This is a genomic window from Mycobacterium sp. SMC-4, from assembly GCF_025263265.1.
Taxonomy (GTDB): domain Bacteria; phylum Actinomycetota; class Actinomycetes; order Mycobacteriales; family Mycobacteriaceae; genus Mycobacterium.
The window spans coordinates 3375469-3433139 of sequence record NZ_CP079869.1; the positions used below are offsets into that span (position 1 = coordinate 3375469).

Below are 57671 nucleotides of genomic sequence, written 5' to 3' on the forward strand. Positions count from 1 at the left end.
ATCACCGGTATCCAGTTGGCAACGCTGCTGGGCGGTGTGATCGTCGTCGAGGTGGTGTTCGCGTGGCCGGGTCTGGGACGGTTGGTGTACAACGCCGTGGCAGCGCGCGACTACCCGGTGATCCAGGGCGCGGTGCTGCTGATCGCGGCGCTGTTCCTGCTGATCAATCTGCTCGTCGACGTGCTCTACGCAGTGGTCGATCCGAGGATCCGGCTGGGATGACCACCAACGACGCACAGAGCGGCCGGATTTCGGCATGGCGGTTGCTGGCACGTAACCCGGTGACCCTGGTCAGTGCCATTGTTCTGACCGTGGTGGCTGTGGTGGCGGGGACCGCCGGCTGGATTGCGCCCTACGGGGTCAACGACATCAACGTCCCGAACGCGTTGCAGTCGCCCAGTGGATCGCATTGGTTCGGTACCGACGAACTCGGTCGTGACATCTTGTCGCGTGTTCTGGTGGCCATCCAGGCGTCGATGCAGATCGCGGTGGTCAGCGTCATCTTCGCGGTGCTGGTCGGGGTCACCGTCGGTGTGCTGGCCGGCTACCGGGGCGGCTGGCTGGACACCGTGCTGATGCGGATGGTCGACGTGATGTTCGCGTTCCCGGTGCTGTTGTTGGCGCTGGCCGTCGTCGCGATCCTGGGGCCCGGCGTGACGACGACGATCCTGGCGATCGGCATTGTCTACACACCGATCTTCGCGCGGGTTGCCCGGGCCAGCACGTTGGGCGTGCGCACCGAACCGTACGTGTCGGCCTCGCGTGCGATGGGCAGCGGAGACCTCTACATCTTGCGCCGCCACGTGTTGCCGAACATCGCCGGTCCGCTGATCGTTCAGACGTCGCTGTCGTTGGCGTTCGCCATCCTCAGCGAGGCGGCACTGTCGTTCTTGGGACTGGGAATCCAACCACCGCAGCCCTCGCTGGGACGGATGATCTTCGACTCCCAGGGATTCGTCACGATGGCCTGGTGGATGGCCGTGTTCCCCGGTGCCGCGATCTTCGTGATCGTGCTGGCGTTCAACATGTTCGGTGACGGGCTGCGTGACGTGATGGACCCCAAGCAACGCACCACCGTCGAAGCCCGTAGGCGGGAGAGCCGATGACCTCCTCCCCGGTGCTCAGTGTGCAAGATCTCGGCGTGCGCATCGGATCGCAGACCATCGTCGACAAGGTCTCGTTCCAGGTGCATCGGGAACGTACCGTCGGCATCGTCGGCGAGTCCGGGTCAGGCAAGACGATGACGGTGCTGGCCGCGACCGGCCTGCTCGATGCGCCGGGGGCCAGGGTGTCGGGCAGCAGCACACTCGCCGGTGACGCGCCCGTCCAACTCGTCGGCGCCACCCCACGCGTGCTGCGCAGCGTGCACGGCGCCCGGATCGGATTCGTCTTTCAAGACCCCGGCACGTCTTTGAACCCGCTGCTGACGTTGGAGCGGCAGATCACCGAATCACTGGAGACACACAAGAGGCTGACCCGCCGCGCGGCGACCGCCCGCGCCGTGGAATTGCTCGACGCCGTCGGGTTGCCAGACCCGCAGACGCGGTTACATGCCTACCCCCACCAACTCTCGGGTGGGCAACGTCAGCGGGTGATGATCGCGATCGCGTTGGCGTGCGACCCGGAGCTGCTGATCGCCGACGAACCCACCACCGCGCTGGATGTCACCACCCAGGCCCAGATCATCGAGCTGGTGCGGCGCCTGCAACGCGATTTCGGTACGGCGGTGGTGTGGATCAGCCATGACCTCGGCGTGATCGGGCAGGTAGCCGACGACGTGACCGTGCTCCGCGACGGCGTCCCGGTCGAACAGGCTGCGATCGATGCCGTATTCGACCATCCGCACGCCGACTACACCCGTGATCTGCTGGCTGCCCGGCCGGTGCTCGACCGCCCCGGGCCGGCCCCGGTTGCCTCGATGGAGCCGTTACTGGAAGTCACCGGCCTCGACGTGGAGTTCTCGGTGTCCACCCCGGTGGGCCGATCAAAGGTGCACGCGGTCAAGGACGTCGCATTCACCGTCCGGCGAGCAACCACCATGGGTCTGGTCGGGGAATCGGGGTCGGGCAAATCGACAATCGCGGCGTGTCTGACTGGACTGGTCACACCTGATCACGGCACGGCCACCCTCGGCGGCATCGACATCCTCGGGGCGAAAGGCCGCGCCGCGAAAGCACTTCGACGACGTATCGGCCTGGTGTTGCAGGATCCGTTCTCGTCGCTGGACCCGCGTTCACGGGTTGGCACCTCCATCGCCGAGCCGCTGGTGGTGCACCGCCTGACCGACGGCACACAGGCGCGCCGGGCCCGAGTTGCCGAACTGCTCGACCTCGTCGGGTTGCCGACCTCGTTCGCGCAGCGGTTTCCCCATGAGCTTTCCGGCGGGCAGCGTCAGCGGGTGAGCATCGCCCGTGCCCTGGCGGCCCAACCGGACCTGTTGATTCTCGACGAAGCGACCGCGTCTCTGGATGTGTCCGTGCAGGCGCGGGTGCTGGAGTTGCTCGCGCAGCTGCAACGAGAACTCGGCCTGACCTATCTGCTGATCGGCCATGACCTCGCGGTCATTCGCCAGCTCAGCCATGACGTGCTGGTGATGCGCAATGGAGCGGTCGTCGAGAATCGGCCGGCCGACGATGTGTTCTCGACTCCCGAGCAGGAGTACACCAGGACCCTGCTGGCGGCCGTGCCGCCGGCGCGACCGCGGTCATGAGAAGGTCAGTGCATGAGCCAACTCAGCGGCAAGGTCACGTTGGTCACCGGAGCGTCGGCGGGTTTGGGGGCAGCGACAGCAAGGTTGTTCGCCGAGCGCGGCGCCAAAGTGTTCGGGATCGCCCGCGATGCCGCGCGCATGGCAGAGGTCTTCGCGGAGTTGCCTGACGCGACGTTCGCATCGGTGGACATTACCTCACCGCAGGCGTGCGCCCAGGCAGTCGAGGACTGTGTGGCGCACTTCGGCAGGCTCGATGTCCTGGCCAACATCGCCGGCTTTCACCAGATGCGCCACACCGCAACCATGTCCGATGAGGACTGGCAGACCGACCTCGCGGTGAATCTGACGGGACCGTTCTTGCTGTGCCGCGCCGCGCTGCCGCACCTGTTGGAGACCGGCGGCAACATCGTCAACGTCTCCTCGATCGCCGGCGTGGAAGGTGAGGTGTACTCGGCCGGCTACTGCGCGGCCAAACACGGCCTGATCGGGCTGACCCGCGCACTGGCCATCGAGTTCACCAAGGAGCGCCTGCGCGTCAACGCGATCTGCCCAGGAGGCATGCCAACCGCGCAGGCGACGGAGTTCCAGGCGCCGGAGAACGCCGACTGGGACCTGATCATGCGTATCGCATCGCCGCGTGGGTTCATGGCGACCGAGGACGTAGCCAAGACGATCGCTTTCCTGGCCAGCGACGACGCTGCGGCTATCCACGGGGCGGTGTACCGGGTGGACAACGGCAAAGGCGCAGGCTGATGTAAGTGTGTCCGCCCGCGAACTTTTGGTGACCACCGTTCGCCCATCCCGGCAACATCTACCCGCCACTGCCGGACGGCGCTGACGCTGCGCGGAGTACGCATCTGTCCTGATCTAAAGTCTTTACCATGCAATAGCTTTCAGCGTGACTGGCGCTGCTGATGAAGCATCTCCGCTGGTTTTGACGAGCGTTGGACGGATCGCCGACACCCCGTCGCATCGGAACTAGTTCGCGCCAGATTGACGCGCTAGCAAATAAATTGGGCTAACAGCGACGGTGTTTTTGTGTTACTTTGCTCACACGGGGAGACCACTAAGGAGGGGAAGGCGAACATGAGTCTTGTAGGTCGCACCGGGGCCGCGATGGCAGTTGCTGCAGTCACTGGCGCCACGGTTTTGGCTCCACCACCGGATCGGGCCGCGCCTGCTGTCGGCACTGTTGCCGCGTCGACGACGGTCGATCTGACAGCCTCGTCGCGCACGCTGGCCGGTTGGCCCTGGTTACCGGAACTGCAGTCGTCTTCGCACACCACAGAGAGCTCCTCCACATCTGGCTCATCGACATCGCAGCCGGTCCTGCAGCAGACCTGGGACCCGGATGAGATCGACCAAACGTTCCTCACCACCGCACTGAACATGCGCGAGGCATTCCGGGGCCTCACCGGCCAACTGGGTTACCTCGGACAGCACATGAACATCGCCTACAACTTCGGCGAGAGCATCGTGGCCAGCGCGGTCTTCAACAGCACCGACGTCATGCGCGGCGAGGGCGTACTGAAGAACTTCGCAGACTTCACCTACGACGTCTTCCTTGCCGCGGTGTTCGTCGTCGTCGACAACCTGTACCTACACATCCCCGGGCTGCCGCCGATTGTCAGTCTGCCCTACCGCCCACCCGTCGATGCGCCGCCGGGATGGACCCGCCCGATGTCACCGTTCCCGATTTTCTTCTCGATGTCGTCGACTGTGGCCCCCGAAGCGATCGAGACTGTCGAGTCCGAAGAGCAGCAACGGCGTGACAGTGGTTCGTCGGCGCTTCCCGAAACAGACACCGCCGCAACGGAAGACACCGCCGCAACGGAAGACGTTGTCGAAGCAGTGGACAGCGACGACATCCCCGAGGTCAGCAAGGTCGAAACCAAGGTCGAAACCTTGGATGAAACCGACGCCATCAAGACCCTCGTCAAGGACGTCGTCAAGGATGAGGTCAAGGCCGATGAGAGCACCGAGTCAGCACTGTCGGCTGCCCAACGCGGTTCCGACGACTCCGAGGCATCGACACCGAGGGCCAAGACGCGCAACGATTCCGGTGAGAAGCGTACGCCTCGCGACCGCCGAGGTGGCGCCGACTAGAGTTTGAACCGGCCGGCGAACCCACGTAACGGTAGGTCCGCACTGGTGACGATGCCGGGAGGCGCCGCGATGACGGACTTGATCGCGTTGAGCGCCGGCAGCCCGGTGACCGTCATCCCGATCGAGGCGAACGCGGTGGGGTCAGACAGGTCCACGCCGGGTTTCGGGAAGATCATGTGCTTGTTGTAGATGTTCGGGTCGCCTTTGATGTGCGTGATGTAGCAGCCCTTGATGTCCCAGCTGGGGTCGGTGTAGGGCGTCATCTGCCACTCCAGATGGGTTTCCACCCGCGGGATTCCGTCGACTGTCCCCACGTACTTGATGTAATTGCCGCCCAGTGAGCCTTTGGGCAGTTGGTACCAGCCCAGATCGACGTCCTTGGTGCACGCGCCGAGCTCGTATTCGAACTTCACCTCGTCGAGCTCGAGCCCGAAGCAGTCCGCCATCAACAGCACGCTGTCGGCGAACACCCGGGTGTACTTCTCCAGCTTGCCGGGAATCTCCGGGTCATCGGCCGGCTGGCCGTAGCCGACCTCGATCCAGGTGTCCTTGGAGTGATGGCACGACACGTCGACCGATTCGATCGTCGTGACGTTCTCGATCTCGGCGACGTCAGCCGAACACACCACCCCGAGGATCTGGTTGAGACCGGGGTTCATGCCGGTGCCATAGAACGTCGAACCGCCCTTTTCGCAGGCCTCTTGCAGCAGCTGCGTGACCGGTTTGCCCGAGTGGTGCGGGTGGTTGCGGTCCCGGTGCCAGCCGGTGATCCAGTCGGCGGTGGTGACGATGTCGATGCCGGCTTCCAGGATCTGCACATACAGATCCTCGTCGGGGAACACACCGTGGAACGTCAGGACATCGGGCTTGGCGGCGATGATCTCCTCGACACTGCCGGTGGCGGTCACCCCGATCGGCGCCAGCCCGGCGAGTTCACCGACATCTGCGCCGACCTTCTCGGGCGAGTAACAGTGCACCCCGATCAATTCGAGGTCGGGATGGGTGGCGATTCGTTTGATCATTTCCGTGCCGACGTTGCCGGTCGCGACCTGAAACACTTTGACTGTCATGACATTGCCTCTCTGCGGGCGGCCAAGTCGGCGGCGTTTCCACCTTTGCCGTCGGGATAGAACTTCATGGCCCACGTCCGGATTGCGGTGAAACCCGCGAGCTCCGAGCCGGCCAACGCGGGCGGGTCCGAATAGCGCTGATGGGACCAGATGTGGATGTCCTGGCTGAACTGGCGGATCACCTCGGCGCCGAATTCTGTCGCCTTGGCCTGCGCACGTGCCGGGTCTCGCACGTCTCGATCCGGTCGGCCGATATAGACCATGAATCGGATATCCGAGGTCGACTCGTCGACGGGGGTGATCGCCGAGATGGTCCGATTGTCGACCATGCCCCAGCTCTTGGTCACCGCGATACCGAGTCCGCCGTTGATGGCTTCGACTCCGCTGCCGACATCCTCGATCTTCTGCCCGTCGTCACCTTCGAACGTAATGGTGAAATCGACGTAGGACACCGGGTCGTCGAAGTCGTGCCGGGTGAACTTCGGCACGATCGGGGTGTTGTGCACATACTTGAAATGCGCGAAGTCCACGCCGTTTTCGAGGACATACTGGGGATGCATCTCCAGCCCCTGGCGGAACAACCGCTGCTGCGGGTAATAATCGGCGGCGGTCTTTTCGTCTCCGAAACTGGCGAAGATATCCGGCGCATCGAAGAATGGTTCTCGGCCCAGGATGTCGTGCCAGATGTAGACCGACTCATTGCGTTCCACGACGGGGTAGGTTTTGATCCGTCGTCCGCGGTTAGGCCGGTCCTCGTAGGGGATGCACACGTTTCGGCCCTGCTGATTCCATTGCCATCCGTGGAACGGGCATTGCAACACTTCACCTTTGACGGTTCCGCCGAAGCCCAGGTGTGCTCCGAGGTGCTCGCAGTAGGCATTCATCACGGTCATCTGGCCCGACTCGGACCGCCACGCGACCATCTCCTGGTCGAAGTACTTCATCGTGTGCACGTCGCCGACGGCGATCTCATCCGACCAGGCAACCTGAAACCATCCGGTCGGCTTCATCGACAGGGGTGGCTTGGCCATGCACGGAGCATAAACGAGTGAACGACAGAAACATAGTAGGTTCTACGAAACTTTGGGTACGCTGCGCATATGACCGAGGTGCCTGCTACGCGCGTTCGGCGTCCCAACAAGCGCGGGCAGGCTACTCGCGCCACCATGCTGGAGGCAGCGCTGACCGCACTGGCGTCCGGCGATCCCGCGTCGGTGTCGGCCAACCGCATCGCCAAAGACATCGGCGCCACCTGGGGCGCGGTGCAGTATCAGTTCGGCGACGCCGACGGCTTCTGGGCGGCGGTGCTGCATCTGACCGCACAACGGCGCGCCGATCTGTTCAGTGACGTCGGCGCCGACGAGCCGCTGCGCGACCGGGTCACCGCCATCATCGAGACGCTGTATCACGGTCTGGCCGCTCCGGATTCGCGGGCCATCGAGAACCTGCGCGCCGCTCTGCCCCGGGAGCCCAGCGAGCTCGAACGTCTCTACCCGCAGACTGCCGCGGAACTGTACTCCTGGGGTCAATCCTGGTTGCAGACGTGCCGAAACGCGTTCGTCGGCTTGGACGTCGACCCTGAACGGGTCCGGGAAGTGGCTGCGCTGATCCCTGGCGCGATGCGCGGCTTGGCCTCCGAACGTCAGTTGGGTTCCTACGCAGACCTCGACGTCGCCCGCCGCGGTCTGACCAACGCTCTGGTCGCTTACCTGCAGGGCACCGACGACGCTGGCTGACCGGCCACCGACCGGTCAGGCGACCAGGCTCAGGGGTGCGCTGACCGCCGTGATACCGACCGCGTCGAATGCCTGCTCGATCGCGGCGACCTGAGCCGAGCTGAAGTTCAGTGCGCGGCTGGTGTTGACCACCGCGGCCCGGCCTTCGGGAAATTTCGAGGTGGCACCGAGCCGGGACAGCGACTGGTAGAAGACCGTGGCCCACATCTCGTCGGTGACGCCAATATTGGCCGGGTCGACCATCATCCGGTACACGGCATGGCTGAAGATCGTGCTGTTGATGTGCTCCCCGTAGTTGTCCCCGGAGCCGGTGTAGCGGTCGTCGTAGTGCGCGCGGTACGGCCCCAACGACGTGCGGATCGACTTCGGGTCGGCGAGGTTGCGGATGGCTCCGAGCAGGGAGTCCTCCCCGATCAGCCATCGGCCCCGGCCCTGCTTGCCTTCGATCAACATCCCGAGGATGTCGGCGTAGGCTTCGTTGAGCGCTCCGGATTCTCCGTGATACAGCACAGGTTTACCGCCGCCGACGACTGAAGTCACCACGGCATGGGTGAATTCGTGTCCCACGATATCCAGCGCCGCTTCCAGGCGGCCCCGGTTGCCGAAGACGAACTGCTGGGCGATCGGGTCCCAGAACGCGTTGGCGTATGTGCGCGACAGAAGCGGCGCATACCTGATGCTGATCTCGATCAGTGCACCCTTGTCGTCGAATGACGTGCGGCCCAGCACCGTGGCGAAGTAGTCGTAGACGGCAGCGGCGTTGGCGTGGGCGGATACCGCGCCGCGGTCCCAGCCCAGCCAGCCGCGGGTGACCACCCTGCCGGGCAGGGCAGGGCCGGCCAGGCCCCATAGCGGGTAGGACGTCCGATAGGTCGCGATGTTGCGGGTCGTGTCGTACATCTCGCGCACCACGTACCACGGTGTCCTGCGCATCGTGGTGTTGATGGCGCGGTAGTCACCCAGCCAGTCCCGGGCATATCCGGTGACCTCGAAGGCCGACGCGGCGGTATTGGTGACGATGACTTCGCCGACGTAGGGCCCGTCGGCGTGGAAGACCACCACCGCGCCCGACGGCACCAACATGTGGCGAGCGGAACGTTCGACCACCACACGCCACGCCAACCGCGGATTGTCGTCGTCGAGTGCGTAGATGATCAGTTCGGAACTGCGCAGCGACTTTTCCGGGTACCGGGCGCGGATGAGGCGGCGGATCTCGTCGGCCTCGTCCAGAGTGGCGTCGGGCGTGACGCCGAAGCTCTCCCCCACCCCGCGATAGTTGTTGAACAGGCCCGTCACCGCGCCGTGGATATCGGTCACCAGAATCACGTCGCTGCCGATGACCTCGATGCCGGCCACGAATTCCGTGACCCGATAGATGATCTCGGCCGTTGACCCGACACCGACCCTGCTGGTCGTGATGTGGGCGGTCCGAGCGAAGTGCTCCGCGATGCCGAGGGTCGCAGCCATGTCGTTGAGTACGGCGGCGGCGTCGGCAGCACTGCCGACTTTGCGGTCGGTGAATCGTCCGTCGATGGCCTTGACCCGCCCCTTGGCGTCGGTAACGACCGCCACCTCGTTCAGATCGGCGGGCGCGATGTTCCCGGCGATGCTCACCACCACCCGGGTGGGGACGGCCAGGCCGAGCGCGCCGAGCAGGCCGTGCACGTGGAACGGATTGCCGACGGTGTCGTCGATGGTCACCGTGAACGTGTCAGCGCGACCCGACCCGTCCGGGATGTAGGTGAACCCGCCGACGCCGTCGAGCACGACCGTGCCGTACTTGGGGCCCGCGTGCAGCGAATACGTCAGAGCGACATCGTCGTAGTCGACAGCGTTGAGGGCGCCGGTGACGGTGCCGTCGGGCCCCGGGCCGGACGTGGTGACCTCGGAGCGGGGCCGCTGGTTGTTCCAGGTGTACTGGCTCTGGCGCACCGCCAGCCACAGCGCCTCCAGCACCGACGAGACCGGGCTCGCGGGCAGCGGTAGGCCGTCGGCGAACCGGCCGAGTCCGACCCAGGTCAGGGTGTCGGTCACGATGCTGGCAACGGTGACCGGGCGGGCACTGACCACGCTGCGCAACGTCACCGTGCCGGCGCCCGGCGGCGCCTCGGCAAGAGTCTGCGCGGACGGCAGCGCAGCTGCAGTCTGCTCGTCGGAGTGGGTGGCCGGCGCCTCGTCTGCCGGTGTGACCGGCGCCGGTCGCTCGACGGGGCCGGCCGACTCGGATCGCTCCTCGGTCAGCGAATCCTTGTCGGCGTGATTCCGCCACCGCCACGTGAACTCGTTGTCGGTACCGCGGACGTCACCGCGGGCGGCCGCGCGTGCGCTGCGGCGATCGTCGATGCTGCGGGATCTGTCGGTGTCGCCGCTCTTGGCGCCCCGCGGCGTGCGCTCGGCGGGCGCGGCGTCGGCCGTCGACGGTGCGGAATCCGCTGTTGACGTCGCCGATCCCGAAGCCTCTGCGGACCCTGGCGACCCCGAGGAGTCCGACGGCGACCCAGCGGCAACCGGTGCGCCCGCGAGAACCCCCACGCCGATTCCCGCTGCGACCAGACCGGAGCCGAGGATCCGCCACCGCTCACCCGGGTGTCGCACACCGCTGGTCACGCTGACCCCCCGTTTCGCCGCGCCGCGCCCCTGAAAGTGCCGTAGCGAGCAAACTTACCTCAGTATCGCCGCCAGGGAGGCCGCTCCGCTGAATCGGTGGCTGCGCTCTCCGGCCGTAGCGGTCGGAGACCGACAGCCAGGGCTGGGACCTGGGCAAAGTCGGCTGATCCCCTTCGGCGTCGCCCGTGCCACGAACGTCGCCGGCAGGGCCCGGCGTCGCGGCGCGACCGCGACCGACCCCTTTCGGCAATATCGCCGCGATGCCCCAACCGATATCCGCGGGCATCGGTGCATCGGGCCTACCCGATTGCTTCGCGGGTGCCAGGGACGACCGTCAACAGGATCACCGAGTCCTCGAGCACATCGAGACTGTGTCGCTCGAGCGGGAGCAGGATGTACTCGCCGGCCGACAGCTCGGCCGACCCGTGCTGCGCCTGCAGACGGACCCGCCCGCGCAGCACCTGAAGTGTTGCCTCACCGGGGCTTTCGTGCTCGTCGAGACCGTGGCCGGCGGCCAGGGCGATCAGGGTCTGCCGCAGGGAATTCTCCTGGCCGCTGTACACCGTGTGGCCGGACCGACCCGAGTTGGCCGTGCGAGCCTGCTCGAGCTGCTTGTCGGCGAGCTCATTCAAAGAGATGACATCCACGTGCCGTTTCACCGTCCTTCATCGTCGTTGGTTTGCCACCGGTGTCTTCACCGGTGTCACCGGTGCGGCGTGACGACCTCGCCTCGTCGTCTCACCTTAGCGATGTCCTGACAGGGCGACCGACATGACGGCGAAGAGCCGCCCCGCGCGTGGCGGGGCGGCTCCTCTGCGGGTGTTTAGAGGCGCACGAACAGGCTCGCTTCGGCGTCCCAGACACCCCAGGCGTTCAGCTCCGGGTTCCAGACGATCGTCAATCCCTCGGCCCAATTCGGCAGCGCGGGCAGCGGCGGAGCACCGACCGGCGGCAGGACCGGATTGACGACCCAGCCCGGTACCTCGGGCAGCAGGATGCGGTCCTGCGGCATCGGGCCACCATGCCCCGGAGGCGGCAGGTACCCCAGACCCGGAGGCAGCGGGTTGCCGGGCAGCCCGGCGTTGACGCCGGGCCCCGGGATCACCGACGGCAGACCGGGGACGCCGTTTCCGTTTCCGTTGCGGTCCGAGTTACCGGGATTGGGCTTCGGCCCCGGCGGGTCGGCCAGCGCCAACCCGGCACCAAGGCCTAGGTGTAACTCCCAGACAGGTTGTGAACGGCGTGGTGAGCGGAAGTAGGTGAGGACCTCCGGTATCGGTGTGGTTACCAAACACGCACATCCGATTACCGAGAGGTCCTCATGGTCCACGCTAATGCTTCGTTGACTCCTCGTGGGCGGTTGCGGCTTGCGCAGGCGGTTGTTGATCAGGGCTGGAGTTTGCGGCGCGCGGCTGAGCGGTTCCAATGTTCGGTGGCCACAGCCAAGAAATGGGCCGACCGTTATCGCGACGGTGGCGAAGCAGCGATGGTAGACCGGCCCAGCCGGCCGCATCGCAGTCCGTTGCGGTTGCCGAAACGACGTGAGCGGCGCATCGTCAACCTGCGCTTCACCCGGCGCTGGGGCCCACATCGCATCGCCGCTTACCTGCACCTGCCACGCTCGACCGTTGAGGCGGTGCTGCGCCGCTACCGGATGCCATTGCTGCGGCACCTGGACCAAAACACCGGGTTACCGGTACGCCGGCCCAAACCCCGCCGCTATGAGCACCCGGCTCCCGGCGACTTGGTCCATGTCGACGTCAAGAAACTGGGCCGCATCCCCGACGGGGGCGGCCATCGCAAGCTGGGTCGCCAAGCCGGCCGGCGCAACCGCTGCGGCATGGGATACACGTTCTTGCACCACGCCGTTGATGACCACTCCCGGCTGGCCTACTCCGAGGACCTCACCGACGAACGCAAAGAAACCGCCGCGGGATTCTGGAAACGCGCCAACGCGTTCTTCGCCGACCACGGCATCACCGTCAAACGAGTGTTGACCGACAATGGATCCTGTTACCGGTCAAAGAATTTCGCTGAAGCGCTCGGCCCCGACATCACCCACAAGAGGACCCGGCCCTACCGGCCACAGACCAACGGCAAAGTCGAGCGATTCAACCGCACCCTGACCACCGAATGGGCCTATGCGCAGACCTACCGCTCTGAGGCCGAACGCGCCGGAACCTACCAGCACTGGCTGCATCACTACAATCACCACCGACCCCACACCGGCATCGGCGGAATGACACCAATCGAGCGCCTACGCGTTCACAACCTACCCGTGAAGAACACCTAGGCCGCCCATACCGAGCATGCCGGCGGTGGCAATCCCTGCTGCGAGCTTCTTCGTGTTCATCACTAACTCCTTACTCCGTTCGAGGCTGCGGTACGACTCCGACTGGCAACACAGTCCTCGTCCGTTCGATGTGCATATGACCGTTGCCGCCATCAGTGACGGCCAACCGTCCGACCCCCGTCACGGAGAACTATGGCCATATTCGCTCATTGCTAAACCGTTCCTGCACAGCGGAATTAGCTAACCAAGCTAGCCATTGAGCGCCCCGGCGGTCGGCCGTCAATGGATTTGCTGGGACTTCACAAGAATGTGTAACGATCAACGTCTGGCAACCGATATTGCGCTATCGCGTCGAAACTGCGATCGTGAGTCGGCCCACTGTCGACGATAAAAGGCCGGGTAACGGGTAATCGTGCAGAGCTGGCGCAGAGGAGACGGCCCCCTTATGAGCTCGACGAAGTTTCTCGACCTACACGGTGATCGCCTCGCCTACCAGGACGCCGGCGGCGGTGAAGACACGCTGCTGCTCATCCACGGCATGGCGGGGAGCTCGGCGACCTGGCGGGAGGTGATCCCGCAGCTGGCCAAAAACTACCGCGTCGTGGCCCCGGACCTCCTCGGCCACGGCCAGTCGGCCAAACCGCGCAGCGATTACTCACTCGGCGCATTCGCCGTGTTACTGCGTGACTTCCTCGATGAGCTAGGCATCACGCGCGCCACGGTCGTCGGGCAATCGCTCGGCGGCGGAGTGGCGATGCAGTTCGTCTACCAGCATCCGGATTACTGCGAGCGTTTGGTGTTGATCAGCAGCGGCGGTCTGGGTCCTGACGTGGGTTGGACGCTTCGGCTGCTGTCGGCTCCAGGTGCCGAGCTGTTGTTGCCGGTCATCGCGCCCACCCCGGTAGTGAGCGTCGGCAACAAGCTGCGTTCCTGGCTGTCGGCCGGCGGAATTCAGTCACCGCGCGGCGCGGAAATGTGGAGCGCCTACTCCTCGTTGTCCGATTCTGCCACCCGTCAGGCCTTCCTCAAGACGCTGCGTTCGGTCGTCGACTATCGCGGCCAGTCGGTCAGCGCACTGAATCGACTCCACCTGAAGGCCGAGTTGCCGACGATGGTCATCTGGGGAGACGAGGACCGCGTCATCCCGGTGGAGCACGGCTACGAGGTGCAAGCCGCACTTCCAGAATGCCGGCTGGAGGTGCTGCCAGGGGTGGGTCACTTCCCGCACGTGGAGCGTCCGTTCGAGGTGGTCGAGCTGCTCGAGAACTTCATCAAGACGGCGTCGGCGTCGCGTCAGGCGACCGAGTCCCCAGGCGGCGAATAAATCCGACGTGGGGCGGGCGGGGCTCGAACCCGCGACCAACGGATTATGAGTCCGCGGCTCTAACCGACTGAGCTACCGCCCCCGGCGCAGCTGCGCGGCCACCATGTTCCCATACCGCCGTTCAGGCGAAGATCGTCTGGCCCGTCTCGTCGACTTCGTAGCGTTCGGTACCTTCGGTGACCCGCGGCGCGTCGGCCCCCAGCGAGACCATGATTTTGTTCGCGGCGTTGCGCATCACGTCGAGGGTGATCTCCAGCTGCTGGTTGCCGCTGAAGTGGGTGTGCATGCCCGCCACCACCGCCTCGTCGATGCGCGACGGCGTCCAGACCAGCGCATCGACATAGCGCAGCGCCGCTTTGTGGGCACCTGAGAGCAGCTCGGATTTCTCGTAGTCGGCGATCTGGCCGTACAGGTCCTCGCTGCCGCCCGCGTCGAGGGCATGTCCTTCGCGCAGGGACTTGCACAGCCGGCAATTGTGGGCGGCCGCGCCGCGCAGCCGGACCACTTCGGTGGTGACGGCGTCGAGCTCGCGCAGTCGCGCGACCGCCGGCACGAACCCGGCCAACAGCACCTCGGCGGGATCGGTCTCGGGCTGCCACGCCACGTCGGTCACCTGTCCGGGTGTGCCGAGCCCCAGCGCGGCACACCCGGCCCACACCCGCGGGACGAAATCGGCGACGAATACCGCCAGCACGGTACGAAAAGCACGGTCTCCAAATGTTTCCAGGAAATGCTGACGTTGCTGGTCGCCGATGCCGGTGACGTCGACGCAGAACTGCTCGGCCAAGCCGGCCAGCACCCGATCCTGCGCGCTGAGTTCGTCCACCACGTCGCCGGGCATCGGTAGCGGCGGCAATGACAGCGTGCGCCCGCACGTCAGGCGGATGAGTGTATCGGCGTGCGGGTCACCCGAGGACAACGCGACCAGTTGGGCCAGGAGTTCGGGTACCGCGGAATCGGTCACGGACCGATTATTGCGCCTGGCTGACCGAGGACATGTGGAAGTCGGGGATCCGCAGGGAGGGCATCTGGGCGCGGGTGGCCCAGTCGCCCCATTCGCGCGGCAGCGTGAACTCGCTGACACCGACTTCGGTGGCGCGCCGCAACAGGTCCAGCGGACTCTCGTTGAAGCGGAAGTTGTTCACCGCCGCGCTGACTTCGCCGTCCTCGACCAGATACACCCCGTCTCGGGTCAGCCCGGTCATCAACAGCACCGACGGGTCAACCTCGCGCATGTACCAGAAGGTGGTCAGCAGCAATCCGCGCTCGGTGCCGGCGATCATGTCCGCCAAGGTGGCCGAACCGCCGGTCATCAGCAGGTTGTCGGCGCCGACCGCCACCGGCGCGGCGAATTCGGCTGCTGCAGCGCGTGGATAGGCCAGCGCGTTGATCACACCATCGCGGATCCAGTCGACCCGTCCGATGTCCATGCCGTTGTCGAACACCGACGACCGCTCCGAGGACGTCGAGACTGCCACGAACGGAGTGCACTCCAGGCCGGCTGCCCAAGGATCGGAGTACATGGTCAGCGGCAGCGACGTGAGCTTCTCCCCCACCCGGGTGCCGCCGCCCTGAGCCGAGAGCGCTGTGCGTCCTTCGTGGGCGCCCCGGCCGCTCATCATCCACGACAGGTAGATCATGATGTCGGCCACCGTCGAGGGCGGCATGATCGTTTCGTAACGCCCGGCCGGCAATTCGATCCTCCGCTGCGCCCACGACAGCCGGGTGGCGAGCTCGTCGAGCAGCGATTCGGTGGGCACGGCGACAAAATCGGGCGTACTGACGCCCGCCCACGCGCTGGCGCCCCCGCGTTTGGCGTTGATCTCCACCGACCCGGTCGGCTGGGTGTAGCGCCGCCGCACTCCGCCCGACGTCGCGACGAACGTGGTTTCCAGGATGTGCCGCGCATAGCCGAAAAGCGTGTCGCTGCCTCGGAATCCGCGCGTCAACCCCTCGGCGACGCCGAGGAACACGTCCACCCCGGTGCCTGCGACCGGGGCGTCCCAGTCGGGCGGCTCGTCACCGGCCGGTAGCGGGGGCGCCGCATCGCGGGCCGCGGTCGCAGACGACGCGGCCCGCTGCGACGCCGCGACCAGATCGGCCACGACGGCCGGGTCGGCGGCACTGGAGCGCACCGACCCGACGTGTGCACTCTCACCGCGGCGCACGATGGAGATGACCGTGATCGTCCGGCTGGTCGACTCACCATTGGTGGTCATGGTGTTGTTGGCCCACCGCAGCGCGGCATCGACGCGGTCGGTGACCACGACGATGGTCTCATCGGCCTGCCCGAGCCGGCGGGCCTGGTCCAGGGCGAGCTCGACCACCTGGTGCGCGCCGATCATCGGCCCGCCTCTTCCCGGGTGTTGAGCACGTTGACACCCCGGAACAATGCCGAGGGACAACCGTGGCTGACCGGGGCGACCTGACCGGGTTGGGCCTTGCCGCAGTTGAATGCGCCGCCCAGCCGCCAGGTCGAGGGTCCGCCGACCGCCTCCAGCGCCCCCCAGAACTCCGTGGTGGTCGCCTGATACGCCACGTCACGCACCTGTCCGTCGAGTCTGCCATCACGAATCCGGAAGAAGCGCTGCCCGGTGAACTGGAAGTTGTACCGCTGCATGTCAATCGACCAGCTCTTGTCCCCGACGACGTAGATGCCGTCGGCGACTCGTGCGATCAAGTCGTCGGTGCCGACGTCGTCGGGGGCCGGCTGCAAGGACACGTTGGCCATCCGCTGGATCGGCACATGATGGGCGGAGTCGGCGTAGGAACATCCGTTGGAGCGCTGCACCCCGAGTCGCGGCGCGAAGACGCGGTCGAGCTGATAGCCGACAAAAATCCCGTCGCGCACCAGATCCCAGCTCTGCGCCTGCACCCCTTCATCATCGAAACCCACTGTCGCCAAACCGTATTCGATGGTGCGATCGGCGGTGACGTTCATCACCGGCGACCCGTAGCGCATGCTGCCGAGCTTGTCCGGAGTGGCGAACGACGTTCCGGCGTAAGCCGCTTCGTAACCGATGGCGCGGTCGTACTCGGTGGCATGACCGATCGACTCGTGAATGGTCAGCCATAAGTTGGTCGGGTCGATCACCAGATCGGTCGGGCCGGCCGCCACGCTGGGCGCTTTGGCCTTCTCGGCCAGCAACTCCGGCAGTTGCGCGAGCTCGGTGCTCCAGTCCCACACATCGTCGCCTGCCACGGCCTCCCACCCTCGCGCTGACGGCGGAGCCAGGGTGCGCATGGTGTCGAACGTGCCGGCGGCCGGATCCACCGCGACCGCCTCGAGGGTGGGGTGGATCCGGACTCGTTGCTGAGTGATCGAGGACCCGAACGAGTCGGCGTAGAAGGTCTGTTCCTTGGCCGACTGGAACGCCGCCGACACGTGATCCACGCCATCGGAGGCCAGCAGCCGGCCCGAGTAGTCGTCGAGAACGGCAATCTTCTCCTGTCCCGGGACCCCGAACGGGTCGATCAGGTAGTCCGACACCCAACGCACATCCCGGTAGACGGGTTCGGGGGCCAACACGATGCGTTCGGCGTTCAGCGCCGCCAGCGCGGTGGCCACCCGGACGGCCCGCCGTGCCGTCTCGGCGGCAGCGTCGGTGTCGAGTTCGGCGTGCGCGGCGAAACCCCACGCGCCGTCGACGATGACCCGCACCGCCAGTCCGATCTCGTAGTCCACCACCGCGTTCTCCAACGCACCGTCGCGCAGCTGGACCGTCTCGGTGGTGATCGCGTGGATACGGATGTCGGCATACTCAGCGCCGGCCTGCCGGGCGGCTGCCAGCGCGGCATCGGCGAGCGCATGCCGCGGTAGGGCCAGGAAATCGGCGTCGACGGGATGAGAGGCGTTCACGCACCCCACCGTAACGGCTTGCAGCGGCTCAGCGCCGGGTGCCGCTGGTGCCCAGCACGGTCAGCTCCAGCGCCAGCGCGGCGCCGCAGATGACCGTCACGATCGCGTACGCGATCCAGTCGCGCCGCTGCGGACGCGACGGGGCAGCCGAGATCTGTCCGGCGCCGCCGCGGGCAGTGATCGCATCGCCCATCTCGTCGGCGCGACGCAGCGCCACGGTGATCGCAGCGGCCAGGAGATCGATCATCTCCGCCGCCCAGCGCCGCCACCGTGCGCGGCCGTCCCGGTCGACTTCCCGCGGTCGCAGACTACGCGCCGCAAAGAGCACCCGGAATTCGTCGATCAGCATCGGAAAAGCGCGTAGCGCCAACGCCAGAGCCACCGCCCAGTCGTTGACAGGGATCCGCAACGCAAGCAGCGGGCGACCCAATACGGCGACCGCGGGCGCGATCTCGGCAACATTGGTGGTCCAGGACACCAGCGCGCCCAGCCCCAACAGCACGACCGTCAGCGCGGCGATGCGCAGGAAGTTCAACAAACCGCCGAGCCCGATCTCCACGGTGCCCACAGTGATCTCCGGACTGCCGCCGGCGAACGCCGCGGTGACCGCACCGAGAACGACCAGGAACCACAACCAGCCCGGGATGGTGGGCAGGACGCCGCGGGGGATGCGGGCCAGGATGGCCGCCAGCGCGATGAGTATGGCCACCGCACCGATCGGGACCCAGCCCGGATAGAACGTCAACAGCACGCCGATCGCACCGACGATGAGCAGCTTCGAGCCGGCCCACAGATCGTGCATGACGGTGCGGCCGGGAATCGGCCGCAGCAACACGACTTCGCGGCGCTGCTTACGGGGCGTGGTCATGACAGCCCTCCGGCAGATGTGGGTGCCGGCGCGAGCCTGCCGTCGGCCATGTGCAGCGTGCGTGGGCACAGGCTTTCCAGTCCCGCGAAATCGTGCGAGATCACCACGACGGTCAGCCGGGTGCGACGACGCAGATCTTCCAAAAGTCGGACCAGGCCTTCCTGGGATTCGGCGTCCAACCCGGCCAAAGGCTCGTCGAGAATCAGCGCCCGTGGCGAGCGGGCCAGCAACCCGGCCAGCACCACGCGCCGCATCTGCCCGCCACTGAGCTGGTCGATACGCCGGGTCGCCAGCTCCGGATCCAGCCCCACCGAGTCCAGCGCCTCGTTGACCCGCGCTCGATTACGACGGGAAAACCCCGCGGTAGAGGCGATCTCGTGATCAACCCGGCTGCGCATCAGCTGCAGCCTGGCTGCCTGGAAGGAGATGGCCACGGCGCCGATCTGATCGGACACCGGGGCGCCGTCGAGCAGACAACTGCCCACGGTGGGCACCGTCAAGCCCGCCATGATCCAGGCCAGGGTGGACTTGCCGGAACCGTTGAGGCCGTGGATGAGCACCCCGTCGCCTTCGTGCACCGCGAAGTCGATGTCGCTGAGCGCCGCCTTGGCCCAGGGGGTGCCGCTGCCGTACTCGTGGCTGACGCCGTTGAGCTCCAGCACCGGCGCCCCGCGCCCCGCATCGGCGTCTGCACCCGCAGCGGGCACCTCGGCGGTGGCCACGAGATCCGGGACTGTGCGCGCTGTCGCAGAGCCGTTGCCCGTCAGGTGCACGGTGCGGTCGGCGGCATCGGCTTCGTCGTTGTAGTGGGTGATGTGCACCAGCGCCGTGCGGTGGCGTGTGGTCAATTCCGACAGCACCGACATCAGCGCGTCGCGGCCCTCTTGGTCGACCATGCTGGTCACCTCGTCGGCGATCAGCAGCGACGGGTCGCGGGCCAGCGCGGCGGCCACCGACAGCCGCTGCAGCTCACCGCCGGACAGTCCGCCGGTGGCGCGCTCGGCGAGGCCGTCCAACCCGACCTCGCCCAGCAGCGCGTCGACGTCGATGGCTGCACCGGGCGGCAGGCCCCACACCACGTCGTCGGCCACGCGGGTACCCAGCACCTGACTTTCGGGATGCTGCATCACCACCGCGGTGCCCCCGCGCTTTCCGAGGCCCACCGCACCCGGGCGGTGCACCGTTCCGGCTGTCGGTTCTCGTCCGGCCAGCAGCAACATCAAAGTCGTCTTGCCGGAACCGTTGGCGCCGGTGACGGCCACGTGCTCACCGGGCTGCACGTTCAGCGACACCGGCCCAAGCGCGTCGTGCTCGGCCGACGGGTAGCGGAACCGGATGTCGCGCATCGTCAGCGGGACGGGGGCGATCTCACCCTGGTCCACCGGGGTTTCGAGCTTGTGCACGTCGGGCACGCCGAGCAGCCGCGACATCACCCGCGACAGCGCCCACCATCCGATCAGACTGACCATGGTGATCGAGAAGATGCCGGACGCGAAGAACAACAGCTGCCAGTAGTTCAGCGCGTTCGCGAAGTCGCGGGTGAGTCGGTCTGCGGCACCTTCCATCCCGGGGATCCGGGAGAGCACTGCGGCGGCGCCGTCGATGTTGGCGGTGACGGTGTCGAAAATGAGGGTGCGTAGCCGGCTCAGGATCGTCAGCGCCACCACGATGGCGGCGCCGAAGACCGCACCGGCCACCAGCGCAGCAGCGATCACCGTCGGCGTGCCGCGGCCCCGGCGTTTGACGATGCCGGTCAGCCCCCCGATGTAGGCGCAGTTGAGCACCGTCATGAAGCCGCCCATGCCGGCGATCAGAAACGCGATCAGTCCGCCGGCCACCAACGCGGTGAGCAACACCCGCAACCGGTAGCGGTAGGCCAGCAGCGCCATCGGCACCGTGCCCAGGACGGACAATGCCGCGGCGAACGGCACGACGACGGCGATGATCGCGATGGCAGCACACAACGCTGCCATCACCGCTGCCTGTGCAAGCTCGACCGGTTGAAGGGAACCAGTCCGTCGCGAGGCCTTCGCCGGGCCGGCCGAGGTCATTTCACGATTCTGCCAGCCGCCCTGCGCACCGCTTCAGCCGCGGGTTGTGAGCAGCGCCACCTTTGCGGGGTTTGATTTGCATAGTTTCTCTATGCAAATATGGGCGCCATGTCGTCCACTCTCGGCGCCGACCTGCTCTCCGTCGTTGCGCGACTCAACCGACTGACCAACCAGCGGGTGCGACGCATGCCGCTGCCGTTCGCGCAGGCGCGGCTGCTGTCGACGATCGAGGACCAGCGCGAAGCCCGTATCTCCGATCTCGCCGCGCTCGACCATTGCTCGCAGCCGACGATGACCACGCAGGTGCGCCGCCTCGAAGACGCCGGCCTGGTCACTCGCACCGCCGATCCGCTGGATGCCCGCGCGGTGCTGATCCGGATCACCGCCGACGGGGTCGCCGCGTTGCGTCAGGCGCGCGCTGATCGCGGCGCAGCCCTCGAGCCCTATCTGGAGCGGCTCAGCGACGCCGACCGCAACTGCTTGACCAACGCGGTCGACGTGATGCGCCGCCTGATCGAAGACGCCACCATGCCGCACACCGCAGCACGCTGACCGACGCACCACCGTAAGGAGGATCACGCCGTATGTGGCGTCAACCCAAGGCCGTCTGGGCCGTTGCGTTCGCCTCGGTCGTCGCCTTCATGGGTATCGGCCTCGTCGACCCCATCCTCAAGCCGATCGCCGACAACCTCGGCGCCACGCCGTCTCAGGTGTCTCTGCTGTTCACCAGCTACATGGTGGTGATGGGGGTGGCGATGCTGATCACCGGTGTGGTGGCCAGCCGGATCGGGCCCAAGCGCACGCTGCTGCTCGGGTTGGTGATCATCATCGCCGGCGCCGGTCTGGCCGGGCTGAGTGAGACGGTCACCGAGATCGTCGGCTGGCGGGCCCTGTGGGGCCTGGGCAACGCGCTGTTCATCGCCACCGCACTGGCGACCATCGTCAGTTCTGCGCGCGGATCGGTGGCGCAGGCGGTGATCCTCTACGAAGCCGCACTCGGCGTCGGGATCGCGGTCGGACCACTGGTCGGTGGCCTGCTCGGCTCGATCTCGTGGCGCGGTCCGTTCTTCGGGGTCTCGGCGCTGATGGTGGTCGCCGTGGTGGTAACCGCCGTGCTGTTGCCCTCGACGCCCCCGACCGGCCGCGCCACCACGCTGGCCGACCCGTTCCGGGCTCTCCGGCATCGTGGCCTGTTCGGCGTCGCAATCACCGCGCTGCTGTACAACTTCGGGTTCTTCACCCTGCTGGCGTTCACGCCGTTCCCGCTGGACATGAGCGCCTACGGGATCGGACTGATCTTCTTCGGCTGGGGCGTGGCGCTGGCCGTCACCTCGGTGTTCGTCGCTCCCCGGTTGCAACACCGCTTCGGCACCGTGCGCACGCTGGTTGTCAACCTGCTGCTGATGACCGCGACGCTGGCAGCGATGGCGCTGTGGACCGACCAGAAAGCGGTGCTGGCCGGTTGTGTGGTGGTGGCCGGCCTGTTCATCGGGGTCAACAACACGCTGATCACCGAGACGGTGATGAAGGCGGCGCCGGTCGAACGCGGAGTGGCTTCGGCCGCCTATAGTTTCGTGCGTTTCGGTGGCGCCGCGGTCGCGCCCTGGCTGGCCGGGTTCCTCGGCGAGCGAATCAGTGTGCACCTGCCGTTCTGGGTGGGCGCGGGCGCGGTGCTGCTGGCCGCGGCGGTGCTGCTGCTGACCCGACCCCACCTGTCGGGCATCGACGCCGAGGAATCCGAACTCGACGAGCTCGTCGACGAGGCCCGCGCGCTCACCTCGGGAAGTTCGGGCTGACGCGTCAGCCCACTGCGCCACCGACGAGTAGGCCGACGAGATAGGTCGCCGCGATGGCAATCGCGCCGAGACCCAGCTGACGCACCGCGATCAACGCCGCCGGACGCCGGGTGAACCGCGCCGCGGCCACGCCGGCGAGCAGCAAACCCGCACCGCCGCATGCCAATCCGGCCCACAGCGACGCGTAGCCCAGCAGGTACGGAATCAACGGGATCACCGCGCCGACGGCGAACAGCACGAACGACGACCCAGCGGCAACCCAGGGTGACGGCTTCTCCTCGGGATGCACGCCCAGTTCCTGGACGAGGTGAAAGTTCACCGCTCTGTCCTCATCCCGGTGGATCTCCTCGGAGGCTTTGACCGCGGTGTCGGGCGACACGCCGATGTCGGTGAGCATCTCGACCAGCTCAGCCTTCTCCGCGTCGGGATGCACCCGGAAGGACCGCTTCTCGACGACGACTTCAGAGTCGATCTGCTCGTTGGCCGTGGTCACCGAGGTGTATTCACCCAACGCCATCGAGAACGCACCGGCCAACAGCCCGGCCACACCGCTGATCACCACGGTCTCCGCGCTGGCCGCCGCCGCGACACCGGCGATCAGTGCGGTGTTGCTCACCAAACCGTCCATCGCGCCGAATGTGGCAGCACGCAGCCAGCCGCCGGTGACGTTGGCATGGCGATGATCGGCGACGTGCGGGACGCCCGTCGGCGACTTCGGCGCGTCGTTGCTTGGGGTCATGCGCCAATTCTGCGCCTCTGCGAGTAAGGCAGCTCTCTGAGGATGACCTAGGTTTGTGACATCACAGTTTACGAGGCCTTTTTCGGGATACCGTCGTGTTATGACCACCATCGCCGAGCAGTTGCAGAACTCGTTGGACGGGCGCTTCCGCGACGTGAAGAACAAGATGCGTCACGAACTGGCCCACGAGATCTTCCGGCCCCACTACACACCGAACACCGTCATCGCCCGGACCAAGGTCGCCGAACAGATGCGGATCATGGCCGAGCGCGGTGCGGCCGAGGACGGCTTCAAAAAGGAGCACGGCGGCAACGGTGATGTCGGCTCGGCCGTCACCCAGATCGAAATGCTGGCGATGAGCGATCTGTCGCTGATGGTCAAGGCCGGGGTGCAGTGGGGACTGTTCGGCGGCGCCATCGAGAACCTCGGCACCGAACGCCACCACGAGGCCTACGTGCAGAAGATCATCGACCTCGATCTGCTCGGGTGCTTCGCGATGACCGAGACCGGCCACGGCAGCGACGTACAGTCGCTGGAGACCACGGCCACCTACGATCCGCAGGCCCAGGAGTTTGTGATCGACTCCCCCACCCCGACGTCACGCAAGGACTACATCGGCGGCGCCGCGGAAACCGCACGGGTGGCCGCAGTGTTCGCGCAGCTGATCACTCCGGACGGCACGGTGCACGGCGTGCACTGCTTCGTGGTGCCGATCCGCGACGAAAACGGCAACGACCTTCCCGGGGTGACGACTTCGGACTGTCACTACAAGGGCGGCCTACCCGGAGTGGACAACGGTCGGATCCAGTTCGACAAGGTGCGTGTCCCGCGAACCAACCTGCTCAACAAGTACGCCGATGTCGCACCCGACGGCACCTACAGTTCGCCGATCGAGAACCCGAACCGTCGCTTCTTCACGATGTTGGGCACCCTGATCCGGGGCCGCGTCACCGTCGGCGGAAGTGCCGGCGCCGCAGCCCGGGTGGCGCTGGACATCGCGACGCGATATGCGTTGCAGCGCAGGCAGTTCTCTGACCCCGACGGTGGCGAGGTGTTATTGATGGACTACCTGGTCCACCAGCGCCGGCTGCTGCCGTTGATCGCCCGCTCCTACGCGCTGCAGTTCGCCCAGAACGAGTTGGTGGCCAAATGTCACGAGCTGCAGACTGCCGACGACCCGGATCCCGAGGAGCAACGTGAGCTCGAATCCCGCGCTGCCGGCCTGAAGGCCGCCAATACCTGGCATGCGACCCGCGCGATCCAGGAGGCACGGGAGGCGTGCGGCGGTGCGGGATACATGGCCGAGAACCGGCTGATCGCTTTGAAGGCCGACACCGATGTGTTCACCACCTTCGAAGGTGACAATCACGTGTTGACCCAGTTGGTCGCCAAGGAGTTGCTGACCACCTACGCTGACGACATCAAGAGCATGAGCCCGGTCGAGTGGGTCCGGTTCGCGGCCAACTTCGCCGGCGAGCGGGTGCTCAAACGCACTGCCGCACAGACGATCATGCAGACCATCCTCGACACCCGGCAGGACAACGAGGAAGAGGGAAGCCTGTTCAACCGCGGCACCCAGGTCAAGATGTTCGAGGACCGTGAAGAGTACATGTTGGCCTCGGTGGCGCGTCGGCTGCAGAGCAAGTCCAAGGAGATGAGTGCGTTCGAGGCGTTCAACGCCGTGCAGGACCACGTGCTGCACACCGCGCAGGCGCACATCGACCGCGTCATCCTGGAAGCCTTCGTGGCCGCCATCGACGCCTGCCCGGACGAGCAGACCTGCGAGATTTTGGGCATGGTGTGCGATCTGTACGCGCTGTCGGTGATCGAGGAGGACAAGGCCTGGTTCGTCGAGCACCGCTTCCTGTCGACCGAGCGGGCCAAGGCGGTCACCCGCGGCATCAACGACCGGTGCCGCCGCCTGCGCCCCCATGCCGAACTCCTCGTCGAGGGCTTCGGCATCCCCGCGCAGCTGCGCTACGCCGAGATGCTGCACCCGGAGAACATTCCCGACGCCGACGAGCACAAGCCGCAGGACGCCACCGGTGCGGGCGTGATCTGACGGGCCGGGCTCAGGGGCCCGGGACGGGGTCCAGGACAGTCAGACGGCCTTCTTCCAGAACGACCCGCGCCGACCCGATGCCGGTGGGGCAGCACGGTTGGTCCTGGTTCTGACGCCACTGATATTGCACCAGCGCCGTGCTGTCGCCCTGTGGGATGACCGTGATGTAGGGGCGCGGTTCCGGTGTCGGTGAGCCGACGGGCTCGGTGTCGGCGAAGAACAGCACCTGTTGGGGACTGCCGGGTTCCTCGCCGTCGGTCACCACCACCCAGCGCAACGTGCAGTCCGCGGTGCTGCCGCGGTCGGTGTCGCGCCATTGCCCCGGCCCCAACATGGCGATCTCCGCCTCGATCGCTTCGGCGGCAGGCCCCGGGCCGCACGCCACCGTGGTCGTCGGAGCCGGACCCGAGGGACTCCAGCCGCACGCTGTGGCCATGACCGCGGTGAGAGCCGCGGCGACGAGCGCACCGGGTTTCTTCATACCGCCAAGATACGGTCCACAGATCACGCGGGCCGCGGACACCGCACCTAGTCGATGACCTGCGGCCGGTTGGCCAGCTTCTGCACCACCCACTGATTGAGCGAGACGTGCTGTTCGGCAGCTTCGGTGGTCATCCGCGCGTGCAACTCGGGAGACGTGCGGACCAGGAAAGTGCCGCTGAAGTTGTGGTCGGCCAGTGGCACAGGCGGTTCACCGCCGAAGAGTTCGTCCATGGCGACCAGATAGTCAGTGACCGCCTGCACCGCCCGCGTCAGAGCTTCCGGCGCCGTAGGGCCGGGAATCCCACACCCGGGGCAACTCCAGGCACCGGGCCACGTAATGGTCGTACCGGGAAGACCATTCCACGCGATAGGTGTAGTGGGGCAACTGTTCTGGATCGTCGGACGACACGTTTCGACGCTAAGCCCCCACGACGCGGGGTTGTGACACCGATTTCCCGCGTCACGGCAGTCACTCCTGTCACGGCTGGCCGTAGATGATGGTTCGTCGAATGCGATATCGCATCCGCTATCGCATTTTCCAGACCATGGTCGATCACCTGTAGTGATCCCTGAGACGTACGTGACTGATGGGACGTGGCTCCCCCGGCTGGACTCGAACCAGCAACCCTTCGGTTAACAGCCGAATGCTCTGCCAATTGAGCTACAGGGGATTGCCCTCCCGCGGACACTGTGCCGCGGGCCAGAGAGCACTCTAGCCTACGTCCGCGCGTGGGTGCCAATACGCTCCCGGCCGGGCGGGCGGGGCTGGGTTTGAGGCAGGATGGAGTCCAACCGAACCTCACCCACCCCTTCGGAAGGAGCCTCGTGATCGGGTATGTCGCCGTGTTGGCTGTCGGCTACGTGCTGGGAACCAAGGCCGGCAGACGACGCTACGAACAGATCGCGGGAACCTACCGGGCGGTGACGGCCAGCCCGGCCACCCGGGCGATGATCGACGCGGGACGACGCAAGATCGCCGAGCGGGTATCGCCGGACCCGACATTGGTGCAGCTGACACCAATCGACTCCAACACCGAGGTGCTGGAGCCGGAGGTCAGGAAGTCGCGTTAGCCGATGCTGCGCTGGATGGTGGTTCCCGGCAACAACGGTGGGGTCTGGAAGTAAAGGCCGCCGCCGCCGATACCGACGCGCGGGGTTCCCACCACCGCACCGGAGCCATTGGAGTAGGACATGCAGTTGCCGTCCTCGATGTTGCCGAACCACGCCAGACACTTCGGACCGGCCGTCACTTCTGCGACATCGGTGCTGTTCAGCGTGGTGTAGAGCGGAAAGGCGACGGCCGCAGCCGCGAACACCCCGGCGAGCAGCCGGGTTCGGTTGACCCGGTTCTTGTACACCGACATCTCCTGCTCGTTTCTCCCCGACATTGGTACTCGACCTGACTGGCAGTAACCATAACGCGCCACGACCGACTCTGCAGTCATGACCGTCATGTCGCGCTAGGCCGTCAGGTCGTTACCGCTGGCCTGCTCGAGCAGACTACGCCGGTAGGCCTCCATCGCCACCAGGTCGCCGAACAGTGCGTGGTACTCGTCACCCTGCTCCACGGGTGACATCCGCTGCAGCTTCGACTTCACCTCGGCGATCTGCCGGCCGATCCACACCTCCTGCAACCTGGCCAGCACACCGCCGACGTATCGCGGCAACTGCTCGTCCTCGGCGTTGATGGCGTCCACACCAAGTTCGTTGACCAGCGTCGCCGACTCCGCAGTCGCAACCTGCGAACGCACCGCCTCGATCCACTGGGCCCCGCTCATCCCGGCCGAGGTGCCGCCCGCTGCCCCGATCGCGGCCCGCACCGCCGCGTAGCCGGGATGGGTGAAGCTCTCGGCGGCCAGCGAGTCGAACACCGGGCCGGCCAGCGCCGGATACTGCAGCGCCGCTTTGAGCGCCTCACGCTGCGGCCACAGTGTGGGGTCGGCGGGATCGGGTCGCGCCGGGCCCGAAGGCGCGGTGTCACCGCCGACCGGCCGCGGCTTGACCGTCTCGGCCCGTCGCCGGGACCGCTCCGGCATCCCCCGCTTGCTGGCTTCCTCGCGCACCCGGGACAGCACCTGGCCTTCGTCGCGCCAACCGGTCCACCCCGCCAGCCGGCGTGCATATTCGTCGCGCAGCGCATAGTCGCGGATCCGCGCAACCAACGGCACGCATCGGCGCAGCGCGTCGACTTGCGCGGAGGGATCGTTGTCCAGCACGTCGCCGCTGGGGATCAGGCTGCGGATCGCGAACTCGAACATCGGGATGCGGCGAGCCACCAGGTCCCGCAGTGCCCCATCACCGGATTTCAGCCGTAGATCACAGGGATCCATGCCGTCGGCGGCGATGGCCACGAACGATTTGCCCGCCACCTGCTGGTCACCGTCGAAGGCCTTGAGCGCGGCGGCTTGTCCGGCGGCGTCACCGTCGAAGACGAAAATCAGCTCACCCCGGTACCAGTTGTCGTCCATCATCAACCGGCGCAGCAGCGCCAGGTGGCCGTCGCCGAACGCCGTGCCGCACGACGCGACCGCGGTGGCCTCACCGGCCAGATGCATCGCCATCACGTCGGTGTAGCCCTCGACGACGACCGCGCGGTGTCCTTTGGCAATGTCGCGCCTGGCCAGATCCAGACCGAACAGCACCGCCGACTTCTTGTAGAGCACCGTCTCGGGGGTGTTGACGTACTTGGCTTCCATCGGGTCGTCGTCGAAGATCCGACGCGCACCGAAGCCGATCACCTCACCCCCGCCGGCGCGGATCGGCCACAGCAGGCGCCGATGGAAACGGTCCATCGGACCGCGCCGACCTTCCCGGGACAGCCCCGCAGCCTCGAGCTCCTTGAACTCGAATCCCTTCCGCAGCAAGTGTTTGGTCAGCGAGTCCCAGCCCGGGGGCGCGAAGCCGCAGCCGAACCGGGCGGCCGCCCCGGCGTCGAAGTTGCGATCGAGCAGGTATTGACGCGCCGGCGCGGCATCGGGGCCCTGCAACGCCTCGGCGTAGAACTCCTGCGCGGCGAGGTTGGCGGCCAGCAGCCTGCTGCGGCTGCCGCGGTCGCGTTGCACGTTGGTCGTCGAGCCACCGGTATAGGTGACGGTGTAACCGACGCGGTCGGCGAGCAGCTCGACGGCCTCGACGAAACTGACGTGCTCGATTTTCTGCACGAACGCGTAGACGTCACCGCCCTCACCGCATCCGAAGCAGTGGAAATGTCCGTGGTTGGGCCGCACGTGGAACGACGGCGACTTCTCGTCGTGGAAGGGACACAGACCCTTCAGTGAATCGGCTCCGGCCCGGCGCAGTTGGACGTAGTCGCCGACCAGGTCCTCGATGTTGACCCGCTCGCGGATGGCGGCGATGTCTCGATCTGGAATACGCCCGGCCACCGCGTCAGTCTAGAGGCCGGTTTCCAGGGGCCGGGGCGATCGGGCTTCGTGGACCCGCTCCAGCCGGCCTTCGGTGTAGCTGGCCAGCTGATCGACCACCACGCGCAGTCGTGCGCCGTCGTCGGCAGCGGCGTCGAACTGTGCGGCGAATTGCGGATCGAGACTGCCCGGCGCCTGGCCCCACAGCGTCAACGCCACCTCCTGGATGCGGGTGCGCTGGTCGGCCTGGATCTCCAGATGACGGTGATCGGACATGATGAACTGCAGCGCAAGGGTCTTGAGCACCGCCACCTCGGCGCGCACCAGCGTCGGCACCGCGAGGTCGGCCTCGAAGCGACGCAGCCGACCGGCTCCGGCGGCCTCGCGGGTGGCGCTGACCGCGGCGTTGGCGAACCGTCCGACCAGCTCACTGGTCAGTGTCTTGAGCGCCACCGACGCCGCCAGGGTGCCGTCGAACTTGCCCACCGCAGCGACCACCGGCACCTCTGAGAGGCGTGTGGCGGCTGCCATCAGATCGTCAGGTTCCAGGGTCGGGAACGACCGCGCCCCGACGTGGGCCAGCGCAGCCGCGGCATCGTCGTCAGCCAGCACCCGCAGGTCGATCCGCCCGCTCATCACACCGTCCTCGACGTCGTGCACCGAATAGGCGACGTCGTCGGCCCAGTCCATCACCTGGGCCTCCAGGCACGGCCGCTCCGGCGGCGCGCCGGTACGCACCCAGTCCGCGGCGACCATGTCGTCAGTGGAGAAACCGTCATAGAAGCCGAACTTGCGACGTTCCCCCACCCGCGCCCACGGATACTTCGTCACCGCATCCAGCGCGGCCCGGGTCAGGTTCAGGCCTGCGCTGCGGCCCTGGCTGTCAAGCACTTTGGGTTCCAGCCTGGTCAGGATCCGGAAATTCTGGGCGTTGCCCTCGAAGCCGCCGAACGCCTTGGCGATCTCGTCGAGCGCCCGTTCGCCGTTGTGCCCGTAAGGCGGGTGGCCGATGTCGTGGGCCAACCCCGCGAGGTCGACGAGATCGGGGTCGCATCCCAGCTCCACGGCCATCCCGCGGCCGATCTGGGCCACCTCCAGCGAATGGGTCAACCGGGTGCGTGGTGTGTCCCCTTCGCGTGGGCCGACCACCTGCGTCTTGTCGGCCAGCCGGCGCAGTGCCGCGCAGTGCAGCACGCGGGCGCGGTCGCGCGCGAAGTCCGAGCGGTGCTCGGCGCCGGCGCCGGGCAGCCCGGCCTTCTTGGCCGGCTCGGCCACCAGCCGTTCGCGATCGAACGCGTCGTAGCTGTTCTGCAGTTGAGGGCTCACCGCCCCACAGTCTGCCAGCACGCCGGATTCGATCCGCGCACTACATTGGCCTGTATGCGCACCCCCCGACTACTCGGCATGCTCAGCATGCTCGGTGTCCTGTTCATGACCGCGGCTCTGCTGGCCCCCAGTGTGGGCGCCACACCGCCGATGCGATTGGCCGAATACGTCACCGACGAGGCCAACGCGCTCGACTCCGCGGGCCGCGCCGAGGTCACGCAGGCCGTCGAACGGCTCTACCAACAAGACCGGATCCGGCTGTGGGTGGTCTTCGTCGAGGGCTTCTCCGGACAGAACGCGCAGAGCTGGGCGCAATCGACCTACCGCGCCAGCGATCTGGGCAACCGGGACGCCATCCTGGCGGTGGCCACCGTCGACCGCGCCTATGCATTCCTGGCCCCCACCGACGCACTGCGTGGTGTCGACATCGACCGCATCCGCACCGACGACATCGAACCACTGCTGCGCGACGGCAACTGGGCCGGCGCGGCGGTGGCCGCCGCGGACGGTCTGTCCGGCGACAACCGCTCAGGTGGCTCGGCGAGCTGGACGGGCATGCTGGTCTTTCTGGGCCTGATCGGGATCGCGGTGGTGGTGCTGTTGCTGTGGCAGCGTCGGCGTCGACGCAAGCGCCGTGAAGCCGAGATCGCGGCCGCACAGCGCGTCGACCCAGCCGACCCCAACGCACTGGCAGGTGTCTCACTTGATGCGCTCGACGACCTGTCCCGCCGGATCGTCGTCGAAGTAGACAATGAAGTGCGGACCAGCGAGAGCGAACTGGCACTCGCGGTCGAGGAATTCGGCGAACGCGACACCGCGGCGTTCACCCAGGCCGTGACCAACGCGAGGAACACGCTGGCCCAGGCGCTCAACGTGCGGCAGATTCTCGACGACGCGGTTCCCGAGACACCCCAGCAGCGCCGCGACCTGCTGACCCGGGTGATCGTCGCGGCTGCCAAGGCCGACCGGGAACTGGAAGCCCAGCGCGAGTCCTTCGCCAAACTGCGTGACCTGGTGATCAACGCGCCCACCCGGCTGGACAAGCTGACCCAGCAGATGGTCGACCTGACCGCGCGGTTGGCACCTGCCGAGCAGACGCTGACCGGGCTGCGCTCCCAGTTCTCCGACTCTGCGCTGGCCTCGGTATCGGACAACATCGACGAGGCCCGCGAGCGGTTGGCCTTCGCCGAACGCAGCATCGACACCGGACGTGAGCTGGTCGCGCGCCCGGCCAATCGGCAGATCGGGCTGGTCGACGCGATCCACGCTGCCGAGGCGGCGCTGGGCCAGGCCCGCACATTGCTCGAGGCAGTCGACAGCGCCGCCACCGATATCAACCGTGCGATCAGCAGCCTGCCCGCCGTCATCGCCGATGCCCAGCGAGGGATCAGCCAGGCCGGTGAACAGCTGGCACAGGGCAGGCTGGCGGTGGCCACCGAGCTGAGCGCTGCCCGCGACGCGGCCCTGGAGGCGGTGGCACACGCCCAAAGCGAGGGCAGCACCGATCCGCTCGGAGCCTTCACCCGGTTGACGCAGGCCGACGCCGAGCTGGATCGGTTGCTCGCCGACGTGGAGCAAGAGCGAGAAGCCCACGACCGACTGACCAGGACCTACGATCAGGCGCTGTTCACCGCCCAGTCACGGGTGCGCGCGGTCTCGGACTACATCGACACCCGACGCGGCGTCGTCGGCCCCGAGGCCCGCACCCGATTGTCGGAGGCAGTGCGTCAGCTGCAGGCCGCCCGCGACAAGCGCGAGACCAATCTCAACGAGGCGCTGGCGCACGCCAACGGCGCCGCGATGCTGGCCGGGCAGGCGCAGTCGCTGGCCAACGCCGATGTCACCGCCGCCCAGCGCCATTTCAGCGGGCCGTACGGCGGTGGCGGCGGGGGCGGCCAGATGGGTGCCGTGGTCGGCGGCATCATCCTGGGCAACCTGCTCTCCGGTGCGCTGCGCGGCGGCTTCGGCGGCGGCGGATTCGGGGGCGGCTTCGGCGGTGGCGGATTCAGCGGCGGCGGTGGCGGTTTCGGCGGCCTGGGCGGTGGCGGCGGCCGGTTTTAGGCACGAGCAGAAACTCAGGCGCCTTTGAGCCGCACCGCGAGATAATCGGCAACCTCGGTCAGCGCCACCCGTTCCTGGGTCATGCCATCGCGCTCGCGGATGGTGACCGCGTGGTCCTCGAGCGAGTCGAAGTCCACCGTCACGCAGTACGGCGTGCCGATCTCGTCCTGGCGGCGGTAGCGCCGACCGATGGCACCGGCATCGTCGAATTCGACGTTCCAGTTCCTGCGGAGTTCGGCTGCCAGGTCCCGGGCTTTGGGTGACAGGTCAGCGTGGCGTGACAGCGGCAGCACCGCCGCCTTGACCGGCGACAACCGCGGATCCAGCTTCAACACGGTGCGCTTGTCCACCCCGCCCTTGGCATTGGGCGCTTCGTCCTCGGTGTACGCGTCGACCAGAAACGCCATCAGCGACCGGGTCAGTCCGGCGGCGGGCTCGATCACATAGGGCACATACCGGGTGTCGTTGGCCTGGTCGTAGAAGGACAGATCGACACCGGAATGCTTTGCGTGAGTGGACAAATCGAAGTCCGTCCGGTTCGCGACACCTTCGAGCTCACCCCACGGGCTGCCGGCGAAACCGAACTTGTATTCGATGTCGACTGTCCGGTCGGAGTAGTGCGACAGCTTCTCCGCCGGGTGTTCGTAGAGCCGAAGGTTGTCGCGGTCGATACCGAGGTCGACGTACCACTGCAGACGAGCGTCGATCCAGTATTGGTGCCACTGCGCCGCAGTCGACGGTTCGACGAAGAACTCCATCTCCATCTGCTCGAACTCCCGGGTGCGGAAGATGAAGTTGCCCGGCGTGATCTCGTTGCGGAAGCTCTTACCGATCTGGCCGATACCGAACGGCGGCTTCTTGCGCGCGGTGGTGACCACGTTGGCGAAGTTGACGAAGATGCCCTGGGCGGTCTCGGGTCGCAGATAGTGCAGACCCTCTTCGGTCTCGATCGGACCCAGGTAGGTCTTGAGCATCATGTTGAAGTCGCGCGGCTCGGTCCACTGACCGGGGTCACCGGTCTCGGGATCGCGGATGTCGGCCAGTCCGTTGGGCGGCGGGTGACCGTGCTTGGCCTCGTAGGCCTCCATCAGGTGGTCGGCGCGGTAGCGCTTGTGGGTGATCAGCGACTCGACCAGCGGATCGTTGAAGACCTCGACGTGACCGGAGGCCACCCACACCTGGCGGGGCAGGATGATCGCACTGTCGAGGCCGACCACGTCGTCGCGGCCGGTGACCACCGACTTCCACCACTGCCGTTTGATGTTCTCTTTGAGCTCGACACCCAACGGCCCATAGTCCCAGGCGGATTTGGTGCCGCCGTAGATTTCGCCGGACTGAAACACCAGCCCACGACGCTTGGCGAGGTTGGCAACGGTGTCGATGATCGAGGAAGACGGAGCCACGGCTCAACAGCGTAGCGAGGCACGCCAGCGAGCGAGACGCCGGTTGACATGCATGGTTTCGCATGTATCGTGAAGGCTAATGAAAACGGTTTCCAGGATCTCCGATTCGGCGAGCGAACACGATCCCGATCTGCGCGCCAGTGCCCCCCTGCCCGACCTGCCGTCCCGCGCTGTGCTCGACAACGCCGGCGACTTGCTGCGAGCGCTGGCCGCCCCGGTGCGTATCGCGATCGTGCTGCAGTTGCGCGAGGACGCTCGCTGCGTACACGAGCTCGTCGACGCGCTCGCTGTGCCACAGCCGTTGGTCAGCCAGCATCTGCGAATCCTCAAAGCCGCCGGTGTGGTGGAGGGGGAACGCTCGGGCCGGGAGGTGTTGTACCGCTTGGCCGATCACCACCTTGCCGAGATCGTGATCGCCGCGGTGACACACGCCGCCGAGGACATGCCGTGACCGGCGCCGTACGTGCGACGCGCCAGCGCGCGGCAATCAACGCGCTGCTGGAGAACCTCGAGGACTTCCGCTCGGCCCAGGAACTGCACGACGAGCTGCGTCGGCGCGGTGAGGCCATCGGCTTGACCACCGTGTACCGCACTCTGCAGCAGATGGCTGCCAGCGGAGCGGTCGACACGCTGCGCACCGACACCGGCGAGTCGGTGTACCGGCGCTGTTCGGATCATCATCACCACCACCTGGTCTGCCGTAATTGCGGATCCGCCGTGGAGATCGCTGGCAAACAGGTGGAGTCGTGGGCTGCCGAGGTGGCCCGCAAGCACGGCTTTTCCGAGGTCACCCACACCATCGAGATCTTCGGGCTGTGCACCCGGTGCGCCACGTCAGCCGGTTAGCGCCCGCCGGACATCGGACCCGGTGGCCAGCACCATCAGCAGCAGCGTCCGCAACGCGTCATCGGTGAGTCCGGCAGCCGGAAAGTTGTAGCGCAGCAGCACATCTCCGATCGCCGCCCCATCCTCGGGTGGGTCGACCTTCTCGACCAGCGACACCGTGCCCAACAGGGTCTCGTGGGTGAAGGCCCCCACCTCGGCGCGGGTGGTGTCGTTCAACGGCAAATCCCACACCAGGACCTGCGTCAGCGACACCAGGTCCAGATCCGGGGCAATCGGCACAACGCGCAGCGAGGCAAAGGTCTGGCCGTGCTGTACGGTCAGCGCGCCGTCTTCTTCCTCGGTCACCGGCAGAATCTCGGTGAGCACGGCCGACAGTCGCTGTGACAGGTGCGCCACGATCAGGCCCTTCCGAAGCGTCGGTTGCGGTGCACGTACTCTTCGCATGCCGCCCACAGGTCGCGGCGGTCGTAGTCCGGCCACAGCTTGTCCTGGAACACATACTCGGCGTAGGCGGCCTGCCACAACAGGAAATTGCTGGCGCGCTGCTCGCCGGAAGTCCGGATGAACAGGTCGACGTCGGGAATGTCGGCCCGGTGCAGATGCTTGGCGAACGACGCCTCGCTGATCCGCGACGGGTTGACCTTGCCGTCGACCGCCTCCTGGGCGAGCTGGCGCGCGGCCTCGACGATCTCGGTGCGCCCGCCGTAGTTCACGCAGTAGTTGATGGTGATCACGTCGTTGCCGACCGTCATCTGCTCGGCGATGTCGAACTCCTTGATGACGCTGCGCCACATCCGCGGCCGAGACCCGACCCAGCGCATCCGCACACCCATGTCGTTGAGGTTCTCCCGGCGCCGACGCACCACCTCGCGGTTGAAGCCCATCAGGAATCGCACCTCCTCGGCGCTGCGTTTCCAGTTCTCGGTGGAGAACGCGTAGACCGTCAGGTGCTTGATCCCGATCTCGATGGCCCCGCAGGTGATGTCGATGAGCACCGCCTCCCCCATCTTGTGGCCTTCGGTGCGGCCCAGCCCGCGCTGGGTGGCCCAGCGACCGTTGCCGTCCATCACCACCGCCACGTGTTGGGGCACCTGATCGGCGGGAATCTGCGGGGCGGCGGCCTTGGAGGTGTGCTGCGGCGGACGCGCGAACCTGCCGTTGGTGCCGGCCGGGATCTCCGGGAAGACCACCGGCCAGCTGGAGGTGTCCGGAAAGCTCGGATAGTCCTCAGGCGCCGGGGGCAGCTGCGGGTAGCTGTGTTTCCCCGTCCGCTTGTTTGCCATGCGCATCATCCTGCCTGATGGGTTGCCCAGCCTTCCGATCCACCCGTTCCACGAGCGGCAGCGTCCGCAGCTTCCGTTCCAGGTGCCACTGCAGGTGCGCGGCGATCAACCCACTGGCCTGGCTGCGGTGCGCAGTGGTGGAGGTCTGTGCATGCTCCCAGTCCCCCTCGTAGAGCGCAGCCATCAGATCCACTACCGGCTGCGGTGGGGTCACCGACCCGGATGGCCGGCAGTGCACGCACACACTTCCGCCCGCCCCGACATGGAACGCCCGGTGCGGTCCTGGTGTGGCGCACCGCGCACACTCGGTCAGCGCGGGCGCCCAACCCGCCACGCCCATCGCGCGCAGCAGATATGCATCCAGGACCAGCTCACGGGGCCGACTGCCGTCGGCAACCGCGCGCAGTGCGGCGACGGTGAGTTTGTGCAGTGCAGGCGCCGGCGCGCGCTCCTCGCCGGCAAGCCGCTCAGCGGTCTCGAGCATCGCGCAGGCGCAGGTATAGCGGCCGTAGTCACTGACGATGTCGGAAGCAAACGCATCGAGAGCGGCCACCTGGGTGACGATGTCGAGATTGCGGCCGGGATGCAGCTGAACATCGATGTGCGCGAACGGTTCCAGCCGCGCCCCGAACTTGCTGCGGGTCCGCCGCACCCCTTTGGCGACGGCGCGCACCAGACCATGATCGCGAGTGAGCAGACTCACGATCCGATCGGCTTCACCGAGCTTGTGCTGCCGAAGCACCACCGCCCGGTCCCGGTACAGACGCATCCGCCCAGTCTCCCACTTCGGGGGGACGAAACCGGTGGCGCAGCGCCGATACTCTCGTAGGTGATGGTCGACACCCGCGCCTCCGGCTCCCCGTTCCCGACGCTGGGCAACCAGCTGTTCACCCTCGCCGCCGGCACCACCACCTCGGTGGAGCTGGTACGCAGATCCCTGGACGCCATCGAAACCAGCCAACCCACCCTCAACGCGTTCCGGGTGGTGCTGCGGGAGTCGGCACTGGCCGAGGCCGCCGCAGCCGACCGCCGGCGCCAATCCGGCGCCGACCTGTCACGACTCCCGCTGCTGGGCATCCCCATCGCGGTCAAGGACGACGTCGACGTCGCGGGAGTGCCGACGCGGTTCGGCGCCGATGCCGAGGTGCGCCCCGCCGAAGCAGACGCCGAAGTGGTGCGCCGGCTTCGCGCGGCCGGAGCGGTGATCGTCGGCAAGACCAACACCTGCGAGCTGGGCCAGTGGCCGTTCACCAGCGGCCCCGGCTTCGGACACAGCCGCAACCCGTGGTCGGCCGAGCACACCCCGGGCGGGTCCTCGGGTGGCAGCGCGGCAGCCGTCGCGGCTGGTCTGGTCACCGCGGCCATCGGCTCCGACGGTGCGGGCAGCGTCCGTATCCCGGCCGCCTGGACACACCTGGTCGGCATCAAACCGCAGCGCGGCCGGATTTCGACCTGGCCGCTGCCCGAGGCATTCAACGGCATCACCGTCAACGGCGTGCTGGCCCGCACCGTGACCGACGCCGCGCTGGTACTCGACGCCGCCTCCGGCAACGCCCCCGGCGACCTGCACACGCCGCCACCGATCACCGTGTCGGACTACGTGTCCCGCGCACCCGGGCCGCTGCGCATCGCGTTGTCGACGAAGTTCGCGTTCAGTGTCTTTCGGGCCAACCTGCACCCCGAGATCCGCGAGGCGCTGCACAACGTGGCCGGCCAACTCGAACAGCTCGGACACACCGTGGTGGCCGCCGACCCCGACTACCACCTGCGGATGTCGTGGAACTTCCTGTCGCGATCCACCGCCGGGATTCCAGAATGGATGGACCGGCTGGGTCTGGGGGTCCAGTGGGACAAACGCACGCGCGCCAATGCCCGCACCGGACGACTGCTGTCCCAGCATGTCCTGCGCAAGGCCCGGGCCCACGAAGCGGCGACCGCGCGCCGTGTCGGATGGATCTTCAACATCGCCGATGTGGTGCTGGCGCCGACCACCGCATTGCCACCGCTACGAGCCGACGCCTTCGACCAGCTCGGCGGGCTGGCCACCGACCGCACGATGATCCGCGCCTGCCCGGCGACCTGGCCGTGGAACCTGTTGGGATGGCCCTCGATCAACGTGCCCGCCGGGTTCACCGCTGACGGCCTGCCCATCGGTGTGCAGCTGATGGGCCCAGCCCACAGCGAACCACTGCTGATATCGCTGGCCGCCGCACTGGAGGCCCTCAACGGATGGGCCCAGCACCAACCGGACCCGTGGTGGGACACCCGCCGGACCGAACGCGACGAACCAACCAATTCGAGCGCTCCGCACTCGGGGTCCAATTCGAGCGCTCCGCACTCGGGGTCCAATTCGAGCGCTCCGCACTCGGTCACCGGCGAGGTCGCGTAACCTCCACGCTGTGACCGTCAGCAAGACCCTGCGCATCGCACCCGCGGTGGCTGTGCTCGGCGCGGCCATCAGCGGCGCGGTCGGGGTGCCCGCCGCGCACGCCGACAACAAGCGGCTCAACGAAAGTGTTGTCGTCAACGTCTACACGGTTCAGCACAAGAACGGTTGCGACACCGAGATCGCGATCAACCCCAAGCTGCGGCTGGCCGCGCAATGGCACACCAACGACCTACTGAACAACCGGGCGCTCGACGGTGACATCGGTTCGGACGGCTCAACGGTCGCCGACCGCGCACGCAACGCCGGCTACGACGGCACGGTGGCCCAGACCGTCGCGATCAACCCGGCGCTGGCCATCAGCGGCATCGAGCTGATCAACCGGTGGTACCACCGGCCCGACTACTACGCGATCATGTCGGACTGCTCGAACATCGACATCGGCGTGTGGTCGGAGAACCTCATCGACCGCAGCGTCGTCGTCGCGGTCTACGGCAAGGGTGACTTCGGGGCGCCGGTACAGGCGCCGATCCGCGACTTCGGCCAGCCCGGCTGATCGACCGAGAACCCAAGCGTCAGAATCCCAGTCGACCCAGCTGTTTGGGGTCGCGCTGCCAGTTCTTGGCGACCTTGACCCGCAAGTCCAAAAACACCTTGGTGCCCAGCAACTTCTCGATCTGGGTCCGCGCGGCGGTGCCGACCTCGCGCAGTCGGGCTCCGCCCTTGCCGATCACGATGCCTTTCTGTGAATCGCGTTCGACGTAGAGCACGGCGTGCACGTCGATGAGATCGTCGCGGTCGGGCCGCTGTTCGACCTCCTCGATCACCACCGCCAGCGAGTGCGGCAGCTCGTCGCGCACTCCCTCCAGCGCTGCTTCCCGGATCAACTCGGCCATCAGCACCTCTTCGGGCTCATCGGTGAGCTCACCGTCGGGATAGAACGCCGGGCCGGGCGGCAGCTGCGCGACCAGCACATCGGTCAGCACCTCAAGCTGGGCGCCGGAGGTGGCCGAGACCGGCACGATCTCGGTATTCGGGCCGACCAACTCGCTGACCGCCACCAGCTGCTCGGCCACCCGGTCCTTGCCGACCTTGTCGATCTTGGTGACGATCGCGATCAGCGTGGTCCGTGGGGCGACGGCACGGATCTGCTCGAAGATCCACCGGTCCCCCGGCCCGATCTTCTCGTCGGCGGGAATGCACAGCCCGATCACGTCGACCTCGGAGTAGGTGCCCTTGACCAGGTCGTTGAGCCGCTGACCGAGCAGGGTGCGCGGCCGATGCAGCCCCGGGGTGTCGACCAACACGATCTGGAAGTCGTCGCGGTGCACGATGCCGCGGATGGTGTGGCGGGTGGTCTGCGGCCGGTTCGACGTGATGGCCACCTTACTGCCGACCAGCGCGTTGGTCAGCGTCGACTTGCCAGTGTTGGGCCTGCCGACGAAACAGACGAAGCCCGAACGGAATTCGGTCACTGTACGGCGCCTGTCCGGTCGGTGACGATGACGACGGCGTCGGCGGAGAGCTCGCGCACCGCCGCGACGCCGGGATCCTCGTCGGAGCCACCGACCAGCACCGCGGCCTCCAATCCGGCCGCACCACTGGACACCGCTGCAGCCACCGCAGCCTGCAGAGCAGTCAGCTCAAGTGCCATCAGCGACACCGGCGCGCCGGCGTAGGTGCGGCCATCGGAGTCGCGTACCGCAGCGCCACTGGCTGCTTCGGCGCGGCCCATCGCACCCCTGGCCAACACCACCAGTTTGGCGTTCTCGGCGTCGAGTTCGGTCATCGGTTGCCTTCTTCCTCCTCGTCGTCGGGAACCGGCTCCAGGCGGCTGACCAGCACCGTGCCGATCCGGACACGTCCTCGGGGGTCGGGTCCGCCTTCCGCGCGCAGCAACAGACCGTCCCACGTCACCTCGGCGCCGGGCAGCGGCACCCGGCCGAGCTCAAGCGCCAGCAGCCCGCCCACGGTATCGACGTCGAGATCCTCGTCGAAGTCGATGCCGTAGAGCTCGCCGAGATCTTCGATCGGGAGCCGGGCCGACACCCGGTACTGGTCCTCGCCGAGCTCCTCGACCGGGGCGACCTCGTCGGTGTCGTACTCGTCGGCGATCTCGCCGACGATCTCCTCCAGCACGTCCTCGATGGTGACCAGTCCGGCGATCGCCCCATATTCGTCGACCAGCAGCACCATGTGCACCCGATCGCGCTGCATCTCGCGGAGCAGCTCATCGAGCGGTTTCGAGTCGGGCACGAACGCCGCGGCGCGCATCACATCGGAGACGTTGGTGTCACGTCCCCCGGTGGTCGAATAGTAGGTCCGCTGCACCAGGTCCTTCAGGTAGACCACCCCGATGATGTCGTCGACGTTCTCGCCGACCACCGGAATTCGGGAATGCCCGCTGCGCACCGCCAATGAGGTGGCTTGACCTGCTGTTTTATCAGCTTCGATCCACACCATCTCGGTGCGCGGCACCATCACCTCACGCGCGGGGGTGTCGCCGAGCTCGAACACCGACTGGATCATCCGACGCTCGTCGTCGGCCACCACGCCGCGTTGCTGCGCCAGGTCGACCACCTCACGCAGTTCGATCTCCGAGGCGAACGGACCGTTACGGAACCCGCGGCCCGGGGTCAGCGCGTTGCCCAACAACACCAACAATCGGCTGACGGGCAGCAACAGCACCGAAATCGCCTGCAGCGGAAGCGCTGTCAACAACGTAATGGTGTAGGCATTCTGCCGACCGAGGGTGCGCGGGCCGACGCCGATGGCGACGAAGCTGACGACCACCATGATCGCGGCGGCCGCCACCAGCCCCCAGGTGACTCCGAGGTGGCCGTCCAGGAACGCTGCCAACAGCACGGTGGCGCTGACTTCGCAGGCGATGCGCAGCAGCACGATCAGGTTGATGAAGCGCGGCCGCTCGTCCATCACCTTGGCCAGCCGGACCGCGCCGGGACGTTCGTCGCGGACCAGTTCTTCCACCCGCGCCATCGACACGGTGCTCAGTGCGGCGTCGATCGCAGCGAACAACCCCCCGAATGCCACCAGCACGATCGCGCTGATCAGCTGGCCGGCACCGGTCACCGGTTCTCGCCGTCGGTCAATTCATCGAAGTATCGCGACTTGTCCAGCAGTAGACGGTCACGTTGCAGCTGCCGATCCTTGTGGTAGGACTGGACCTGGTCGGCCACCCACTCCTCGAGCAGCTCGCGCTGCAGCGCGAACATTTCTTTTTCCTCGTCGGGTTCGGCGTGGTCGTACCCGAGCAGATGCAGCACACCGTGCACGGTCAGCAGTGCCAACTCCTGGCCCAGCGTGTGGCCCGCGTCGGCGGCCTGTTTGGCGGCGAACTCCGGGCACAGCACGATGTCGCCGAGCATCGACGGTCCCGGTTCCGGGGAGTCGGGGCGGCCCCCGGGCTCCAGCTCGTCCATCGGAAAGCTCATCACGTCGGTGGGGCCGGGCAGGTCCATCCACCGCATGTGCAGGTCGGCCATCGCCGACGTGTCGAGCAGCACCATCGACAGCTCGGCCGCCGGGTTGACGTCCATCTTGCCGATGACGAACTTCGCGACGCTGATCAGTTCTTCCTCGGATACGTCGATGCCCGACTCGTTGGACACCTCGATGCTCATCGGCAGCTACCGCCTCGGCCGGCTTCCCGTGCTGTGGGCACGTCGCTGGGCACGGTTCATCAGGCTGGGCTCCTCGGATCTCGCGTACGCATCGACGATCTCGGAGACCAGCCGGTGCCGCACCACATCGGCGCTGGTGAGCTCGGCGAAGTGGATGTCGTCGACGCTGTCGAGGATCCGCATGGCCGCGCGCAACCCTGACGTCGCGCCGCCGGGCAGATCCATCTGGGTGACATCACCGGTGACGACGATCTTCGACCCGAAGCCCAGTCGGGTCAGGAACATCTTCATCTGTTCGGCGGTGGTGTTCTGCGCCTCGTCGAGGATGATGAACGCATCGTTGAGGGTCCGGCCACGCATAAACGCCAGCGGAGCCACCTCGATCACCCCGGCGCTCATCAGTTTCGGGATCAGCTCGGGATCCATCATGTCGTGCAACGCGTCGTACAGCGGCCGCAGATAGGGGTCGATCTTCTCGTAGAGCGTGCCCGGCAGAAAACCCAGGCTCTCCCCCGCTTCCACCGCGGGGCGGGTCAGGATGATGCGGCTGACCTGCTTGCTCTGCAGCGCGCTGACGGCCTTGGCCATCGCGAGATACGTCTTGCCGGTGCCGGCCGGACCGATCCCGAACACGATGGTGTGCGCATCGATCGCGTCTACATAGTGCTTCTGGTTCAGGGTCTTGGGTCGGATGGTCTTGCCCCGCCGCGACAGGATGTCGAGGGTCAAGACCTCAGCCGGCGACTCGTCGACCGTCCCGGTCAGCATCGCCACGCTGTGGCGCACCGTGTCGGGGGTCAGGGTCTGCCCATTGCCGACGATCTCGATCAGCTCCGAGAGCGCACGTTCGGCCAGGGCAACGTCGGCGGGCTCACCGGCCAGGGTGATCGCGTTCCCGCGCGCATGGATGTCGGCCGAAAGGAGATCTTCCAGAACCCGCAGATTCTCGTCGGATGAGCCGAGCAGGCCCACGACGAGGTCGGGCGGAACAGTGAGGCTGCTGCGGACTGACTGGCCGGGAGAGTCCGAGCGTGCGTTCTCGCGGGGCGCCACGTGGTGTTTTCTGCCTGCTTTCTGAGTCGGCTATGTCGTCGGCGGTGCAAAGCCCCAGTTTAGCCCTGCTGCCCGCCAGCGCCCAACGGTTGCGGTGCGACAGGTGTGCGTAGCGGTCGGGAACGGACCACCTGCGGCCACCAGAACCAGCGGCCCAACAGGGTCGCGATCGAGGGCATCATGAAGGCGCGCACCACGAACGTGTCGAACAGCAGACCCAGCCCGATCGTGCTCCCGACCTGCGCGATCACCCGCAAGTCGCTGACCACCATGGACGCCATGGTCAGCGCGAACACCACCCCGGCAAGCGTGACGACACTGCCGGTGCCGCCCATCGAGCGGATGATGCCGGTCTTGATGCCGGCACCGATCTCCTCCTTGAACCGCGACACCAACAGCAGGTTGTAATCAGATCCGACCGCGATGAGCGCGATGATCGACATCACCAGCACCATCCAGTGCAGTTCGATGCCGATGATGTGCTGCCAGATCAACACCGAAACCCCGAACGAGGCCCCGAGCGACAGGATCACGGTGCCGACGATGACCACCGACGCGACCAGGCTGCGGGTCAGCAGCAGCATGACCATCAGCACCAGGGTCAGCGCGGCAAGGATCGCGATCATCATGTCGTAGCGGGAGCCATCCGACATGTCCTTGAACGTCGCCGCGGTGCCGCCGAGCTGGATGTTGGCGTTCTCCAGCGGAGTGCCCTTCAGCGCTTCGATCGCAGCGACCTTGATCGGCTCGACCCGGGCAAGCGCCTCCGGGGCCGTCGGGTCGCCGCGGTGGGACACCAGCATCCGCACGGTCTTGCCGTCGGGTGAGAAGAAGCTCTCCATCGCCTGCTGGAAGTCCTTGTTCTCGAACACTTCCGGGGGCAGATAGAAGGAGTCGTCGTTGCGGGCCGCATCGAACGACTTCCCCATCTCCGTGGAGTTTTCGCTCATCTCGTCCATCTGGTCGTAGAACCCGCCCATGGTGGCGTAGGTCGTCAGCATCATGTGACGCATGCTCTCCATGGTCTCGATCATCGGCGGGAACGTTGCGAGCATCTGCGGCAACAACGTCCGCATCGTCTCCATGTTCACCAGCGCCTTGTCGAACGAGTCGGTCATCGTGCTGATGCCGTCCATCGAGTCGAACAGTGACCGGAACGTCCAGCACATCGGAATGTTGAAGCAGTGCGGTTCCCAGTAGAAGTAATTCCGGATCGGTCGGAACTGGTCGTCGAAGTTGGCGATCATGTCGCGGATCTGATGCACGGTCTGCTGCATCTCGGTGAAGTCGTCGATCATCACCGTGGTGACGTTCGACAACTGCGTCATCAGGCCGTACATGGTGCGCATGGTCGCGATCGTGCGGCCCAGATCGTCGGCCTGAACGCGCATGTCCTCCATCCGGTCCTGCATCAGCTTCATGTTCTGCTGCTGACCGACGCCCTGCATGCTGATCAGGAACGGGATCGAGGTGTTGGCGATCGGTGCGCCGTCCGGACGCGTCGGCGCCTGCACCCGGGAGACACCCTCGACCGCGAAAACCCGCTTGGCGAGGCGGTCCAGGATCAGGAAGTCGGTGGGGTTGCGCAGGTCGCGATCGGACTGCACGAGCAGGATTTCCGGGCTCATCCGGGACAGCGAGAAGTGTTCGGTCGCAGCCTGCAATCCGGCGTTGGCCGGGATCGACTGCGGGACGTAACGGGTGTCGTCGTAGCTGGTCTGATAGCCCGGTAGCGCGGCCAACCCGATGAAGGACAAGGCCAACGATGCCACCAGGATCGGACCGGGCCAGCGGACCACCATGGTGCCGACCCGACGCCATGCGCGAATCCGCATGGCGCGCTTGGGTTCCAGCAGTCCGAAGCGGCTTCCGAGGGCGATGACTGCCGGCCCGAGGGTCAGCGCGACGGTCATACCGGCCAGCGTGCCGACGCCGCAGGGCACACCCATGCTCTGGAAGTACGGCATCCGGGTGAACGACAGGCAGAACATCGCGCCGGCGATGGTCAGACCAGAGCCCAGCACGACTTTCGCCGTGCCGTGGAACATCTCGTAGTACGCCTCTTCGTGGGTGGCGCCCGAAGTACGCGATTCCTGGTAGCGACCGACCAGGAAGATCGCATAGTCGGTGCCTGCCGCGACCGCCAGCGAAATCAACAGATTGGTCGCGTATGTCGACAGCCCGATGTAGTCGTAATGGGCCAATGCGGCAACGACGCCGCGCGCCACCCCCAGCTGGACAAGCACCACCCCGAGCAGGAGCACCACGGTGGTGATCGAGCGGTAGAAGAACAGCAGCAGCACGATGATCACGCAGAAGGTGACCAGCAGCACCAGCGCCATGCTGCTTTCGCCGGCGATGTTGACGTCGGCGATCATCGGTGCGGGCCCGGTGACGTGCACAGCCACCCCGGGTGGCGGCGGCGAATTGGCGACGATGTCGCGCACGGCGGCGACAGCGTCGTTCGATTCGGCCTCGCCCATGTTGCCGGCCAGGTTCAGCGTCGCATAGGTCGCCCGGCCGTCCGGGCTCTGCGCGGCCGCTTCGGTCAGCGGGTCACCCCACATGTCCTGGACGTGGCGGACGTGATCGGTAGCCGCCTGCAAGCTGGCGATCAGACCCTTGTAGTAGGCCTGCGCGTCGTCACCGAGGGGCTGATCGGTCTCGCTTTCCAACACGATGAGCGCGATGGAATCGGAGTCGGACTCCTCGAAGAGCCGGCCCATGTCTGCCATGGCCTGCATCGAAGGCGCGTTGCTCGGACTCATCGGCACCGAGTTCTGCGCGGCCACGACCTCCAGCTGAGGCACCAGCACATTCAGCGCGACGACCAGCAGCAGCCAGCCCAGAATGATCGGGATCGCCATGCGGCGGATCCACCGGGCGAGGAACCTCGGTCTGCGCAGCGCCTCGGCGCGGGATGGAGTCGCGTGCATCATGCGGCTTTGGTGAAGCAGTAAATGTATGCGCTGACGTTGTAAGCGGTGCGCTCGTCCTTCACTTCGTCGTCAGCGGTGATCCGGCATCCGATGAAGCTGCCGTCACCCTGCGCGACGATGTTTCCGCTGATGGCCACCGCGTCGGTCTCGATGTCGATCGACCACGGCAGGGCGGCCCCGACGATCTGGTTGGGGTCGCCGTCGGCGTCGACGTAGTTGATGTCGGCGACCGCGCCCGGCTCGCCCCAGATCTCGTAGCGCACGATCTTCGGGTTGGACGTGTCGGTCTCCTCGACCACACTCTCGGCGTAGGTCGGCAGCGCATTGGCCGCGAACATATTGCGCAGTCGCCATACCGTGAATCCACTGGCGACCAGCACGATCACCAGAACGAGCGGTATCCACGCTCGGGCCAGACGGGTGAGAATCGGAAGTCCTTTGAGATCGGCGCAGCCCTCGGGGCTTCTGACGGTTAAAGGGAAGGCTAACCTATCTAAGTTCTGCGCGAACTACTACCCCCCGGGGGTTTGTCAGGGGTTTCGTCAGCCCCAGCGCCGAGTGAGCACCCCGAGCGCGCCGAGCGCGACCGCGGCCGCCGTCGAGGTGCGCAGCACGGTCGGCCCGAGGCGCACGGCCACGGCGCCTGCATCGCTCAGCGTGGCCAATTCGTCGTCGGCCAGGCCACCCTCCGGCCCGACGATCAGCATCAGCTCATCGGCGTCGGCCGGCACCGCCTCGACAAAGGAGCCAGTGGCCGACTCATGCAGCACCAGCACCGTTGCCGGAGCAGCAGCGCGGACTCGTTCGACCAGTTCCGGCGTGCTTACCACGCCCGCGACGACGGGGATGTGCGGACGTCGCGACTGCCGCGCCGCGGATCGGGCCACCGCCCGCCAGCGCCGCAACCCCTTGTCGATCTTGGCCGCTCCGTCCCAGCGGGCCACACACCGCGCGGCTTGCCAGGCCACCAGCGCGTCGGCACCGGCTTCGGTGGCCAGTTCGACCGCCAACTCGGCACGCTCGGATTTGGGCAGAGCCTGCACGACGGTCACCGATGGCCGCGAACCGGCGACGACGCGGCGATCCTGAACGCGCGCCGACAGGCTGTTCTTGGTGACCTCCTCGACCACGCAGTGTCCGACCGCGCCGGCGCCATCGGAAAGGTCGAGGTGCTCGCCGGGGCGGATGCGCCGAACCGTGCCGGCGTGGAATCCGGCGTCCCCGTCAACCAGCGCCACCTCACCCACGTCGGGGAGCGCGTCGACATAGAACAGGTCGCGCACGCGGCGAGCCCTCCTAGCGGCCGGTGAACGTCTCGCGCAACCGGGAGAACAGGCCTCCGCCGTGCGAGGAGTTCGCACCCGACGTGCTGCGGACCGCGGCGGTATCGCGGGTGCGCTCACGGAAGGAGCGCAACAACTCGACGTTCTCGTGGTCCAGCCGTGTCGGAATCACCACGTCGATGTGGGCATGCAGGTTTCCGCGGACGCCGGAGCGCAGGTGGGGCATGCCACGACCGCGCAGCGTGGTCACCGAACCGGGTTGGGTGCCGGGCTCGATCTCGATGTCGATGGGTCCGTCGAGGATCGCGTCGACGGTCACGGTGGTGCCCAGCGCGGCGTCGACCATCGGCACCGAGATCGTGCAGTGCAAGTCGTCGCCGTCGCGGACGAACACGTCGTGAGGCTTCTCGTGCACCTCGACATAGAGGTCACCGGCCGGGCCGCCGCCGGGTCCGACCTCGCCCTGTGCGGCCAGCCGCACCCGCATACCGTCGCCGACACCGGCCGGGATCTTCACGCTGATCTCGCGCCGGGCCCGCACCCGGCCGTCCCCGCCGCAGCGGTGACAGGGGTCGGGGATGACCTCGCCGACGCCGCCGCACACCGGGCACGGGCGCGAGGTCATGACCTGCCCGAGCAGCGAGCGCTGCACCGTCTGGATCTCCCCGCGACCACCGCAGGTATCGCACGTCACCGGCGTCGAGGTGCCATTGGTGCCCTTGCCGTGGCACAGATCGCACAACACCGCGGTGTCCACGGTGACCTGCTTGGTGACCCCGGTCGCGCACTCCTCCAGATCCAGTCGCATCCGCAGCAGGGAGTCCGAGCCCGGCCGGACACGTCCGATCGGACCGCGCGAGGCGGTACCGCCGCCGAAGAACGCTTCGAACACGTCGCCGAGTCCGCCGAACCCGGCGAAGCCTCCGCCACCGCCGGCCGCCGCGGATTCCAGCGGATCGCCCCCGAGGTCGACGATGCGTCGTTTCTCCGGATCGCTGAGTACCTCGTAGGCGGCGCTGATCTCCTTGAACCGCGCCTGGGCTTCCTCGTCGGGGTTGACGTCGGGGTGCAGTTCACGGGCGAGCTTGCGGTAGGCGCGTTTGATCTCCGTGTCGCTGGCGCCCTTGCTCACTCCGAGCAGCCCGTAATAGTCGCGTGCCACGCTGTACCTTTCCCACCCTCTGACCGGCGGTAAACCGCAACAGGTCAGCGGCTTCCTAGAACCTCGCCAATATAGAGAGCAACTGCTGCGACGTTGGCGATGGTTCCCGGATAGTCCATCCGAGTGGGACCCAACACACCCATGCCGCCGAAAACCTTGCCCGAACTGCCGTACGCGGTGGTGACCACCGAGGTGCCGGCCATCTCCTCGGCCTCCGTCTCGTGGCCGATGCGCACGGTGACCTTACCCGCCTCCTGCTGCTTGGCCAGCAGCCGCAGGACGACGACCTGTTCTTCCAGGGCCTCCAGCACCGATCGCAACGAACCGCCGAAATCTGCGGTGTTGCGCGTCAGGTTCGCGGTGCCGCCCAGCAGCAGTCGTTCCTCGGTGTGCTCGACAAGCGTCTCGACGAGCACAGTCGCCGACCGGCCGACCGCGTCGGCCAGGCCGCCCTGCCCGGAGATGTGCGAGGCGAGGTCGCTGACCGCGATCGACGCCGCCGAGAGCGGTTTACCTTCCAACGCCCCGCCGAGCAGGTCACGCAGTTGGGTCAGCTGATGCTCGTCGAGGCTGTCGCCCAGTTCGACGATGCGCTGGTCCACCCGGCCCGAGTCGGTGATCACCACCAACAGCAGCCGGGCCGGGGTCAGCGCCACCACCTCGAGCCGACGCACCGTCGACGTCGACAGCCGCGGATACTGCACGATGGCGACCTGGCGGGTCAGCTGCGCCAACAACCGGACAGCTCGGCGTAGTACGTCGTCGAGGTCCACACCGGTCTCCAGAAACTGCAGGATCGCGCGGCGCTCAGGACCCGACATCGGCTTGACGCCGTCGAGCCGGTCGACGAACTCCCGATACCCCTTCTCGGTGGGCACGCGCCCGGAGCTGGTGTGAGGCTGGGCGATGTACCCCTCGGCCTCGAGCACCGCCATGTCGTTGCGCACTGTCGCGCTGGAGACGCCGAGATTGTGCCGCTCGACGAGTGTCTTGGAACCGATGGGTTCCTTCGTGGCGACGAAATCGGCGACGATCGCTCGGAGCACCTCGAATCTGCGGTCATCCGCGCTGCCCATTGTTCACCCACCTCTCGCTCACCCGTCCCGGACCCGTTCATTTTACGGGGATCAGCGCTGGTGCCGACGACGACGCATCGGGTTAATCTTGCGGAGCTAAGTATTACCGCGGGGGCACGGGCAGACGAGGCGCGATGATCTTCAAGGGAGTACGTGACGGCAGGCCCTACCCGGACCACGGTCTGACGCATCGGCAGTGGGCTCAGATTCCCCCTCGCCAGATCCGACTCGACGAGCTCGTGATGACCACCACCGTGTTGGCGCTCGACCGGCTGCTGTCCGAGGATTCGACGTTCTACGGGGATCTGTTCCCGCATGCTGTGCGCTGGCGGGGCAACGTCTATCTCGAGGACGGCCTGCACCGGGCGGTGCGGGCTGCGCTGCGCAACCGGACCGTGCTGCACGCCCGGGTGTTCGACATGGACGCAGCGCTACCCCAACCCCGCTGAGCGGCGCTACCGGCGTTCGGCCGAACCAGTAAATTTCCGCAGCGTCAACACGCCCGCGGCTGACCCGCGGCGGCGACCCCACCGCGTCCCGACAACCGCTCATGGCAGGGGAACGCCACGGCTGCGGGCCTGGAACTTCTCACCATTAGGTAAGGCAACCCTCTTGTTTCTAAGGTTACCCTCAGCTAATCTCAAGTCGCCTCACAGGCAATGACAGCTAACTACAGGAGATCCCGTGCAACTTGATGTTCGTGCCGGCGCCGCCGGATGCGACCACCTGACCACTGGCGCAACGCGCACCTCGCGCGTCAACAAGTTCGCCTTGGCCGGTGCCACCATGGTGACCGCCAGCGCGCTCGCCGTCGCGCCGGTGGTCGTCACCCCGACCACCACGACGGTGCCCAACCCGCAGGCCGCCTCGACGGTGGATCTTTCGGCGTTCGAGAATCCGCTGGCCGTGTTGGCGACGACCATCTCGAACACGCTGGTCAGCACCGGCGGGCTGGGGCTCAACATGGTCGAGCAGGCCACCGTGCTGGGTGAGACGCTGGGCAATCCGGCACTGCAGCGCGAGTTCTTCGAGTCGCTGTTCGGCACGCTGAGCAACCCGATGAACATCCTGCGCGAGACCTTCGCGTTCCCCACCACCTACGGTGAGCGCATCGCGGCGGCCCTTGCGGGCTCGTCGGGCGCCGGTAGCGACGCGTTCACGAAGCTGCCCCAGGTGCTGGCCGACACGCTGGGCTTTCTGGCGCGCGGCGAATTCACCCTCGCCTTCGCCGAGATCAACTTCTGGTTCCTGACCGACGGCTTGGCCGATGGGCGCGCCGCCCTGCTCGACGCGCTGCGGATCCCCGGCGACTTCCTGGAGTCCATCGGACTGGATCCGCTCGCACGCATCCTCGGCACCTCCTGGATGGACGAGGGCACTCAGGGACCCGGGTACGGCGCGGGTCTGCTCTCGCGCGGCGTGATCGGGAACCTCGGCCGGGCGCTGCTGGCCCCGACGGTGACCGCGATCTTCCAGACCACCGAGATCCTCGACCGCGCTCGCGCGGCGCTACTGGCCGGGGACCTGGTGACGCTGGCCAGCGAGGTCATCAACGCCCCCGCCAAGATCCTCAACGCGTTCCTCAACGGATACGTGCCTGACTTCGTCACCAACCCGGACAGCCCGATTCCGCCCGGACCCGGCCAGAGCTTCCCCGGACTGTTCTCGCCCACCGGAACCTTCGACTTCTTCTTCGTTCAGATCCCGGCCCAGATCGCCCGGGCGCTGCAGATGGAGAAGCCAGCCGAAACCAGCACCGCAGCCCGGATCGCGGCCATCGAGTCCACGTCGCCGGCCGACACCACCGTGGGCGAGCAGGCCGACACCATCACCTTGGACCTGGTCTCGACCGAGACCGGTTCGGCACCCGCCAGCGGCGACGCGCCGGCCACCAGCGTGACCGATCAGACCGACGAGACCGTCACCGACGAGGCGGACGAAACCGTCGACGTCGACGATGTGACCGAGGACGAGGCGATCGACCTCGGTGCGGCCGACGAGGTCGAGGATCCGAAGGAATCCGTCGCCACAGACAGTGACGACACCGCTTCCGGCGCCGACGACAACAAAGCCTCGGCATCGACCGGCGGCGGCAACACGGGCGGCAACGACAGTGGTCGCGAGAAGCGCAGCCGGGGCAGCTCGGACTGACGTGCTGAAACGATGAGATGACCCCTCGGTGAGGGGACACGGTCCTTGGGGATAGCCGATTCGGCTATCCCCAAGGTCTTTTCAGGGGTTGGGTCATTTCAGGTGGTACGGCGCGGCCTCGACCGGGTCAGTCCGACGACATGGCCTCGCGCAGGCTGCGGGGACGCAGATCGGTCCAGTTCTGCTCGACGTAAGCCAGGCACTGCGCTCGGGTGCCCTCTCCGAACACCACCCGCCACCCTGCGGGCACATCGGCGAAAACCGGCCACAGGCTGTGCTGGTCCTCGTCGTTGACCAGCACATAGAAGGTGCCATTCTCGTCATCGAATGGGTTGGTGCTCATCACTTCTCCTCGTTGAATGCAGCTGCACGGCTCCGAGTTCGGCGCCCAGCACGCGATCGGACAGCAATCCCAGGCAGGACAGGTTCGGAAATCCGGGACCCTGATTCAGCCCGGACAGGCCGGGCAGGAACAACTTCGGGGTGACGTTGGATACGGCCAGGTCATACCCGATGGACTCCTCCAGCGCCTCCCCGGTCAGCGGTCCACCCAGTCCCAGTTCGAGCAGGTCACGCGCGTCCTGGCCGAGCAGCGTCAGAAACCAACCGGCGTCGGCGCCGGAGCCATCGATGACCAGGTCGAACCCGTGCACTGTTTCCAGCCGCTCGCCCCCACGATCGCTTTTGAGCGTCAACCGGATTCGTCCGTCACGTGGCACGGCGTGCGCAACCCGACCACGCAGATGCCGGATCCGGTCGTCGGCCAACAGCGCATCCTGAACCCGCGCCGAGAACACGCCACGGTCGGTGCGGGCCATCGCATCGCGGCGTTCGGCCAGCGTCAGGCCGGTCCAGCCGGTGGGATCGGAGAACAAGGTGTTCTCGAAGAAGCTCTCGCCGCGGGTGAACAACGTCACCGACGGGGAGATCACGGTGATCGTCGACACCCGATGCCGGAACAGTTCGTTGAGCATCGACGCGGCCGTCTCGCCGCCGCCGATCACCGCGACCCGTTCGGCAGCGATGCGCTCGTGTTCGGCGGCACGGTGCCAGAACTGGGCGATAGACAGCACCCGCGGGTGGCCCGGCAGGATAGAGCGCTCAGCCTGACCCGGCCCGGTGATCATCACCCCGTCGGACTGCAGCACCGTCTCGTGGGTGTGCAGCGACCAGCGGTCGTTGTCGACCGAGATGCGCTGCACCTCACCGGAAACCACAGTCATTCCGACTTGGTCGGCGACCCAGCCCAGGTACTGGCCCCACCTGCGATGGGTCGGGGCGGGGCGCCCCCGGTCCACCCACTCGGCGAACCCTCCGGTGGCGATCAGGAAGGACTGCCAGCTGAACCGGGTCATCCGCTCGTCGAGTTCTGCGTTGCGACGGCGCACCAGCGCCGAGCGGTACGGGAAGCCGACGTCCTTTTCCGGGTTGGTGCCAAGCCGGTGCTGCCCATCGGTCCAACCGCCCAACGCATCCCAGTTGGCTGCGATCTCAGCACGTTCCACCACGACCACTTCGGGTGCGTCGACACCCATGTCGCGAAGCACGGCCGCCTTGGCCGCGACCGCGACCGCCTTGGCGCCGGCGCCCACCACCGTCAGAGTGGCGCTCATCGCAGTACCTTCCGCAGGCACTCAAGCCAGATCGATTGCAGTTCCTCGACATCGGTGGCACTGAGGATGTCGGGCAGCGACCGCCACTGTGTCGCCAGCGCGGGTTGATCGCCGTGCGCCACGACCGCTGCGACGATGGTCAGCTCGTGATGGACTGCCAGGTTCGGCTCGGGAACCGTGGTCAAGCCGGTCAGTAAGCCACGATCGAGCACCACGGCGCCGCCGGTCGCCGCAAAATCCGTGCGGCCCAGATAGTTCAGCAGAACCTGCGGTTGGGCTCGGCTGCTCAACATTTCGGCGGTGTCGGGACGCAGGTAGCGCAGCAGCCCGTAATCGACACCGCCGCCAGGCACGCCGGCCAGTTGGCCCGATACGGTTCGCGGATCGTCACCGTCGAGCCGCAACGGGTAGATCGCCGAGAGTAAACCGACGGTATCGGAGGCGTCCGCAGTGTCGGCCTCGGCGATGGGGGTACGCCCGTGTGTCTCCAACGCCACCAGCGGTGCGGCAGTGGCCTGGTCCCGGCGTTCCCGCCACCGGGTGATCGTCTGCCCCAACGCAGCGACCAGCGCATCGAGCACCGAGTGCGGCCCGGCCAGCAGTTGTGCCGTGGTCGGGGCATCCAGGACGGCGACACTGAGCGCCAGATCACCGGCGCGATCGGTCTGCGGTCGGACCCGGCGGGTGCCCAGCGCGGGGTCGGCGCCGTCGAGCTGAGCCAGCCAATAGTGCGCACCGTCGAGCCGTCGGGCCCGCTCGTGCAACAGCGTCGACCACCGCCGGAAACTGGTGTGCTCGGCCGAAATCGCCGGACTCCGGCCATCGGCCAGCGCGTGCCATCCGGCGTCGAGGTCACCGATGACGATCTGCCATGACACCGGATCCATCGCCAGCACATGCGCGGTCAGCAGCAGCACGTCAACGCCGTCGGGGACCTGCAGCCAGACGGCGTCGAACATCACGCCCTGTTGCGGATCGAGCCGTCCCAGCGCGGCGTCGGTGTGCCGGGCGACCGCCACCGCGAGATCACCGTCCACCTGCGCGGCGGTCAGCGGCGCGTCGCAGGGATGCTCGACCAGGGTCATCGAGTCGCGATCCAGTCGGGTGCACAACACCGGATGGGCATCGAGGACCCCGCGCAGCATGGTCTCGAGCTGTTCGGCGGTGATGCCCTCGGGCAACCGCAGCGCCTCGGTCGATGCCAATCTGCGCGGGTCACCATATTCGTAGAGCCAATGGGCGTTGGGCAGCAACGCAATCGGTCCGCTGTCGAGCGCGCCGTCGCCGCGGGGCAGCGCGGCATCGTGATCGATCGCCGCGGCGAGCTCCCGAACGGTGGCACATTCCATCATCAGCCTCGCCCGCATCGCCACCCCCTGGCGGCGGGCGGCCTGCACCACCGCCAGCGCCACGATGCTGTCCAATCCGAGTTCGAGAAAGTCGGCCGTCACGTCGATCTCGTCGACGCCGAGCACCTCGGCGAGCACCGCGGCCAACTCGCCTTCGGTGGGTGTGTCGGGGGTCGTGGCGGCACTGTCGGCGGGCGGGTCGAAGGCGGCCAGTGCGGGCTCGTCGATCTTGCCGTGGGAAGTCAGCGGGAACTCATCGACCGTGACGATCCGGTTGGGCATCAAGTACCTGGGCAGCCGCCCGGTCAGCCAGGCCCGCAACTCACCGATCGACGCCCGGCCCAGCACGTAAGCCGTCAGACGAGAGCCGCTGCGCTGGGGACGGACGACGACATGGGCCTGCACCACCGCCGGATGGCCGGCCAGGACCGCGGCGACCTCACCCGGCTCCACCCGGAAACCGCGGATCTTGACCTGCAAATCCGACCGGCCGAGGTAGGACAGGGCGCCGTCCACCGTTCGGCGCACCACGTCGCCGGTCCGGTACATCCGCGCACCCGGCACGAACGGATCGGGCACGAAGCGGGCCGCCGTCTCCCCCGGCCTGCCGAGGTATCCGCGGGTCAGCTGACCACCTGCCAGATACAGCTCCCCGGTCACACCGGGTGGCACCGGCCGCAGCCAGGAATCCAGCACGTAGGCGCGGCTCGAGGCGGTCGGCATACCGATCGTGGGCCGCTGGTGGGCAGCGATCTCGGCCACCACGGCCTCGACTGTCGTCTCGGTCGGCCCGTAACAGTTATAGGCCGACATGCCGGTGCGGGCGCACTCCTGACGGATCTGCTGCCACCGGCCCGGGTCGATGGCCTCGCCGCCGAGCGCCAGCACCTCCAGCGGCACCGTCACCGACAGTCCGACATCGCGCAGCGCACCGAACATCGACGGCGTGGTGTCGATCATGTCGATGCCAAATCGGCCGATGGTCTCGACCAAGGCCTCGGCGTCGCGCTGGGTGGCGTCGTCGACGATATGGACCGCATGACCGTCCAGCAGCGCCGCCAACGGCTGCCAGGCGGCATCGAAGGTGAACGACCACGCGTGCGCGATGCGCAAGGGCCGACGCACCCTGTCGGCGGCAGGTCGCAGAATCGCGGCGATGTGGTCCTCGGCATAGGCCAACAGCGCCTGATGGGTTCCGATGACGCCCTTGGGTTCTCCGGTCGTACCCGAGGTGAACACCACGTAGGCGCCTTGGCCGGGCAACGGCCGGGCGGGCCGGTAAGCCGCCGGCGATTCAGCCGAAATACCCGCGGCTGCGGCCAGAAACTCGTCGTCGATGACGATGGTCGCCCCGCAGCGGCGCAGGATGACGTCGATGCGCTCGGCCGGCATCGACGGATCCAGCGGCACGATCATGCCGCCGGCCTTGAGGACGGCGAACATGGCCACCACGTAGTCGGCGCCGCGGCGCAGCCGGATCGCCACCGGAGTCTCCCGGCCCACACCGCGGGCGACCAGTGTCGCGGCCAGCCGGTCGGCGGCCTCATCGAGCTGCCGGTAGGTCAGCTCGCCGCCGTCCCAGCTCAACGCCACCGAACCCATTCGGCCCGAAGCGGTTTCGGTGAACCGCAGGTGCACACCGGGGGGCTCCGGCACGGCAACCGCGGCACCGCAGGGTTGGTGATCGCCGGGCAGGACACTGACCTCGCGCAGCGGGCGGTCCCAACCCTCGATCAGTTGCGACACCGTGGCCAGCAGGTGCTGCCCCAACGACTGTGGCGTGATCGTCCCCAGCGCCCCGTCCTTGGCCTCGACCAGCACCGTCAGCCGGCCTTCGGTGAGATGCGCTGCGATCGTGACCGGGAAATGGGCCAGGCTCTGCAGCGCGATCGGCGTGAACGTGGCGCCGTTGGCCTCCAGCGGCCCGGCCCCGGCCACCGCGCCCGGCGGGAAGTTCTCGTACACCAACAGCGTGTCGAACAGTTCACCGACACCGCCCAGCGACCTGAGCTCGGAGTGTCCGAGATAGCCGTGGTCGCGCAGTGCGGCAGCCTCGTGCTGCAGCGCCAGGCATTGTGCGCCGGCACTCACCCGAGGATCCAACCGGACCCGCAACGGAACGGTGTTGACGAACAGCCCGATCATCGATTCGACACCGGCCAGCTCGCTGGGCCGGCCGGAGACCGTGACACCGAAGACGATGTCCGCGTGGTCGGTCAGCGCCGACAGGGTGACCGCCCACGCCATCTGCACCAGCGAGTTGACGGTGACACCGCGGGTCCGGGCAGCGTCGATCAGCGCCGTGGTGCTCGCGACATCCGCCCGCAGTTCGGTGGTCGTCGGCAAGCCGTCGGTCAGCGTCGCCGCCCCCAGCGCCGGCGCCAGCAGCGTCGGGCCGTCGATCCCGGCCAGGTGCCGGCGCCACAAGGCCCGACCGTGATCCTGGTCGCGGGCGGCCAGCCAGCCGATGTAGTCCCGGTAAGGTCGCGGCGACGCCGGCAGCGCCGAGGTGTCGCCGCCGGACCGGTAGAGCGCAAGCAGTTCAGACACCAGGAGCGACAGCGACCAGCCGTCGATCACGATGTGGTGCGCCGTGATGACCAAACGCCAACGCCGCTGCGGTGTTTCGAGCAGCAGGAATCGAATCGCCGGACCATGCTCCAGGTCGAACCGGCGTCGACGCTCCTCGGCTTCCAGGGCGTCGACCTCGGCCGGATCACACTGTTGATGCCGCCAGCGCACCTGCACCCGCTCCGGGATCACCTGCACCGGGCGGGTCAGGCTGCCCTGGAAGAATCCGGCCCGCAGATTCGGATGCCGCACCAGCATCGCCGCGGCGCAGTCGTAGAGCAGCGAGGAGTCCAGCGCGCCGGTGATGTCGGCGCTCATGCCGATCACGTACGGGTCGTCACCGTCGGTCATCGCCGTCAGCGAGTACAGGCCCTGCTGCAATGGGCTCAGCGCCATCACATCGGCGATGGCGCTGATGGACCCGGCGGTGCCGGACCCGGCGTCGGTGGCCGTCACCGGGAT

General features: G+C 67.0%; 52 protein-coding genes, 2 tRNA genes and 1 pseudogene (2 of these 55 only partly in view). 19 read left to right on the forward strand and 36 right to left on the reverse strand.

The features are described 5' to 3' along the window. The 5 genes from KXD98_RS16050 to KXD98_RS16070 form a co-directional block, all read left to right on the forward strand. Window positions 1–222: the 3' end of an ABC transporter permease gene (locus KXD98_RS16050; RefSeq protein WP_260759363.1), read on the forward strand. 753 nt of this gene lie to the left of the window's left edge; 222 of the gene's 975 nt are visible here — the last part of the coding sequence; the start codon falls outside the window, past its left edge; the stop codon is at window positions 220–222. Next, window positions 219–1106: an ABC transporter permease gene (locus tag KXD98_RS16055; protein WP_260759364.1), complete on the forward strand. Its 888-nt coding sequence runs from the start codon at window positions 219–221 to the stop codon at window positions 1104–1106. Before KXD98_RS16050 ends, KXD98_RS16055 begins: the two co-directional genes overlap by 4 nt. Continuing rightward, on the forward strand, window positions 1103–2710 hold the full coding sequence (locus KXD98_RS16060) for an ABC transporter ATP-binding protein (protein WP_260759365.1): 1608 nt from the start codon (window positions 1103–1105) through the stop codon (window positions 2708–2710). The genes KXD98_RS16055 and KXD98_RS16060 overlap by 4 nt, the downstream gene beginning before the upstream one ends. Before the next feature lie 12 nt (window positions 2711–2722). Continuing rightward, window positions 2723–3463 (forward strand): SDR family NAD(P)-dependent oxidoreductase, encoded by a 741-nt coding sequence (locus KXD98_RS16065; RefSeq protein ID WP_260759366.1) that lies wholly within the window; start codon window positions 2723–2725, stop codon window positions 3461–3463. Between the two features lie 333 nt (window positions 3464–3796). Further along, on the forward strand, window positions 3797–4816 hold the full coding sequence (locus KXD98_RS16070; RefSeq protein ID WP_260759367.1) for a hypothetical protein: 1020 nt from the start codon (window positions 3797–3799) through the stop codon (window positions 4814–4816). Here the strand turns inward: KXD98_RS16070 and KXD98_RS16075 are convergent. Continuing rightward, complete coding sequence (locus KXD98_RS16075) at window positions 4813–5886, reverse strand: dihydrodipicolinate reductase (protein WP_260759368.1); 1074 nt, start codon at window positions 5884–5886, stop codon at window positions 4813–4815. The two genes, KXD98_RS16070 and KXD98_RS16075, sit on opposite strands and share 4 nt — an antisense overlap. Continuing rightward, the gene (locus tag KXD98_RS16080) at window positions 5883–6917 is read right to left on the reverse strand and encodes a Rieske 2Fe-2S domain-containing protein (protein ID WP_260759369.1); all 1035 of its coding nucleotides are present in this window, start codon (window positions 6915–6917) and stop codon (window positions 5883–5885) included. Before KXD98_RS16080 ends, KXD98_RS16075 begins: the two co-directional genes overlap by 4 nt. A gap of 69 nt (window positions 6918–6986) precedes the next feature. On the opposite strand from KXD98_RS16080, the gene KXD98_RS16085 reads away from it, so the two are divergent. Further along, the gene (locus tag KXD98_RS16085; RefSeq protein ID WP_260759370.1) at window positions 6987–7622 is read left to right on the forward strand and encodes a TetR/AcrR family transcriptional regulator; all 636 of its coding nucleotides are present in this window, start codon (window positions 6987–6989) and stop codon (window positions 7620–7622) included. Window positions 7623–7637: 15 nt separating this feature from the next. Here the strand turns inward: KXD98_RS16085 and KXD98_RS16090 are convergent, their stop codons facing one another. The 3 genes from KXD98_RS16090 to KXD98_RS16100 form a co-directional block, all read right to left on the reverse strand. Continuing rightward, window positions 7638–10229, reverse strand: coding sequence for a M4 family metallopeptidase (locus KXD98_RS16090; protein ID WP_260759371.1), 2592 nt, complete (start codon window positions 10227–10229; stop codon window positions 7638–7640). Window positions 10230–10528: 299 nt separating this feature from the next. Then, window positions 10529–10876 (reverse strand): cupin domain-containing protein, encoded by a 348-nt coding sequence (locus tag KXD98_RS16095; protein WP_260765236.1) that lies wholly within the window; start codon window positions 10874–10876, stop codon window positions 10529–10531. Window positions 10877–11052: 176 nt separating this feature from the next. Beyond that, entirely contained in the window at window positions 11053–11424 is a 372-nt protein-coding gene (locus KXD98_RS16100; RefSeq protein WP_260759372.1) for a hypothetical protein, read from the reverse strand. 126 nt (window positions 11425–11550) lie between these two features. Between KXD98_RS16100 and KXD98_RS16105 the strand changes: the two genes are divergently transcribed. Both KXD98_RS16105 and KXD98_RS16110 read left to right on the forward strand, forming a co-directional pair. Next, window positions 11551–12522 (forward strand): IS481 family transposase, encoded by a 972-nt coding sequence (locus KXD98_RS16105; protein ID WP_043988055.1) that lies wholly within the window; start codon window positions 11551–11553, stop codon window positions 12520–12522. Between the two features lie 445 nt (window positions 12523–12967). Then, window positions 12968–13846: an alpha/beta fold hydrolase gene (locus tag KXD98_RS16110; protein WP_260759373.1), complete on the forward strand. Its 879-nt coding sequence runs from the start codon at window positions 12968–12970 to the stop codon at window positions 13844–13846. Between the two features lie 8 nt (window positions 13847–13854). Here KXD98_RS16110 and KXD98_RS16115 read toward each other — a convergent pair. The 6 genes from KXD98_RS16115 to KXD98_RS16140 form a co-directional block, all read right to left on the reverse strand. After that, window positions 13855–13928, reverse strand: a tRNA-Ile gene (locus KXD98_RS16115). Between the two features lie 39 nt (window positions 13929–13967). Next, window positions 13968–14810 (reverse strand): carboxymuconolactone decarboxylase family protein, encoded by an 843-nt coding sequence (locus KXD98_RS16120; protein ID WP_260759374.1) that lies wholly within the window; start codon window positions 14808–14810, stop codon window positions 13968–13970. A gap of 7 nt (window positions 14811–14817) precedes the next feature. Beyond that, window positions 14818–16191 carry a TldD/PmbA family protein gene (locus tag KXD98_RS16125; protein ID WP_260759375.1) on the reverse strand — a complete coding sequence of 458 codons (1374 nt, stop codon included), beginning with the start codon at window positions 16189–16191 and terminating at the stop codon, window positions 14818–14820. Further along, window positions 16188–17705, reverse strand: a complete 1518-nt coding sequence (locus tag KXD98_RS16130; RefSeq protein WP_260759376.1) for a TldD/PmbA family protein — start codon at window positions 17703–17705, stop codon at window positions 16188–16190. Before KXD98_RS16130 ends, KXD98_RS16125 begins: the two co-directional genes overlap by 4 nt. A gap of 28 nt (window positions 17706–17733) precedes the next feature. Then, complete coding sequence (locus tag KXD98_RS16135) at window positions 17734–18573, reverse strand: energy-coupling factor transporter transmembrane protein EcfT (protein WP_260759377.1); 840 nt, start codon at window positions 18571–18573, stop codon at window positions 17734–17736. Next, window positions 18570–20624, reverse strand: a complete 2055-nt coding sequence (locus KXD98_RS16140) for a DUF2232 domain-containing protein (RefSeq protein ID WP_260759378.1) — start codon at window positions 20622–20624, stop codon at window positions 18570–18572. Before KXD98_RS16140 ends, KXD98_RS16135 begins: the two co-directional genes overlap by 4 nt. A 108-nt stretch (window positions 20625–20732) precedes the next feature. Here KXD98_RS16140 and KXD98_RS16145 point away from each other — a divergent pair, with 108 nt between their 5' ends. Then, the gene (locus KXD98_RS16145) at window positions 20733–21176 is read left to right on the forward strand and encodes a MarR family winged helix-turn-helix transcriptional regulator (protein ID WP_260759379.1); all 444 of its coding nucleotides are present in this window, start codon (window positions 20733–20735) and stop codon (window positions 21174–21176) included. A 32-nt stretch (window positions 21177–21208) separates the two neighbouring features. Beyond that, window positions 21209–22420, forward strand: a complete 1212-nt coding sequence (locus tag KXD98_RS16150) for an MFS transporter (protein WP_260759380.1) — start codon at window positions 21209–21211, stop codon at window positions 22418–22420. A gap of 4 nt (window positions 22421–22424) precedes the next feature. Here KXD98_RS16150 and KXD98_RS16155 read toward each other — a convergent pair whose 3' ends face one another. Further along, entirely contained in the window at window positions 22425–23159 is a 735-nt protein-coding gene (locus KXD98_RS16155; protein ID WP_260759381.1) for a VIT1/CCC1 transporter family protein, read from the reverse strand. 100 nt (window positions 23160–23259) lie between these two features. On the opposite strand from KXD98_RS16155, the gene KXD98_RS16160 reads away from it, so the two are divergent. Further along, window positions 23260–25221, forward strand: coding sequence for an acyl-CoA dehydrogenase (locus tag KXD98_RS16160; RefSeq protein WP_260759382.1), 1962 nt, complete (start codon window positions 23260–23262; stop codon window positions 25219–25221). A gap of 10 nt (window positions 25222–25231) precedes the next feature. On the opposite strand, the gene KXD98_RS16165 is transcribed toward KXD98_RS16160, so the two are convergent. The 3 genes and pseudogenes from KXD98_RS16165 to KXD98_RS16180 form a co-directional block, all read right to left on the reverse strand. Then, on the reverse strand, window positions 25232–25702 hold the full coding sequence (locus tag KXD98_RS16165; RefSeq protein WP_260759383.1) for an LppP/LprE family lipoprotein: 471 nt from the start codon (window positions 25700–25702) through the stop codon (window positions 25232–25234). 47 nt (window positions 25703–25749) lie between these two features. After that, window positions 25750–26089, reverse strand: a pseudogene (locus KXD98_RS28565) (type II toxin-antitoxin system HicB family antitoxin). 210 nt (window positions 26090–26299) lie between these two features. Next, window positions 26300–26375, reverse strand: a tRNA-Asn gene (locus tag KXD98_RS16180). A 154-nt stretch (window positions 26376–26529) separates the two neighbouring features. On the opposite strand from KXD98_RS16180, the gene KXD98_RS16185 reads away from it, so the two are divergent. Beyond that, entirely contained in the window at window positions 26530–26775 is a 246-nt protein-coding gene (locus KXD98_RS16185; RefSeq protein WP_260759386.1) for a hypothetical protein, read from the forward strand. Here KXD98_RS16185 and KXD98_RS16190 read toward each other — a convergent pair. The 3 genes from KXD98_RS16190 to KXD98_RS16200 form a co-directional block, all read right to left on the reverse strand. Next, window positions 26772–27068: a hypothetical protein gene (locus KXD98_RS16190; RefSeq protein WP_260759387.1), complete on the reverse strand. Its 297-nt coding sequence runs from the start codon at window positions 27066–27068 to the stop codon at window positions 26772–26774. The genes KXD98_RS16185 and KXD98_RS16190 overlap by 4 nt on opposite strands. Before the next feature lie 96 nt (window positions 27069–27164). Then, on the reverse strand, window positions 27165–29087 hold the full coding sequence (dnaG, locus tag KXD98_RS16195) for a DNA primase (RefSeq protein WP_260759388.1): 1923 nt from the start codon (window positions 29085–29087) through the stop codon (window positions 27165–27167). 9 nt (window positions 29088–29096) lie between these two features. Further along, window positions 29097–30392: a deoxyguanosinetriphosphate triphosphohydrolase gene (locus KXD98_RS16200; RefSeq protein WP_260759389.1), complete on the reverse strand. Its 1296-nt coding sequence runs from the start codon at window positions 30390–30392 to the stop codon at window positions 29097–29099. Between the two features lie 54 nt (window positions 30393–30446). Here KXD98_RS16200 and KXD98_RS16205 point away from each other — a divergent pair, with 54 nt between their 5' ends. Then, complete coding sequence (locus tag KXD98_RS16205; protein ID WP_260759390.1) at window positions 30447–32453, forward strand: TPM domain-containing protein; 2007 nt, start codon at window positions 30447–30449, stop codon at window positions 32451–32453. 14 nt (window positions 32454–32467) lie between these two features. Here KXD98_RS16205 and KXD98_RS16210 read toward each other — a convergent pair whose 3' ends face one another. Then, on the reverse strand, window positions 32468–33856 hold the full coding sequence (locus KXD98_RS16210; protein ID WP_260759391.1) for a glycine--tRNA ligase: 1389 nt from the start codon (window positions 33854–33856) through the stop codon (window positions 32468–32470). Between the two features lie 79 nt (window positions 33857–33935). Between KXD98_RS16210 and KXD98_RS16215 the strand changes: the two genes are divergently transcribed. Together KXD98_RS16215 and KXD98_RS16220 are read left to right on the forward strand one after the other, a co-directional pair. After that, window positions 33936–34307 carry a metalloregulator ArsR/SmtB family transcription factor gene (locus KXD98_RS16215; protein WP_260759392.1) on the forward strand — a complete coding sequence of 124 codons (372 nt, stop codon included), beginning with the start codon at window positions 33936–33938 and terminating at the stop codon, window positions 34305–34307. Beyond that, entirely contained in the window at window positions 34304–34702 is a 399-nt protein-coding gene (locus KXD98_RS16220; RefSeq protein WP_260759393.1) for a Fur family transcriptional regulator, read from the forward strand. The genes KXD98_RS16215 and KXD98_RS16220 overlap by 4 nt, the downstream gene beginning before the upstream one ends. Here the strand turns inward: KXD98_RS16220 and KXD98_RS16225 are convergent. The 3 genes from KXD98_RS16225 to recO are packed head-to-tail and all read right to left on the reverse strand — an operon-like array spanning window position 34691 to window position 36754. After that, window positions 34691–35098 carry a hypothetical protein gene (locus KXD98_RS16225; RefSeq protein WP_260759394.1) on the reverse strand — a complete coding sequence of 136 codons (408 nt, stop codon included), beginning with the start codon at window positions 35096–35098 and terminating at the stop codon, window positions 34691–34693. The two genes, KXD98_RS16220 and KXD98_RS16225, sit on opposite strands and share 12 nt — an antisense overlap. 2 nt (window positions 35099–35100) lie before the next feature. Further along, window positions 35101–35994 carry a decaprenyl diphosphate synthase gene (locus KXD98_RS16230; RefSeq protein ID WP_260759395.1) on the reverse strand — a complete coding sequence of 298 codons (894 nt, stop codon included), beginning with the start codon at window positions 35992–35994 and terminating at the stop codon, window positions 35101–35103. Further along, complete coding sequence (gene recO / locus KXD98_RS16235; protein ID WP_260759396.1) at window positions 35930–36754, reverse strand: DNA repair protein RecO; 825 nt, start codon at window positions 36752–36754, stop codon at window positions 35930–35932. Before recO ends, KXD98_RS16230 begins: the two co-directional genes overlap by 65 nt. A gap of 63 nt (window positions 36755–36817) precedes the next feature. Between recO and KXD98_RS16240 the strand changes: the two genes are divergently transcribed. Further along, the gene (locus KXD98_RS16240) at window positions 36818–38374 is read left to right on the forward strand and encodes an amidase (RefSeq protein WP_260759397.1); all 1557 of its coding nucleotides are present in this window, start codon (window positions 36818–36820) and stop codon (window positions 38372–38374) included. Window positions 38375–38384: 10 nt separating this feature from the next. Further along, entirely contained in the window at window positions 38385–38927 is a 543-nt protein-coding gene (locus tag KXD98_RS16245; RefSeq protein ID WP_260759398.1) for a CAP domain-containing protein, read from the forward strand. 19 nt (window positions 38928–38946) lie between these two features. Here KXD98_RS16245 and era read toward each other — a convergent pair whose 3' ends face one another. The 10 genes from era to hrcA all read right to left on the reverse strand — a co-directional run bounded on the left by era (window position 38947) and on the right by hrcA (window position 49525). After that, window positions 38947–39846, reverse strand: coding sequence for a GTPase Era (gene era, locus KXD98_RS16250; RefSeq protein ID WP_260759399.1), 900 nt, complete (start codon window positions 39844–39846; stop codon window positions 38947–38949). Further along, window positions 39843–40160: a cytidine deaminase gene (locus KXD98_RS16255; RefSeq protein WP_260759400.1), complete on the reverse strand. Its 318-nt coding sequence runs from the start codon at window positions 40158–40160 to the stop codon at window positions 39843–39845. The genes era and KXD98_RS16255 overlap by 4 nt, the downstream gene beginning before the upstream one ends. After that, window positions 40157–41461 (reverse strand): hemolysin family protein, encoded by a 1305-nt coding sequence (locus KXD98_RS16260; protein ID WP_260759401.1) that lies wholly within the window; start codon window positions 41459–41461, stop codon window positions 40157–40159. Before KXD98_RS16260 ends, KXD98_RS16255 begins: the two co-directional genes overlap by 4 nt. After that, window positions 41458–42012, reverse strand: a complete 555-nt coding sequence (gene ybeY, locus KXD98_RS16265) for an rRNA maturation RNase YbeY (RefSeq protein ID WP_260759402.1) — start codon at window positions 42010–42012, stop codon at window positions 41458–41460. The genes KXD98_RS16260 and ybeY overlap by 4 nt, the downstream gene beginning before the upstream one ends. 6 nt (window positions 42013–42018) lie before the next feature. After that, on the reverse strand, window positions 42019–43065 hold the full coding sequence (locus tag KXD98_RS16270) for a PhoH family protein (protein ID WP_260759403.1): 1047 nt from the start codon (window positions 43063–43065) through the stop codon (window positions 42019–42021). A 59-nt stretch (window positions 43066–43124) separates the two neighbouring features. Then, entirely contained in the window at window positions 43125–46004 is a 2880-nt protein-coding gene (locus KXD98_RS16275) for an RND family transporter (RefSeq protein WP_396881440.1), read from the reverse strand. Further along, window positions 46001–46390, reverse strand: coding sequence for an MmpS family protein (locus tag KXD98_RS16280; RefSeq protein ID WP_260759404.1), 390 nt, complete (start codon window positions 46388–46390; stop codon window positions 46001–46003). Before KXD98_RS16280 ends, KXD98_RS16275 begins: the two co-directional genes overlap by 4 nt. 156 nt (window positions 46391–46546) lie before the next feature. Next, complete coding sequence (locus KXD98_RS16285) at window positions 46547–47287, reverse strand: 16S rRNA (uracil(1498)-N(3))-methyltransferase (RefSeq protein ID WP_260759405.1); 741 nt, start codon at window positions 47285–47287, stop codon at window positions 46547–46549. A 13-nt stretch (window positions 47288–47300) separates the two neighbouring features. Next, window positions 47301–48449: a molecular chaperone DnaJ gene (gene dnaJ, locus KXD98_RS16290; RefSeq protein WP_260759406.1), complete on the reverse strand. Its 1149-nt coding sequence runs from the start codon at window positions 48447–48449 to the stop codon at window positions 47301–47303. Between the two features lie 44 nt (window positions 48450–48493). Next, window positions 48494–49525, reverse strand: coding sequence for a heat-inducible transcriptional repressor HrcA (hrcA, locus tag KXD98_RS16295; protein WP_260759407.1), 1032 nt, complete (start codon window positions 49523–49525; stop codon window positions 48494–48496). Between the two features lie 134 nt (window positions 49526–49659). Here hrcA and KXD98_RS16300 point away from each other — a divergent pair, with 134 nt between their 5' ends. Next, a complete protein-coding gene (locus tag KXD98_RS16300) occupies window positions 49660–49974 on the forward strand; it encodes a type II toxin-antitoxin system VapB family antitoxin (protein ID WP_260759408.1) in 315 nt (104 codons plus the stop codon). Window positions 49975–50209: 235 nt separating this feature from the next. Then, entirely contained in the window at window positions 50210–51676 is a 1467-nt protein-coding gene (locus tag KXD98_RS16305; protein ID WP_260759409.1) for a hypothetical protein, read from the forward strand. Window positions 51677–51803: 127 nt separating this feature from the next. On the opposite strand, the gene KXD98_RS16310 is transcribed toward KXD98_RS16305, so the two are convergent. The 4 genes in view from KXD98_RS16310 to KXD98_RS16325 are tightly spaced (at most 56 nt apart) and all read right to left on the reverse strand, a layout consistent with a single transcriptional unit that may run on beyond the window. Then, the gene (locus KXD98_RS16310) at window positions 51804–52019 is read right to left on the reverse strand and encodes an MbtH family protein (RefSeq protein WP_260759410.1); all 216 of its coding nucleotides are present in this window, start codon (window positions 52017–52019) and stop codon (window positions 51804–51806) included. Then, window positions 51997–53289, reverse strand: a complete 1293-nt coding sequence (gene mbtG, locus KXD98_RS16315; protein WP_260759411.1) for an NADPH-dependent L-lysine N(6)-monooxygenase MbtG — start codon at window positions 53287–53289, stop codon at window positions 51997–51999. The genes KXD98_RS16310 and mbtG overlap by 23 nt, the downstream gene beginning before the upstream one ends. Beyond that, on the reverse strand, window positions 53286–57605 hold the full coding sequence (locus KXD98_RS16320; RefSeq protein ID WP_260765240.1) for an amino acid adenylation domain-containing protein: 4320 nt from the start codon (window positions 57603–57605) through the stop codon (window positions 53286–53288). The genes mbtG and KXD98_RS16320 overlap by 4 nt, the downstream gene beginning before the upstream one ends. Before the next feature lie 56 nt (window positions 57606–57661). After that, window positions 57662–57671 carry the final stretch of a non-ribosomal peptide synthetase gene (locus KXD98_RS16325; protein WP_260759412.1) on the reverse strand. Its footprint extends 5267 nt past the window's final position, so only the last 10 of its 5277 coding nucleotides appear in the window; its start codon lies beyond the right edge, outside the window; the stop codon is at window positions 57662–57664.

What these genes read in the sequence shown, in the direction of transcription:
- hrcA (WP_260759407.1), bottom strand. Translation starts at nt 49,525, where the DNA reads ATGGGCAGCGCGGATGACCGCAGATTCGAGGTGCTCCGAGCGATCGTC.
- KXD98_RS16240 (WP_260759397.1), top strand. Translation starts at nt 36,818, where the DNA reads ATGGTCGACACCCGCGCCTCCGGCTCCCCGTTCCCGACGCTGGGCAAC.
- KXD98_RS16275 (WP_396881440.1), bottom strand. Translation starts at nt 46,004, where the DNA reads ATGATGCACGCGACTCCATCCCGCGCCGAGGCGCTGCGCAGACCGAGG.
- KXD98_RS16080 (WP_260759369.1), bottom strand. Translation starts at nt 6,917, where the DNA reads ATGGCCAAGCCACCCCTGTCGATGAAGCCGACCGGATGGTTTCAGGTT.
- KXD98_RS16255 (WP_260759400.1), bottom strand. Translation starts at nt 40,160, where the DNA reads ATGACCGAACTCGACGCCGAGAACGCCAAACTGGTGGTGTTGGCCAGG.
- mbtG (WP_260759411.1), bottom strand. Translation starts at nt 53,289, where the DNA reads ATGAGCGCCACTCTGACGGTGGTGGGCGCCGGCGCCAAGGCGGTCGCG.
- KXD98_RS16310 (WP_260759410.1), bottom strand. Translation starts at nt 52,019, where the DNA reads ATGAGCACCAACCCATTCGATGACGAGAATGGCACCTTCTATGTGCTG.
- KXD98_RS16320 (WP_260765240.1), bottom strand. Translation starts at nt 57,605, where the DNA reads ATGGCGCTGAGCCCATTGCAGCAGGGCCTGTACTCGCTGACGGCGATG.
- KXD98_RS16160 (WP_260759382.1), top strand. Translation starts at nt 23,260, where the DNA reads ATGACCACCATCGCCGAGCAGTTGCAGAACTCGTTGGACGGGCGCTTC.
- KXD98_RS16215 (WP_260759392.1), top strand. Translation starts at nt 33,936, where the DNA reads ATGAAAACGGTTTCCAGGATCTCCGATTCGGCGAGCGAACACGATCCC.
- ybeY (WP_260759402.1), bottom strand. Translation starts at nt 42,012, where the DNA reads ATGAGCATCGAGGTGTCCAACGAGTCGGGCATCGACGTATCCGAGGAA.
- KXD98_RS16065 (WP_260759366.1), top strand. Translation starts at nt 2,723, where the DNA reads ATGAGCCAACTCAGCGGCAAGGTCACGTTGGTCACCGGAGCGTCGGCG.
- KXD98_RS16145 (WP_260759379.1), top strand. Translation starts at nt 20,733, where the DNA reads ATGTCGTCCACTCTCGGCGCCGACCTGCTCTCCGTCGTTGCGCGACTC.
- KXD98_RS16190 (WP_260759387.1), bottom strand. Translation starts at nt 27,068, where the DNA reads ATGTCGGTGTACAAGAACCGGGTCAACCGAACCCGGCTGCTCGCCGGG.
- KXD98_RS16070 (WP_260759367.1), top strand. Translation starts at nt 3,797, where the DNA reads ATGAGTCTTGTAGGTCGCACCGGGGCCGCGATGGCAGTTGCTGCAGTC.
- KXD98_RS16205 (WP_260759390.1), top strand. Translation starts at nt 30,447, where the DNA reads ATGCGCACCCCCCGACTACTCGGCATGCTCAGCATGCTCGGTGTCCTG.
- KXD98_RS16110 (WP_260759373.1), top strand. Translation starts at nt 12,968, where the DNA reads ATGAGCTCGACGAAGTTTCTCGACCTACACGGTGATCGCCTCGCCTAC.
- recO (WP_260759396.1), bottom strand. Translation starts at nt 36,754, where the DNA reads ATGCGTCTGTACCGGGACCGGGCGGTGGTGCTTCGGCAGCACAAGCTC.
- KXD98_RS16230 (WP_260759395.1), bottom strand. Translation starts at nt 35,994, where the DNA reads ATGATGCGCATGGCAAACAAGCGGACGGGGAAACACAGCTACCCGCAG.
- KXD98_RS16300 (WP_260759408.1), top strand. Translation starts at nt 49,660, where the DNA reads ATGATCTTCAAGGGAGTACGTGACGGCAGGCCCTACCCGGACCACGGT.
- KXD98_RS16140 (WP_260759378.1), bottom strand. Translation starts at nt 20,624, where the DNA reads ATGACCTCGGCCGGCCCGGCGAAGGCCTCGCGACGGACTGGTTCCCTT.
- KXD98_RS16060 (WP_260759365.1), top strand. Translation starts at nt 1,103, where the DNA reads ATGACCTCCTCCCCGGTGCTCAGTGTGCAAGATCTCGGCGTGCGCATC.
- KXD98_RS16075 (WP_260759368.1), bottom strand. Translation starts at nt 5,886, where the DNA reads ATGACAGTCAAAGTGTTTCAGGTCGCGACCGGCAACGTCGGCACGGAA.
- KXD98_RS16135 (WP_260759377.1), bottom strand. Translation starts at nt 18,573, where the DNA reads ATGACCACGCCCCGTAAGCAGCGCCGCGAAGTCGTGTTGCTGCGGCCG.
- KXD98_RS16125 (WP_260759375.1), bottom strand. Translation starts at nt 16,191, where the DNA reads ATGATCGGCGCGCACCAGGTGGTCGAGCTCGCCCTGGACCAGGCCCGC.
- KXD98_RS16085 (WP_260759370.1), top strand. Translation starts at nt 6,987, where the DNA reads ATGACCGAGGTGCCTGCTACGCGCGTTCGGCGTCCCAACAAGCGCGGG.
- KXD98_RS16165 (WP_260759383.1), bottom strand. Translation starts at nt 25,702, where the DNA reads ATGAAGAAACCCGGTGCGCTCGTCGCCGCGGCTCTCACCGCGGTCATG.
- KXD98_RS16150 (WP_260759380.1), top strand. Translation starts at nt 21,209, where the DNA reads ATGTGGCGTCAACCCAAGGCCGTCTGGGCCGTTGCGTTCGCCTCGGTC.
- KXD98_RS16155 (WP_260759381.1), bottom strand. Translation starts at nt 23,159, where the DNA reads ATGACCCCAAGCAACGACGCGCCGAAGTCGCCGACGGGCGTCCCGCAC.
- KXD98_RS16055 (WP_260759364.1), top strand. Translation starts at nt 219, where the DNA reads ATGACCACCAACGACGCACAGAGCGGCCGGATTTCGGCATGGCGGTTG.
- KXD98_RS16105 (WP_043988055.1), top strand. Translation starts at nt 11,551, where the DNA reads ATGGTCCACGCTAATGCTTCGTTGACTCCTCGTGGGCGGTTGCGGCTT.